Origin of the sequence: Chitinivorax sp. PXF-14, assembly GCF_040812015.1 — a bacterium.
Classification (GTDB): domain Bacteria; phylum Pseudomonadota; class Gammaproteobacteria; order Burkholderiales; family SCOH01; genus JBFNXJ01.
The window spans coordinates 1-57,671 of the sequence record NZ_JBFNXJ010000017.1 but is presented as its reverse complement, the minus strand read 5'-3'; the positions used below and the strand labels follow the sequence as shown (position 1 = coordinate 57,671).

General features: G+C 62.6%; 42 protein-coding genes and 1 tRNA gene (1 of these 43 running past the window's edge). 21 read left to right on the top strand and 22 right to left on the bottom strand.

Features of this window, described 5'->3' with window-relative positions; genetic code table 11:
- The 3 genes in view from ABWL39_RS17800 to ABWL39_RS17790 are tightly spaced (at most 15 nt apart) and all read left to right on the top strand, a layout consistent with a single transcriptional unit that may run on beyond the window.
- Nucleotides 1-1,340 carry the 3' portion of an integrating conjugative element protein gene (locus tag ABWL39_RS17800; protein WP_367794462.1) on the top strand. The gene continues 61 nt to the left of window position 1, outside the view, so only the last 1,340 of its 1,401 coding nucleotides appear in the window; the start codon falls outside the window, past its left edge; it ends in the stop codon at nucleotides 1,338-1,340.
- Complete coding sequence (locus ABWL39_RS17795; RefSeq protein WP_367794458.1) at nucleotides 1,337-1,690, top strand: hypothetical protein; 354 nt, start codon at nucleotides 1,337-1,339, stop codon at nucleotides 1,688-1,690. Before ABWL39_RS17800 ends, ABWL39_RS17795 begins: the two co-directional genes overlap by 4 nt.
- A 15-nt stretch (nucleotides 1,691-1,705) precedes the next feature.
- Nucleotides 1,706-3,223: a conjugal transfer protein TraG N-terminal domain-containing protein gene (locus ABWL39_RS17790; RefSeq protein ID WP_367794455.1), complete on the top strand. Its 1,518-nt coding sequence runs from the start codon at nucleotides 1,706-1,708 to the stop codon at nucleotides 3,221-3,223.
- A 4-nt stretch (nucleotides 3,224-3,227) separates the two neighbouring features.
- On the opposite strand, the gene ABWL39_RS17785 is transcribed toward ABWL39_RS17790, so the two are convergent.
- From ABWL39_RS17785 to ABWL39_RS17775, 3 genes are all read right to left on the bottom strand, one after another.
- On the bottom strand, nucleotides 3,228-3,599 hold the full coding sequence (locus ABWL39_RS17785; RefSeq protein WP_367794453.1) for a DUF3742 family protein: 372 nt from the start codon (nucleotides 3,597-3,599) through the stop codon (nucleotides 3,228-3,230).
- A gap of 116 nt (nucleotides 3,600-3,715) precedes the next feature.
- Nucleotides 3,716-4,177, bottom strand: a complete 462-nt coding sequence (locus ABWL39_RS17780; RefSeq protein WP_367794451.1) for a type II toxin-antitoxin system YhaV family toxin — start codon at nucleotides 4,175-4,177, stop codon at nucleotides 3,716-3,718.
- Nucleotides 4,177-4,494 carry a type II toxin-antitoxin system PrlF family antitoxin gene (locus ABWL39_RS17775; RefSeq protein WP_367794449.1) on the bottom strand — a complete coding sequence of 106 codons (318 nt, stop codon included), beginning with the start codon at nucleotides 4,492-4,494 and terminating at the stop codon, nucleotides 4,177-4,179. The genes ABWL39_RS17780 and ABWL39_RS17775 overlap by 1 nt, the downstream gene beginning before the upstream one ends.
- Nucleotides 4,495-4,809: 315 nt before the next feature.
- Between ABWL39_RS17775 and mobH the strand changes: the two genes are divergently transcribed.
- Nucleotides 4,810-6,627 carry a MobH family relaxase gene (mobH, locus tag ABWL39_RS17770; protein WP_367794447.1) on the top strand — a complete coding sequence of 606 codons (1,818 nt, stop codon included), beginning with the start codon at nucleotides 4,810-4,812 and terminating at the stop codon, nucleotides 6,625-6,627.
- 34 nt (nucleotides 6,628-6,661) lie between these two features.
- On the opposite strand, the gene ABWL39_RS17765 is transcribed toward mobH, so the two are convergent.
- From ABWL39_RS17765 to ABWL39_RS17750, 4 genes are all read right to left on the bottom strand, one after another.
- Nucleotides 6,662-8,518: a tyrosine-type recombinase/integrase gene (locus ABWL39_RS17765; RefSeq protein ID WP_367794445.1), complete on the bottom strand. Its 1,857-nt coding sequence runs from the start codon at nucleotides 8,516-8,518 to the stop codon at nucleotides 6,662-6,664.
- A 223-nt stretch (nucleotides 8,519-8,741) separates the two neighbouring features.
- A tRNA-Gly gene (locus tag ABWL39_RS17760) sits at nucleotides 8,742-8,815 on the bottom strand.
- A 61-nt stretch (nucleotides 8,816-8,876) separates the two neighbouring features.
- Nucleotides 8,877-10,727 (bottom strand): polysaccharide biosynthesis protein, encoded by a 1,851-nt coding sequence (locus ABWL39_RS17755; protein ID WP_367794442.1) that lies wholly within the window; start codon nucleotides 10,725-10,727, stop codon nucleotides 8,877-8,879.
- The gene (locus tag ABWL39_RS17750) at nucleotides 10,714-11,529 is read right to left on the bottom strand and encodes a UDP-phosphate N-acetylglucosaminyl 1-phosphate transferase (protein WP_367794439.1); all 816 of its coding nucleotides are present in this window, start codon (nucleotides 11,527-11,529) and stop codon (nucleotides 10,714-10,716) included. Before ABWL39_RS17750 ends, ABWL39_RS17755 begins: the two co-directional genes overlap by 14 nt.
- Before the next feature lie 454 nt (nucleotides 11,530-11,983).
- Between ABWL39_RS17750 and ABWL39_RS17745 the strand changes: the two genes are divergently transcribed.
- From ABWL39_RS17745 to prsT (ABWL39_RS17725), 5 genes are read left to right on the top strand one after another with little or no spacing between them, the layout of a single operon-like run.
- Complete coding sequence (locus ABWL39_RS17745) at nucleotides 11,984-13,387, top strand: TIGR03013 family XrtA/PEP-CTERM system glycosyltransferase (protein WP_367794436.1); 1,404 nt, start codon at nucleotides 11,984-11,986, stop codon at nucleotides 13,385-13,387.
- Between the two features lie 9 nt (nucleotides 13,388-13,396).
- The gene (gene prsK, locus ABWL39_RS17740) at nucleotides 13,397-15,451 is read left to right on the top strand and encodes an XrtA/PEP-CTERM system histidine kinase PrsK (protein ID WP_367794433.1); all 2,055 of its coding nucleotides are present in this window, start codon (nucleotides 13,397-13,399) and stop codon (nucleotides 15,449-15,451) included.
- Nucleotides 15,452-15,471: 20 nt separating this feature from the next.
- The gene (prsR, locus tag ABWL39_RS17735) at nucleotides 15,472-16,824 is read left to right on the top strand and encodes a PEP-CTERM-box response regulator transcription factor (protein ID WP_367794431.1); all 1,353 of its coding nucleotides are present in this window, start codon (nucleotides 15,472-15,474) and stop codon (nucleotides 16,822-16,824) included.
- A 37-nt stretch (nucleotides 16,825-16,861) separates the two neighbouring features.
- Nucleotides 16,862-19,660, top strand: a complete 2,799-nt coding sequence (prsT, locus tag ABWL39_RS17730; protein ID WP_367794428.1) for an XrtA/PEP-CTERM system TPR-repeat protein PrsT — start codon at nucleotides 16,862-16,864, stop codon at nucleotides 19,658-19,660.
- Between the two features lie 9 nt (nucleotides 19,661-19,669).
- On the top strand, nucleotides 19,670-22,474 hold the full coding sequence (prsT, locus tag ABWL39_RS17725; protein ID WP_367794425.1) for an XrtA/PEP-CTERM system TPR-repeat protein PrsT: 2,805 nt from the start codon (nucleotides 19,670-19,672) through the stop codon (nucleotides 22,472-22,474).
- A 287-nt stretch (nucleotides 22,475-22,761) separates the two neighbouring features.
- Here the strand turns inward: prsT (ABWL39_RS17725) and ABWL39_RS17720 are convergent, their stop codons facing one another.
- From ABWL39_RS17720 to ABWL39_RS17670, 11 genes are all read right to left on the bottom strand, one after another.
- Nucleotides 22,762-23,712 (bottom strand): EDSAP-1 family PEP-CTERM protein, encoded by a 951-nt coding sequence (locus ABWL39_RS17720; protein ID WP_367794422.1) that lies wholly within the window; start codon nucleotides 23,710-23,712, stop codon nucleotides 22,762-22,764.
- Nucleotides 23,713-24,085: 373 nt separating this feature from the next.
- Nucleotides 24,086-24,988 carry a class I SAM-dependent methyltransferase gene (locus tag ABWL39_RS17715; protein WP_367794419.1) on the bottom strand — a complete coding sequence of 301 codons (903 nt, stop codon included), beginning with the start codon at nucleotides 24,986-24,988 and terminating at the stop codon, nucleotides 24,086-24,088.
- Between the two features lie 15 nt (nucleotides 24,989-25,003).
- Nucleotides 25,004-26,614, bottom strand: coding sequence for an FAD-dependent oxidoreductase (locus ABWL39_RS17710; RefSeq protein ID WP_367794416.1), 1,611 nt, complete (start codon nucleotides 26,612-26,614; stop codon nucleotides 25,004-25,006).
- 2 nt (nucleotides 26,615-26,616) lie between these two features.
- Nucleotides 26,617-27,834 carry a glycosyltransferase gene (locus ABWL39_RS17705; protein ID WP_367794413.1) on the bottom strand — a complete coding sequence of 406 codons (1,218 nt, stop codon included), beginning with the start codon at nucleotides 27,832-27,834 and terminating at the stop codon, nucleotides 26,617-26,619.
- Nucleotides 27,835-27,837: 3 nt separating this feature from the next.
- The gene (locus ABWL39_RS17700) at nucleotides 27,838-29,817 is read right to left on the bottom strand and encodes a ThiF family adenylyltransferase (RefSeq protein ID WP_367794410.1); all 1,980 of its coding nucleotides are present in this window, start codon (nucleotides 29,815-29,817) and stop codon (nucleotides 27,838-27,840) included.
- A 3-nt stretch (nucleotides 29,818-29,820) separates the two neighbouring features.
- Nucleotides 29,821-30,591 carry an N-acetyltransferase gene (locus ABWL39_RS17695; protein WP_367794408.1) on the bottom strand — a complete coding sequence of 257 codons (771 nt, stop codon included), beginning with the start codon at nucleotides 30,589-30,591 and terminating at the stop codon, nucleotides 29,821-29,823.
- A gap of 169 nt (nucleotides 30,592-30,760) precedes the next feature.
- Complete coding sequence (locus tag ABWL39_RS17690) at nucleotides 30,761-33,385, bottom strand: EAL domain-containing protein (RefSeq protein WP_367794405.1); 2,625 nt, start codon at nucleotides 33,383-33,385, stop codon at nucleotides 30,761-30,763.
- A 73-nt stretch (nucleotides 33,386-33,458) separates the two neighbouring features.
- The gene (gene topA / locus ABWL39_RS17685; RefSeq protein ID WP_367794403.1) at nucleotides 33,459-35,750 is read right to left on the bottom strand and encodes a type I DNA topoisomerase; all 2,292 of its coding nucleotides are present in this window, start codon (nucleotides 35,748-35,750) and stop codon (nucleotides 33,459-33,461) included.
- 71 nt (nucleotides 35,751-35,821) lie between these two features.
- Nucleotides 35,822-36,274 (bottom strand): DUF494 family protein, encoded by a 453-nt coding sequence (locus tag ABWL39_RS17680; RefSeq protein WP_367794400.1) that lies wholly within the window; start codon nucleotides 36,272-36,274, stop codon nucleotides 35,822-35,824.
- Between the two features lie 71 nt (nucleotides 36,275-36,345).
- On the bottom strand, nucleotides 36,346-37,446 hold the full coding sequence (gene dprA, locus ABWL39_RS17675) for a DNA-processing protein DprA (protein WP_367794397.1): 1,101 nt from the start codon (nucleotides 37,444-37,446) through the stop codon (nucleotides 36,346-36,348).
- Nucleotides 37,443-38,501, bottom strand: coding sequence for a LysM peptidoglycan-binding domain-containing protein (locus ABWL39_RS17670; protein ID WP_367794394.1), 1,059 nt, complete (start codon nucleotides 38,499-38,501; stop codon nucleotides 37,443-37,445). The genes dprA and ABWL39_RS17670 overlap by 4 nt, the downstream gene beginning before the upstream one ends.
- Before the next feature lie 141 nt (nucleotides 38,502-38,642).
- Here ABWL39_RS17670 and def point away from each other — a divergent pair, with 141 nt between their 5' ends.
- The 9 genes from def to ABWL39_RS17625 all read left to right on the top strand — a co-directional run bounded on the left by def (nucleotide 38,643) and on the right by ABWL39_RS17625 (nucleotide 50,746).
- Entirely contained in the window at nucleotides 38,643-39,149 is a 507-nt protein-coding gene (gene def, locus ABWL39_RS17665; RefSeq protein WP_367794391.1) for a peptide deformylase, read from the top strand.
- Between the two features lie 23 nt (nucleotides 39,150-39,172).
- Nucleotides 39,173-40,099, top strand: a complete 927-nt coding sequence (gene fmt, locus ABWL39_RS17660) for a methionyl-tRNA formyltransferase (protein WP_367794388.1) — start codon at nucleotides 39,173-39,175, stop codon at nucleotides 40,097-40,099.
- A gap of 59 nt (nucleotides 40,100-40,158) precedes the next feature.
- Nucleotides 40,159-41,010, top strand: coding sequence for a zinc metalloprotease HtpX (gene htpX / locus ABWL39_RS17655; protein WP_367794385.1), 852 nt, complete (start codon nucleotides 40,159-40,161; stop codon nucleotides 41,008-41,010).
- A complete protein-coding gene (gene rsmB / locus ABWL39_RS17650) occupies nucleotides 41,010-42,275 on the top strand; it encodes a 16S rRNA (cytosine(967)-C(5))-methyltransferase RsmB (RefSeq protein WP_367794382.1) in 1,266 nt (421 codons plus the stop codon). The genes htpX and rsmB overlap by 1 nt, the downstream gene beginning before the upstream one ends.
- A gap of 49 nt (nucleotides 42,276-42,324) precedes the next feature.
- Nucleotides 42,325-42,858, top strand: coding sequence for a DUF4390 domain-containing protein (locus ABWL39_RS17645; protein WP_367794379.1), 534 nt, complete (start codon nucleotides 42,325-42,327; stop codon nucleotides 42,856-42,858).
- A gap of 69 nt (nucleotides 42,859-42,927) precedes the next feature.
- Nucleotides 42,928-45,051, top strand: coding sequence for an ATP-binding protein (locus tag ABWL39_RS17640; protein ID WP_367794375.1), 2,124 nt, complete (start codon nucleotides 42,928-42,930; stop codon nucleotides 45,049-45,051).
- A gap of 17 nt (nucleotides 45,052-45,068) precedes the next feature.
- Nucleotides 45,069-46,334 (top strand): sigma-54-dependent transcriptional regulator, encoded by a 1,266-nt coding sequence (locus tag ABWL39_RS17635; protein WP_367794372.1) that lies wholly within the window; start codon nucleotides 45,069-45,071, stop codon nucleotides 46,332-46,334.
- Nucleotides 46,335-46,450: 116 nt separating this feature from the next.
- A complete protein-coding gene (locus tag ABWL39_RS17630; RefSeq protein ID WP_367794369.1) occupies nucleotides 46,451-48,202 on the top strand; it encodes a PHA/PHB synthase family protein in 1,752 nt (583 codons plus the stop codon).
- Nucleotides 48,203-48,724: 522 nt separating this feature from the next.
- Nucleotides 48,725-50,746 (top strand): FAD-dependent oxidoreductase, encoded by a 2,022-nt coding sequence (locus ABWL39_RS17625; RefSeq protein ID WP_367794367.1) that lies wholly within the window; start codon nucleotides 48,725-48,727, stop codon nucleotides 50,744-50,746.
- 114 nt (nucleotides 50,747-50,860) lie between these two features.
- Here ABWL39_RS17625 and ABWL39_RS17620 read toward each other — a convergent pair whose 3' ends face one another.
- From ABWL39_RS17620 to ABWL39_RS17610, 3 genes are all read right to left on the bottom strand, one after another.
- A complete protein-coding gene (locus tag ABWL39_RS17620; protein WP_367794364.1) occupies nucleotides 50,861-51,421 on the bottom strand; it encodes a flavin reductase family protein in 561 nt (186 codons plus the stop codon).
- Nucleotides 51,422-51,613: 192 nt separating this feature from the next.
- Nucleotides 51,614-52,264, bottom strand: a complete 651-nt coding sequence (locus tag ABWL39_RS17615) for a transglutaminase family protein (RefSeq protein ID WP_367794361.1) — start codon at nucleotides 52,262-52,264, stop codon at nucleotides 51,614-51,616.
- 252 nt (nucleotides 52,265-52,516) lie between these two features.
- The gene (locus ABWL39_RS17610) at nucleotides 52,517-53,248 is read right to left on the bottom strand and encodes a substrate-binding periplasmic protein (protein WP_367794358.1); all 732 of its coding nucleotides are present in this window, start codon (nucleotides 53,246-53,248) and stop codon (nucleotides 52,517-52,519) included.
- Between the two features lie 100 nt (nucleotides 53,249-53,348).
- Here ABWL39_RS17610 and tsaA point away from each other — a divergent pair, with 100 nt between their 5' ends.
- Entirely contained in the window at nucleotides 53,349-54,056 is a 708-nt protein-coding gene (tsaA, locus tag ABWL39_RS17605; protein ID WP_367794355.1) for a tRNA (N6-threonylcarbamoyladenosine(37)-N6)-methyltransferase TrmO, read from the top strand.
- Nucleotides 54,057-54,067: 11 nt separating this feature from the next.
- Here the strand turns inward: tsaA and ABWL39_RS17600 are convergent, their stop codons facing one another.
- Nucleotides 54,068-54,217 carry a hypothetical protein gene (locus ABWL39_RS17600; protein ID WP_367794352.1) on the bottom strand — a complete coding sequence of 50 codons (150 nt, stop codon included), beginning with the start codon at nucleotides 54,215-54,217 and terminating at the stop codon, nucleotides 54,068-54,070.
- 193 nt (nucleotides 54,218-54,410) lie between these two features.
- Between ABWL39_RS17600 and ABWL39_RS17595 the strand changes: the two genes are divergently transcribed.
- Together ABWL39_RS17595 and ABWL39_RS17590 are read left to right on the top strand one after the other, a co-directional pair.
- Nucleotides 54,411-55,361 carry a Tim44 domain-containing protein gene (locus tag ABWL39_RS17595; protein WP_367794349.1) on the top strand — a complete coding sequence of 317 codons (951 nt, stop codon included), beginning with the start codon at nucleotides 54,411-54,413 and terminating at the stop codon, nucleotides 55,359-55,361.
- Nucleotides 55,362-55,497: 136 nt separating this feature from the next.
- On the top strand, nucleotides 55,498-57,600 hold the full coding sequence (locus tag ABWL39_RS17590) for an AsmA family protein (RefSeq protein ID WP_367794346.1): 2,103 nt from the start codon (nucleotides 55,498-55,500) through the stop codon (nucleotides 57,598-57,600).
- The last annotated feature ends 71 nt before the right edge of the window (nucleotides 57,601-57,671 follow it).

Genomic DNA, 57,671 nt, shown 5'->3' with positions numbered 1-57,671 from the left:
TCGCCTGTGCCGTAACGGCGGCCGGTGTCGCCTGGGCACAGACCCGCATCGATCCCAGCAGCGTCAGCGTGAACGGCAGCGTCATCGGCGACGACGTGCTCTACAGCATCGGTGGCGGCCGGGCCGTGTCCATGGGCGGCGCGGGGAACATGCAGAGCATCGGCGTCGGGATCGGCTGGAACAGCAACCTGATCTGCGGAAACATGAGCATCACGACCACGCTGCAGAACCAGCTCAACGGCATCACCAACGGCTTCCAGGCGATCATGAGTACCGTGATCCAAAACGCCACCAGTGCCGTGGCGTCGCTGCCGGCGCTGATCATCCAGCGCGCCGATCCGGGCCTCTACAACCTGCTCACCAACGGTGTCCTGCAGGCCCGCCTGGATTTCGACCGTTCGAAGATGACCTGCCGGGCTATCGCCAACCGTCTGGCGGACATGGCGGGCGGCCAGGCCGGCTGGGACCAGCTTGCCGAGGGCATGGCGCTGCGCGATGCGATCAACAGCACCGATGCCGTGTCGGCCGTCGAACAGGCCGAGTCGAACAGGGGCAACAACGGCGTGCCCTGGGTCGGCGGCGGCAACGCGGGCGGCTCGGGCCAGGGGTCGATCAAGGTGGTGGGTGACGTGACGCGCGCAGGCTACAACCTGCTCAACGGGCGCAGTGTGACGGACACCTCGTCGATCTCTCGCGCCACCTGCGGCAACCGGCTGACCTGCCAGACCTGGTCCTCGCCTGGTGCGGCTGCAGCCTGGGCGACGCGCGTGCTGGGCGAGCGTGAGCAGCGCACCTGCGAAAGCTGCACCAAGACCCAGACCACGCCCGGTGTCGGGCTCACTCCGGTGATCCAGGAGGAGTACGAGACCAAGCTGCAGGCGTTGCAGGAACTGGTGACCGGCGCCAAGCCAACGACGGTGGCGAACCTGGAAGCGGCCGGCAGCAACTCGCTGCCGATCACCCGCGGCGTGATCGAGGCTTTGCGCGACGAGCCCGATCAGGATCTGCTGGGCAAGCGCCTGGCGTCGGAGGCGGCGCTGTCCAGCGTGCTGGAGAAGGCCCTGCTGTTGCAGCGGACACTGCTGACCGGCAAGAAGGAGCCCAACGTCGCGGCCAACGAGCTGGCCGTGAAGGCGGTCGATCAGGAGAACGGCGCGCTGGAGCAGGAGATCAACAATCTCAAGACTGAACTCGAATTGCGGCGCACGCTGGCGGGCAACTCCGCGATGGCCATCGTCCAGCGCCACGGCACGCGCGCCGGCGGCTCGCGCGGCATCTTCGAGGGCGACACCACGCGCGACCGGCTCAAGGAGGTTCAGAAACCTCGGGGTGCGCCATGATAGGCCGGACCTGGCTGTGGCCCGCGTGGCTGTTCAATCGTCGCGTGGGTATCGCCCTGCTGTGGACGCTGCTGGTGGCCGGAATCGCAGTCGCCGTGAACGTCGCCGGCATTCATGTCGTCGGCAGCATCGACGGCTGGGAGCGCTGGCTGCACGCGCATTCCGCCCACTTCCTCGTCTGGCGGTTGCTTCTCTACGCAGCGACGGCCTATGGGTGGTGGTGGATGCGTCGGCGCCTGCTGCAACGCGAGCCGGAGGCCGAGACGCATCACCGCCTGCTACGCGTCGAGATCGCGGCCGTGACGACCATCGTACTGCTCGAAGGCAGCCAGCTGCTGCTTCATGGCTGAGGCGGGGAGGATGCCATGACCCTCTACACGACCGACTACCTGGAGTATTACCTGACCCTGGTGGGCTGGCTGGTCAACAACGGCATCTGGAACATCCTCGTCGCCAGCGGTGTGTTCGCGCTGCCGTTCGTCGCCATCGTCATCCAGGAATGGCTGCGGGCGAGGGCCGAAGGCGCGGACGAGGGCAACAAGGGCGTGCTGTCCTCGATGCGCATCGAGAACCGCGTCTGGGTGGCAATCGTGGTCATCATGTTCGCCGGCATCCCCTTCATTCCGGTGGATCTGAGCACGATCCGCTTCGATACGAGCCGCTCCACCCAGTGCCAGGTCAGCGTTCCGCAGCCGGCGGACACCGGCTGGTCCAACGCCTACACCACGCTCAACAACCAGAGCGCGCTGGTGCCGGTGTGGTGGTTCTTCATGCACGCCATCTCGAAGGCCGTCACGGGCGCTGCGGTGGCGGCGATCCCCTGCGGGACCGACCTGCGGCAGATGCGCATGGACGTCGATTCCACCCGCATCAACGACCCGGTGCTGGCGCAGGAGGTCGGCGATTTCGTGCACGACTGCTATGGGCCTTCTCGCGCCAGGCTGTTCATGAACCGGCCGGCGCTCTCCGACGAGCAGATGAACGACGTCACCTGGATCGGTTCGAGCTATTTCCTCGACACAGCCGGCTTCTACGACACTTACCATTCGGGCACGCCTCGTACGGCCTGGCCTTACGACGCCACCCGCGACGCGGGGCTGGCCCAGGTGGACAGCGGCGGCGGCTATCCGAGCTGCCGGCAGTGGTGGTCGGATGGCAACAGCGGGCTGCGCGCCCGCCTGCTGGCCCAGGTCGATCCCGATCTGCTCTCCCGCATCGGCCGCTGGGCGGGGTTCCTGTCGCAGAACGAGGTCAACGACTCGGTGATCCGCGCCGTCGTCTCGCCCAGGCAGCAGAAGATGAACCAGGGCGCGGTCTATGCCGACTACGGCGGCCAGATCGAGAAGACGCTGCCCAACATCGTGACCCGCGGTGCCGGCGACCTCGGGATGGCCGTCGGCTCGCTGGGCTTCTTTCCGGCAATGGATGTGGTCCGTCAGGCGCTGCCCATGGTGCTGTCGCTGCTCAAGATGGCACTCGTCATCTGCATCCCGCTGGTGCTGCTGTTCGGCACCTACGAGCTGAAGGCCCTGGTCGCGGTGAGCTGCGTCGAGTTCGCGCTGTTCTTCGTGGACTTCTGGTTCCAGCTCGCGCGCTGGCTCGACAGCACGATCCTCGATGCGCTCTATGGCTGGGGGTTCGGCGCGAGCCGGCCGCATACCAATTTCGATCCCCTGATCGGCCTGAACAATGCCTTCGGGGACATGCTGCTGAACTTCGTCATGGCGACGATGTTCATCGTGCTGCCGGGTTTTTGGGTGACAGCACTGGGGTGGGTGGGCATCCGTGCCGGCAATGCACTTCAGGGACTGTCGGAAGGTACGAAATCAGCAGGCCAAGCCGGCTCAAGAGGAGCAGGCACCGTGATTCGGGCAGCCAAGTAACTACCTACCGCTCATCATCAAAGCGGGGGTCTGGATCGTCGTCGTAGTTGATTGGATCGTAGAAAACACTGCGCTTGTGATCCGCTTGATCGCCGATCGCCCATTCCTCCGCTTCGCCGGGAGCGGTGTTCCGTGCCGTCCAACCCGCAAACACGGCGAACATGATCAACAGCGCCAGCCAGAACGCGACGTAAATCAGCACGCCGAATGCAACGAGCTTGACGATCAACAACACCCCTCGGGTGGCACCAGGCGCCAATCCTTGCGCCACCAACCAGTCGTGCGCTTGGCGGTCCAGACGCACACAAGCCCGCCACATCCGGCCCAGCGTCCGGCCAGCGCGTTCCGCGAAGGTGGTCTGTGCAGCGGGTTTCATGGTGGCTACCTCATGGGCGTCCTATGGGTTCTCACTCGGCACCTGTTCCAAGGTATCGTCGATTGAATCCATCATGGATTTTTCAAAGATCGTTTGAATTTTCGTGCGACATCCAATCAACGTTCCTTCGATGCCCAATCCCCCTGGCTCGTTGCCACAAGCGCCGCCCAGTCGTCGGGCGGATTGCCACGTCCGAGCATCTTCTCGAACACCGCATAGGGGTCGGATTTGCTGCCCGCCGACCGCAGGGTTTGTTCGTCGTTGACCCAGGCGAACACAATCGCCTTCGCCTTGGAGTCGTAGCGGAAGAACAGACGGAATCGCCGCCCGATCTTCGCGCGCCGCCAGTGGCGATATGCCGGCCCCAGGGTGTTGCCCTGGCGATACTCGTCGCGCGCGGGATCGCTCGGCACGACCTCCATGATCAACTGGCTCAACGCCCGAAACAGCTTGACGTTGGCGTTGCCCTCGAACCCTTGCGGATCGTTCTGTTCGGCCCGTTCCGCGGCCGCCTGCAGTTTGCGCAACTGCTCGATCACGCCCTCGTGGAACAAGAGCGTCCAGCCGTGCCGCTGCATCAGAGCGCCACTTCGCCGTCGATGTCTTCATCGAGATCGACCGTGTGGCCGGCACTCGCCAACATGGCCCGGGCCAGATCATCCGGCAGGGACCGGACGTGCCGGCCGGCCCGAATGTCGGCCTCCAGCAGGCCCAGGAAGGCCTCGATGGCCGGGTCTTCGTGATCGGCGTCTGCGCGGGTCACGATGACTTCGCCTCCGCGCAGGTCGAAGGCCACTTTTCCGCCGGCGTCCACGCCCAGTGCCTGCCGGATGGGCTTGGGCAGCGTGATCTGACCCTTGGATGTCAGCGTGGCGACTTCATGGATCTCAGGCATGGATGTTCTCCTGATGACAATGCCTGTATTGTAAGGAATTTTCCTTACACCGTCAATTTGCTTGAGCATGGGATCTCCGTGCTGTTGAAAGAGAAGGTCCCATCGTAGGTTCGGCACAGGCTGCCTTCCTGCCAGAATCCGACTTGGGCCAGTCCCGCATTGGCTGTGGTTCGGCCGCCTCTACTGCCCTATACCAAAGGCTTTCCGACAAAGGCCAAAGGGTTGGGAAGGGGCAAGGGAACGGGGTCAAGGGGAAAGGCCCTACCCGAAAAGGCCAAAAGGTTTCCCCGGCCAGCCCATCATCCGGGATTCGCCATGCTCTCGCTGTTCCAACGCAAACGGGTGTCGCCCACCACCGCGGCGGCGCACACTCCCTCAGTCGAGCCCCCCAAAGGGCTGACGCGGCCGGAATCGGCCGCGTCGCTGCTGGCGACACCGCGCCGGCAGAAGTTGCTGGAACACATCTGGCAGCGCACGTCCGTATCCCGCGAGCAGTTCGCTATGTTGTATCGCGTGCCCCTGGAGCGCTACGCCGAGCTGGTCCAGCATTTCCCAGCCTCGGAGAGCCACCACCATGCCTATCCAGGTGGCATGCTGGACCACGGCCTGGAAATCGTGGCCTACGCGCTGAAGCTGCGACAGTCCCATCTGCTGCCGGCCGGCGCCACGCCGGAAGCCCAGGCCGCCCAGGCCGAGGCCTGGACTGCGGGCGTCGCCTACGCGGCACTGCTGCACGACATAGGCAAGGTCGCCGTCGACCTGCATGTCGAGTATGCCGACGGCACGATCTGGCATCCCTGGCATGGTCCGCTTCAGAAGTCGTACCGTTTCCGCTACCAAAAGGCGCGCGAATACCGGCTGCACAGCGCCGCCACCGGGCTGCTCTACGCCCGACTGCTCGATGCCGGTATCTTCGACTGGCTCAGCGGATATCCCGACCTTTGGTCGGCACTCCTGTACGTGCTGGCCGGCCAGTACGAGCATGCCGGCATGCTCGGGGAACTGGTCGTGCAGGCCGATCAGGCCTCGGTCGCCCAGGCGCTGGGCGGTGATCCGGCCAAGGCGCTGGCGGCCCCCCGCCATGCGCTCCAACGCAAGCTCCTCGACGGATTGCGCTACCTGCTCAAGGAAGAGTTCAAACTGAACCAGCCCCAGGCGTCGGACGGATGGCTGACCCAGGACGCGCTGTGGCTGGTCAGCAAGACGGTCTCGGACAAGCTGCGCGCCCATCTGCTGGCCCAGGGCATCGATGGCATCCCGTCCAGCAACACCGCCGTCTTCAACGTGCTGCAGGACCATGGCATTGCGCAGCCGACGCCCGAAGGCAAGGCCATCTGGAAGGCCACCGTCACCAGCGATGTCGGCTGGTCCCATACCTTCACGCTCCTGCGCCTCGTGCCGTCCCTGATCTGGGAAGGCGAGCAGCGCCCCCCGCCGTTCGCCGGCACGGTGACGGTGGTGCAGGAAGAAGGTGATCCAACCATTCCTGCGTCCCTGCCCGCCGTGGCGAATTCGGCCGCATCCGAGCCTTTGCCGGCGCAGCCAGCCGGCGATGGCGTCGAAGCGCTACTGGATCTGCTCAGCACTCCCGGCATGGCGTCGGCCGACCCCTCATCGGCCACCAAGTCACCCCTTCCCGCCATGGAAGGTCGAACCCTCGGGCCCGGTGACCCAAGAACCCCGGCCGACTCGACAGCACTGGCGCCGACCTCGACCCCAGTGCTGGAGGAGATGCCGCCGGGCGAGCGTTTCGTCGCCTGGCTGCGCCGGCGCATCGAGGAGCGCACGATCATCATCAACGACGCCAAGGCGCTGGTCCATACGGTCGTCGACACCGTCTATCTGGTCAGCCCCGGCGTGTTCCAGCGCTACGCCCAGGAACACCCCACAACGGCTTTCCTTGCCAAGCAAGAGCAGTTGGCCGATTGGCAATGGGTGCAGAAACGATTCGAGAAGCTGCAAATGCACCGCAAGCAACGGAACGGTCTGAACATCTGGACCTGCACAGTCACGGGGCTGCGGAAATCGCGGCGTCTCCACGGCTACTTGCTGGAAGACCCGCAGGTCCTGTTCATCAACACGCCGCCGAACAATCCCTACCTGTCGCTGCTAGCCGATACTGACTCTGTGTAGAAGACGCATGTCAGTGGCCTGCCGTATGGGCGCTTCAGGATCGCATGCCAGGACCGTCGCGTTGCATCACCTTCTCGCCCACCGCGCCGCATACCAGATGCACGGCGAAGTGCAGGTTCTCCGGCGTCACCGTATCGATGGGGGACTGCCCCTGGAACAGACCGCTCGGCCGCGTGAGCGCGTGGTAGATATGCCACGTGTCCACTCCCGGGGGCATCTGCCTGAGGATGGTCTGGACCAGCCGGAGCTTGAGGGGATCAAGCTGCCAATCCGGCACACGCTGCCCCCGGTTGCCCAAACTGATCGACAGGAGGTTACCCGCCTGGATTTCGTAAGTGATCCAGCGGCGGGACTTGCCGGCGAGCTTGGCATAGTCGGCGACGGACAGGTTGTGCGGAGCCTCCAGAATGTCGAGCAGGATCATCCGCTCGCGCTGGACGTTGGAGATGGCCGGCTCGGTCTTGGGCACGCGCACTGCGGACAGGCGCTGCACCGGAGCCGTGGCCAGCGCCATGGCCCCGTGGGGCGGCTGTGACACCACCAGCGTGGGAGCGGCCCTGGCCGCGGACAACGGTTGCTCCTCTGTCTCGGCGGAGACCACGGGAAAGCCATCCAGTTGAATGGTCAGCAGCGTACTGGCCGCTTCGACCTGGCCCTGCTCGAACAGGTCCAGCCGGTCAGCCCAGTCCTGCATCATGCGCCGGCGCTGCTCCACATACTTGGCGTGGTTGTAGGTCGCGCGAACCTGGTTGGGATCGACGTGAGATAGCTGTGCGTCCACCCACTTCTCGGGATACCCCAGTTCGTTGAGTGCGGTCGAGATGGTTCCGCGGATGCCGTGGCCGGTCAGCCGGCCCTCGTATCCCAAGCGATGCAGTGCCTTGTTGAGGGTGTTCTCGCTGATGCGCCGCTTCAGACTTTTGTCCCCCGGGAACAGGTACGTCTGGGCTGGTTTGAACTGGTCGAGCAAGTGCCGAACGATCTCGATCGCTTGCACGGACAGCGGCACAACATAGGGCGGGATGTCCTCCGGCCGAACGTTCTCCTTCTGCATCTTCAATTCCAACTGCTTCACCACCTCCGGCGGGATGATCCACAGGCCATCGTCGAGGTGGAATTGGTCGGGCGTCGCCAGCCGCAGTTCCCCGGTTCGCACGCCGGTCAGCAACAGCAGGCGGAGGCCAAGCTGCGTTTTCAGCTTGCCGGGATACTTGCGCAGCAACTGCAAGAACTCGGGCAATTCGGGCATGCGCAGGAAGGGGTTGTGGCGTACCGGCGGCTGGGGCATGGCGACCACATCCAGGGCGGAGGCCGGGTTTTGTTCCAGGCCCGTCACGATCACGAGGGCATACCGGAAAAGCTGGTTGAACCAGGTACGTACCTTCTCGGCGATGGACGGCGCGCCGCGCTTCTCGATGCGGTCGACGATTTCAAGTAGGTCGGCGCGGGTGATCTCGTAGATCGAACGCTTACGTAGACTCGGCAGGATGTCGTTCGTGAAGATGCGCGGGATCATCGACAGCGTGGTCTGCCGGCCCTTCTTGAGGCGTCCCTGCGCCCGGAAGGCGAGCCACTTGTCGTACACCGCCTCGAAGGTGTTCTGCTCGGCCTGGGTGGCGATGCGCCGATCCTTCTCTCGCTGCCGCTGGGGGTTGATGCCCTTGGCCACCAGAGCTCGCGCGTAGTCGCGGCGCTCGCGTGCTTCGCGCAGGCTGATCTCCGGATACGTCCCCAGGGACATCCGCTTTTGTCGGCCCAGCCAAGTGTAACGAAAGTGCCAGGACTTGGTGCCCTTTTCCGAGACGGCCAACGAGAGGCCGTCGAAATCGGGGATCGTGTAGTCCTTTCCGGTGGCCTTGGCCTGCCGGACGAACATGTCGGTGAGTGCCATGTCTGCTCCTGAACAGAATCAGGAGTCAGATGCTCATCCCGGCACCCGCTCAACCCCAGGAACATCCCGGACTCGAACCCAACCGCTTTGATGGACTGCCGGATGGACTAATTTAGTCCAGCAGTGGGTGGATTTCGGTGGACCTCACTGGATTGTTGTCTAGCGAAAAAATCTTTGCCGACAACAGCTTATGGAACTCAGTGGATTTCCATGGAAGCCAAATTGGAGCGGGCGATGGGAATCGAACCCACGGCACAAGCTTGGGAAGCTTGGGTATTACCATTATACGACGCCCGCACTGAGGGCGCTGATTATACTGGCTTGGGCCGTTTTTTCCAACTGTACATGTGTTGGTGGCTCAGGCGTGGGGTACTGGTGCTGGCTGGTATTCGTTGACGAAAACCTGCAGCGTCGCTCGCAGCTCGTTTTGGGTCGGCTTGCGTTCCTGCGTGATCCAGCTGATTGCCAGCTCCAGCCATTTTGCTTCGGCCGCTCTTGCTCTGGCGATGCGCAGCTTTGGGTGCGGGGTGGGTAGGGTGTGTTCATCGTCGGCCAGCAATTCTTCAAACAATTTTTCACCGGGGCGTAATCCGGTGAACTCGATGTCGATCTGGTCTTCGCTAAAGCCGGACAGCCGGATCATTTCCCGCGCCAAGTCGACGATCTTGATCGGCGTGCCCATGTCGAGTACGAAAATCTGCCCCTGCTTACCCATCAGGCCCGCCTGCAGCACGAGTTGGGCCGCTTCCGAAATGGACATGAAGTAGCGCGTGATATCGGGGTGAGTGACGGTTACCGGGCCGCCACGCTCGATCTGTTCCCTGAACTTGGGAACGACGCTGCCGTTACTGCCCAGGACGTTGCCAAAGCGGACGATGACAAAGTCCGTATCATGGTGCCCCTGCAGGCCCTGGCATACGAGCTCGGCCATGCGCTTGGTGGCACCCATGACATTGGTCGGGTTGACGGCTTTGTCTGTCGAGATCAGTACGAACTTGTCGACGTCGTATTCCAGGCTGGCCATGGCCAGGCAGTAGGTGCCGAAGACATTGTTTTGTATGGCCTCCCAGGCATTTTCGGTTTCCATTAGCGGGACATGCTTGTAAGCCGCGGCATGGAAGACGAGGGAAGGATGAAAACGGCTGAAAATATCCTGTAGACGCTGCTTGTTTTTGACGTCTCCCGCCAGATAGTCCACCAGAGCTGTCGGATGGTTTGCAGAGAACTCCTGTTCTATACGGTATAGCGCATATTCGCTCTGCTCGATCAGAACGAGCCGTCTTGGCTTGAAGCGCAGTATCTGCCGGCAAAGTTCGGAACCGATAGACCCCCCTGCGCCACTGACCAGCACCACCTGGTCGGTAATCTGGTGTTTCAGCCCTGCAATGTCGAGGCTCACCGGATTCCGGCCGAGCAGTTCGTCGATCTCGATCTCCCGTATGGCCGAGATGGCAATGCGGTCGTGCATCAGGTCGTCCAGCGATGGTACCGTCAGGACCTTGACACCGGCTGTCTCGCAGGAACGAAGCACGCGTTGGCGCTGCGTGGCGTCAGCCGATGGCATGGCGATGATGCAGGTCCCTACCGCGAGCTGCTTGCTCCAGTGGGCGAGACTGCCGATATTGCCCAATACCTTGACGCCATACATCTCCCGCCGCTGCTTGCTGGGGTCGTCATCCAAGAGCCCGACAACTTGCCATTTTGGATTGCGCGCCAAGTCCCAGAGCAGTTTTGACGCCGCCGCACCGGCACCCAGTATCAGGATGGGCTCGCGGTTGACGTCATACATCGTCCGGTCTTTCCAGGAGCGGTAAAGCGCCCTGCTGCCCCCCATCAGGCAGACCAGCAGGATGGGATAAAGGATGGCGATGGAGCGGGGAACATGCTTGATTTGCAGCAGGAAGATCAGCAGAAAACTTGCCATGGTCGACACTGACACCGTGACCACGATATTCCTCAGATCGGGCAGGCTGGCGTAGCGCCAGATGCCGCGATAGAGGCCGAACTTCCAGAACGACACCGCACCGACGGCCATGGACAGCAGCATGGTGCTCCATACACTGGAGGAATAGGGCGGAGGCAGCTCGAGATTGAATCTGAGCCAGAATGCCATGTACCAGGCCAGGCTGGCCGCGGCCAGATCATGGCCGAACGCCAGTAGCGCCAACAGATTGAAAGATTTGAGTGGCGAGGTGTCAGACTTGGGCACGGTGATTCCAACGAGAATTGATTGATAGCACGATGACCGAGTAGCCTGCCGCGAGCATGCCCAGGCCAAGCCACTGCCAGGCAGGGCTCAACCGGGTCAGTGCAATGGCCCAGGCCGTAACGCTCACCATCAGCAGGTATTCCTGCACGGCGAGCCTGTGATGGGACCAGCCCATCCTGACCAGCCTTTGGTAGAAGTGTTCCCGATGCGCCTCGCTCAGGCGCTCCCCGCGTCTCGCTCGTGCAAACAGCGTGAGCGATGCATCGACGACAAATGGCGAAAAGATGGCGAAGGGTAACCAGCCAGGCCAGATGCCGTGCTGCCATCCCAGATAACCGATTGCCGCCGCCAGAAAGCCCAATGGGACGGAGCCGGCGTCACCCATGAATATCCTGGCTGGTGCCAGGTTGAATAGGAGAAAGCCTGCCGCCGCCGCGGCGATTGCCAGGCACGCCAGCGCCAGGTTGGCATCCCCGTGCAAAAAGGCGCTGAGGCCCAGGCCCCCAAAGCCGATTGCCGCCATGCCGCCGGCCAAACCATCGGCGCCGTCCATAAAATTGTAGAGGTTGGCGGCCCAGGCGCAACCTACGATGAGCATCAGGTTGACCAAAGGCCGGCCGGTGCCGCCCAAGCTGGAAAGCAGCCACAGTGCCGCAAGCAGGTGGCAGGCCAGTCGCACCTTGGCGGGAAGCGGTCGTAGGTCGTCGGCCAGTGACAGAAGGATTAGCAGGGAGACAGGGCCACCGATGGCCGCCATATCGGCAACATTGCCCTGCCACCATGCGACGGCGGTACCAAGCATGATGCCGATACCTCCTAGCCGTGGGATTGGCTTGGTGTGTAGCGAACGCTGATTTGGGTGATCCAAGCCATGCCCCGTATGGTTGGATAGCCAGATTGCCAAACAGGACCACGCCGAACTGGTGACGAGCGCCAAGAGGGGGGGAAGCCAGGACGGTAAAGACATCAAATGAGGGATGTGCGCTGACGGTGCCGTGATCTGTTACGTAGCCTGGTGGCAGCTCATGAATATTATGTTGCTATTTTAACGGTTTGCCCCTTGGGTCGCTAGAAATACGCTTTAATTGATATGAGAAGGGGATTTGATAGAATAGTGAGATGCGATTGTCATTATTAGTGTTGTCTAATTTATGACGAGGCGACAGGTTCGAGTGCATGTGCGCTGAAAGCCTCGGTGGCCGGTAGGCAAATTGAGGGGCGCAACGACAAACCGCCCAACCTTTGACGAGTACCTCATGTTACGGATTTTCAACCACTACATCCCGGTTGCTACGTTGGCGCTGTTGCTCGTCGAGCTGCTGGTGATCGGTGTTTCCATATATGTTGTCGAATATATGCCTTGGCGCGATCTGGGCGTGATCGGCATGCATCAGCTGCTGCCGCCGATCTTCCCGAAGGCAGCGTTCATCGCGATCGTCATGGTGACGATCATGGCCGCCTGTGGCCTGTACCAGTCCGATTTCGTCGGTGGGATCAGGGAAATTGCCGTCCGCCTGTTCATCGCATTCGCTGCTGCCGGCGTCCTGATGACCCTGCTGGTGTACTGGCTGGAGGCGATGCGCTTCGGTGCGCGCGAGATGTTCTGGTCGATCTTGGTGGCGATGCTGGCTGTTGCGCTTGTCCGCCTGCTGTTCTTCAAATGGACCAATATTGGGGTGTTCAAGCCGCGTGTGCTGGTGCTCGGCACGGGGAGCCGCGCGGTCAAGGTGGACGAGGTGGCTCAGCAGCGCTTTGGCGGCGGTAACCTGGATATCGTGGGGTATATGCCACCGCTGGCGGCTGCGCCGCACGCCGTGGCAGCATCGCGGATCTTGCCGCAGGAGGACAGCCTGGTCGAGGCCGTGCAGCGCTATGGGATCAACGAGATCGTGATCGCCATCCGCGACCGGCGGGGTGGCAATCTGCCGGTACACGAGCTGCTCGAATGCCGCATGATGGGCGTCCGTGTGCTGGAGCTATCCACTTTCTTCGAGCGGGAGTGCGGCCAGGTCAAGCTCGATTCCTTGAACGCCAGTTGGATGGTGTTCAACGAAGGTTTCAATCAAAGTGCAAGCCGCGATGTGGTGAAGCGCGCCTTCGATCTGCTGTCCAGCCTGCTGCTGTTGCTGATCACCTCGCCGGTCATACTGCTGACGGCGCTGGCGATCAAGATCGAGGATGGCGGGCCGGTGTTGTACAGCCAGGAGCGGGTGGGACAAAACGATGCGGTTTTCACGATCTTCAAGTTCCGCAGCATGCGGGTGGATTCGGAAAAGGACGGCAAGCCGCGCTGGGCGTTGACCAACGACGATCGAATCACCCGTGTGGGGCGCATCATCCGCAAGTTGCGCATCGACGAGCTGCCGCAGGTACTCAATGTGCTCAAGGGCGACATGAGCTTTGTTGGCCCGCGGCCGGAGCGGCCTTACTTTGTGCAGAAGCTCGAAGGTGAAATTCCCTACTACTCGGTGCGCCATTGCATGAAGCCGGGTATCACGGGGTGGGCCCAGGTGCGCTACGCCTATGGCGCAACGGTCGACGATGCGATCGAAAAGCTGCAGTACGACCTTTACTATGTCAAGAACCATTCCCTGTTCCTTGATGTGCTGATCCTGATCGAGACGATTCAGGTGGTGCTCTGGGGGAAGGGCGCGCGTTAGCGGCTTATCATGGTCTCCACCATTGGCGTTACCAGCTATGCCAGCGCGGGCCTAGCCTATACCATGCTGGCAGTTGGCTTGCTGTTGATCGGCGTCAGGAACAGCCAGAATCGCGCCATGCAGCTCGCCATGCTGGCGACCGTCCTGTGGGCGGCGATCTCCGCCATGACCCTGCCTTACCTGCCGCTGTTTCCGATCGAGACGGTGCGCAACGGCTGCTGGTTCTATTTCCTGTTCCGCCTGCTCCGCGGTGGCGTGGCCGTCGAGGCGGATCGGCGCTGGTTGAAGAACCTCGAACTGAGCAGCTATCTGCTGTGCGTGGTGATGGCCACGGCGCAACTGCTGGCCCATCTGGATACCGCGCTGGCCGAGTGGCTGCCGTTGCACGTGCTGGGCGGGGCGGCAGGCAACATCATCCAGTGTGTGATTGCCCTGATCCTGCTGGAACAGCTGTTCCGCAACGCCCTGGCCGAGCAGCGCTGGGGGGTCAAGTTCCTGTGCCTGGGCTTGGCGGGCCTCTATGTATTCGACTTCTATCTTTATGCCGAAGCCCTGCTGTTCAGCGGCATCGACCGAAGCGCATACGAGGCGCGGGGTTTTGTGGTTGCGCTCACCGCGCCAATGATCTGGGTCTCGTGCCAGCGCAATCCCGGCTGGAAGGTCGGTGTCACGCTGTCGCGGCGCCTGATGTTCCAGTCGGCCACCTTGCTCGCTGCGGGGCTCTATCTGTTGCTGATGGCTGGTGTTGGCTATTACATCCGTTATTTCGGTGGGAGCTGGGGCGGCGTGCTGCAGACCGTCCTGCTGTTTGCGGCGCTGATCTCCCTGTTGCTGGCCCTGTTCTCGGGCACGATCCGTGCCTATTTGAAAGTCTTCGTCAGCAAGCATTTCTTCCACTATCACTACGATTACCGTGAAGAATGGTTGCGTTTCACCCGGATGCTGTCTGAAGGCGAGCCTGGCCTGCATCTGCGCGAACGCGCGATCCGCGCCATTGCCGAGCTGGTGGAGAGCCCCGGTGGCCAGCTGTGGCTGCGTAACGAGAAGGACGAATTCGTATGCGCTGCGCGCTGGAACATGCCCGAGCTCGACAAGGTCGAGCCCGCCGAAGGCGAGTTGTGTCGATTCCTGGAGTCGAAGCAGTGGGTGATCGACGTCGACGAATACCGACAACAGCAGGACCACTACGCCGAGCTGGCCACCTTGCCCGACTGGCTGGCCATCCTGCCGCAGGCAAAGCTGATCGTGCCGCTGATCCTGCATGAAAAGATGCTCGGCTTCGTCATCCTCTCGCGCTTTCGCGGCAATCTGGCGTTGAACTGGGAGGTGAACGACCTGCTCAAGACTGCGAGCCGCCAGGCGGCCGGATTCCTCGCGCAGCTGGAGGCGGCGCAGGCCTTGATCGTGGCGAGACAGTTCGAGTCTTTCAACCGCATGTCGGCGTTTGTCGTGCACGACCTGAAAAATGTTGTGGCACAACTCTCCCTGGTGCTGAAGAACGCGGCAAGGCACAAGGACAATCCCGAGTTCCAGGAGGACATGCTCGAAACTGTCGGGCATGCGATCGACAAGATGAATCGCCTGCTGATGCAATTGCGCAAGGGCGCGCAGGCGATCGACAAGCCCGATCTGGTTGAACTTGGGTTGGTGGTGGCAAAGGCCGTCGAAGCAAAAGTCGGTGCCCAGCCTCAGCCGGAGATCACCGCCAACCAGTCGGGTGTGGTGGTGCATGCGGACAGCGAGCGGCTGGAGCGGGTGGTGGGGCATCTGGTACAAAATGCGGTGGAGGCGACGCCGCCGGACGGGCGCGTCACGGTGAAGCTGGAGTGCGCCGGCAGGCGGGCCCGGATCGAAGTGTGCGACACCGGGCGGGGCATGAGCGCCCAATTTGTCCGCGAGCGGCTGTTCAAGCCGTTTGAATCGACCAAGAGCATGGGTATGGGTATCGGCGCCTATGAGAGCCGCGAGTATATTCAGCAGCTCGGTGGCGATATCGAAGTAACGAGTGAAGAGGGCAAGGGGACGACATTCGTCGTGACCCTGCCGGTTGCCAGTGCAGCCTGATCAGTGAAGTGGAGAGTCGTGTGAGTCAAACCAAGGGAACCTTGCTGGTCGTTGAAGACGATCCTGGCCTGCAGAAGCAGATGCGCTGGAGCTTTGATGGCTACGAAGTCATCGTCGCCGGCGATCGTGAAGCCGCGTTGGCCCAGATCCGGCGCTACGAGCCGCCGGTCGTCACGCTCGACCTGGGTCTGCCGCCTGACGCGGACGGCGCGACGGAAGGCCACGCCACGCTCGAACAGATTCTGGAGCTGGCGCCTGACACTAAGATCATCATCGTCACCGGCAATCAGGACCGTGAAAATGCCGTGCGCGCCATTGCCAATGGCGCCTACGACTTCTACCTCAAGCCTTTCGAGCCGGACATCCTGCAACTCGTGGTCGACCGTGCATTCCGGCTCCATGCGTTGCAGCAGGAAAACCGCCAGCTGCAGATGCGCGTGGCGGAATCGCCGCTGCAAGGCATCATCTCGCGCGACAGCGCCATGCAGAAGATCTGCCGCACCATCGAGCGGGTGGCGCCGTCGTCCGCCACGGTGATGCTGCTGGGCGAATCGGGCACGGGCAAGGAAGTGCTGGCGCGCGGGCTGCACCAGCTGGCGCCCCGCGCCGATCACAAGTTCGTCGCCATCAACTGTGCCGCCATCCCCGAAAACCTGCTGGAGTCGGAGCTGTTCGGCTATGAGAAGGGCGCGTTCACCGGCGCGGTCAAGCAGACCAAGGGGAAGATCGAATACGCCGATGGCGGCACGCTGTTTCTCGATGAAATCGGCGATCTGCCGCTGCCCTTGCAGGCCAAGCTCCTGCGCTTCCTGCAGGAGCGCGTGGTGGAGCGGGTAGGCGGGCGCGAAGAGATCCCCGTGGACGTGCGGATCGTCTGCGCCACGCACCAGAACCTGCGCAACCTGATCAGCGAAGGGCGGTTCCGAGAGGACCTCTACTATCGCCTGTCTGAAATCGTCATCAACATTCCGCCCTTGCGTGACCGAGATGGCGATGCCGTGCTGCTGGCGCACACCTTCGTCAACAAGTTCAGGCAGCAGGAAGGCCGGGGCCCGCTGTCATTCTCGCAGGAGGCGCTGGGCGCCATCGAGACCCATCGCTGGCCCGGCAATGTGCGCGAGATGGAGAACTGCATCAAGCGTGCGGTCGTCATGGCCGATGGCGCACAAATCACGCTCGAAGACCTGGGCCTGCCGCAAGCCGATGCCGAGCCCGAGCCGCTGAACCTGCGGCAGGTGCGCGAAGAGGCCGAGCGCAAGGCCATCGTCAGGGCGATTGCCCGCGTGGATGGCAATATCGCGCGGGCCGCCGATCTGCTCGGCGTGAGCCGGCCCACCCTGTATGACCTGCTGAACCGATATGGTTTGAAGTAAGCCAGGCCACGTGTCGCGTTTTTCCTAGGATATTCCAATGCATCAGACTGCCCAATCAGAAGGCCGCTTCTCCCGCTTGCTCGTGGCAACCGCCGTTGTCGCCGCGTTGTCCATCGTCGGCTGCTCTCGCAAGGATTCACCCGATGTCCTGCTGGACAAGGCCAAGCAGGCCGAAGCGAAAGGTGACAGAAAAACCGCGATGATCCAGCTGAAGAGCCTGCTGCAGGACACGCCCGACAGCGGGGCGGCGCGCCTGATGCTTGGCAAGCTCTACATCGAAAGCGGCGAGGTCGACCAGGCGCAGATCGAGTTGGACAAGGCGGGTGCGCTGAAGGCCGATCCGCTGCAGGTCGCGCTCTTGCAGGCCAAGGGGTTGCAGGCCAAGGGCAAGTTCGAGGAATCGCTTGCGGCGCTCGATCCGGGCAAGGTTAGCGGTGCCGATACCAACCCGGATGTGCTGGTGGCGCGGTCTACCGCCTACTTTGGCCTGCGCAAGCCAGAGGACGCGCGGGCTGCGCTGCAAGGAGCACTCAAGCTCAAACCTGATCATGTGCCCGCCATGTTGGGCCTGGCGCGCATGGCCGTGGTCGAGGGAGATATGACGAAAGCGCAGGCCCAGGTGGACGAAGCCCTGGCCAAGGTGCCGACGGATGCGGCCGCGCTCAACCTCAAGGGTGATTTGCTGCGCATGCAGGGCCAGGGCGAGCAGGCCGCTGCTTACTACCAGAAGGCAATCGCCGCCGATATCGGCAAGCCAGCCCCCTATCTCAGCCTGACCTCGCTGGCACTTGAAAAGGGACAGTTTGAAGAGGCGCGCAAGCATCTGGCAGACCTGCACCGCGTCGCACCGGGCACACCCCTTGGGCGCTACATGCTGGCGCTGGTCGCCTTCCGCGAAAAGAAGTTCGACGAGGCACGGACCTTGGTGCAGGAGTTGCTTAAAGTAGCCCCGAAGCACGTGCCCACCAATCTGCTGGCGGCGGCGATCGAGTTTGCCAAGGGCAACTATGCCCAGGCGGAGAACTCCCTGGTGCTGGTGACCGAGGCCGTGCCCGACAACCTCTATGCGCGGCGCCTGCTGGCTGCCAGCCAGCTCAAGCAGGGCCAGGCTGACCGGGCCATTACCTCCCTGCAGCAGGCCGTCGAGAAGAAGCCTGACTCGGGTCTGTATTCGCTGCTCGGCGAGGCCTATATGCAGCAGCGGCAGTATTCCAAGGCGACCGACGCCTACGCCAAGGCGGCCGAGCTGTCTCCCAAGGATGCAATGACCAAGACGCGGCTGGCCTTGAGCAAGATGGCCGGCGGCGACGCCGAGCGCGGTCTGGCCGACCTCGAATCGGCAACCGAGCTTGAGGGAAGCGGCTACCAGGCCGAGCTCATGATGGTCATGACCCAGCTCAACCGGCAGGAGTTCGACAAGGCCGGCAAGGCGCTCACCGAGCTGGAAGCCAAGCAGCCGAACAACCCGCTGACCTACAACCTGAAGGCTGCCGTTGCCCTGGGTAAGAAGGACGTTGCCGCGGCGCGCACCAGTCTGGAAAAGGCGATCGCGCTGCAACCGACCTACCTGCCCGCGGCGATCAACCTGGCCAGGCTGGATATCCAGGCCGGCAAATTCGACGATGGCCGCAAGCGCTTCGAGAACCTGCTGGCCAAGGACCCGAAGAACGTGCAGGCCATGCTGTCGCTGGCGGATTATCTGGCGGCCAGGAAAGAGACCGCTGCAGAGGCTGGCAATTGGCTCGAGAAGGCCCGCAAGGCCGATCCGACCGCCTTGCCGCCGGTGCTGGCATTGACCCAGCGCGCGATGCGCAGCGGCGACACCAAGAAGGCCGTCGCCTATGCCCAGGAGGGCGCGGCAGCTCATGCCGACAGCCCGGAAGCCCTGGATAATCTGGGCATGGCCCAGCTCGCTGCGGGTGACAAGAACCAGGCGCTGGCGACGTATACCAAGCTGGTGCAGCTGCGTCCCAAGTTCGCCCCGGCCCTGTTCCGCCTCGGTACGCTGCAGGCCATGCTGGGCGACACGCGTGCGGGGATTTCCAGCATGCGCGAGGCGCTCGCCAATCAGCCCGACTTCCTCGATGCCAAGATCGCGCTGGTCGAGCTGTATGTGCGCGACAAACAGAGCAAGGAAGCCCTGACCATCGCCCGTAGCACCCAGCAGGCCGAGCCGAAGCAGCCCCTGGGCCTCGTGCTGGAGGGGGATATCGACATGGCCGACAAGCAGTACGGCGATGCGGCCAAGGTGTATCGCCAGGCCCTGTCGCTGGCTGACACCGCCGTCATCTCGATGAAGCTGCATGCCGCGATGAAGGCCAGTGGTGCGAAGGATGAGGCAGACAGCCTGCTGCTCAAGTGGATCGACAAGCATCCGAAGGAGCTGAACGTCCGCCTCTATCTGGCCGAGGACCAATTGCGTGACAGCAAATACAAGGATGCCGCAGCGCAATACGAAGCCGTCTCCAAGCAGTCGCCGAACAATGTGCTGGTGCTCAATAACCTGGCCTTTGCCTACCAGCAGCTCAAGCACCCGGGTGCGCTCGACGTGGCCAACCAGGCGTTGAAGCTGGCCCCGCAGAACCCGATGGTGCTCGACACCGTTGCGATGATCCAGCTCGATGCGGGGCAGACCAAGAGCGCGCTCGACAACCTGCAGAAGGCGTCCGCGCAGCAAAAGAACAATCTCGACATCCGCTACCACCTGGCCCAGGCCTATCTCAAGACTGGCAACAAAGAGAAGGCCAAGCAGGAATTGGAGGCGATCAACTCTTCCGGCACATCGTTCTCCCAAGAGGCCGAAGCTCGAGCCCTACTCAAGCAACTTGGTCAATAAGGAGCCTTCATGTCGTTCAATGTGAGTCACCCTTTTGCTCTGCGCCCCATTGCCCGGCTGGTGCTGGTGCTTACTCTCACCGGCGGTGTCGTCGCGTGCGGTAAGAGTGGCGGGTCGGCGCAGGATCACCTGGCCGAAGCCAGAAAACTGAGCCAGCAAGGCAAGGTATCCGCTGCCGCGATCGAAGCCAAGAACGCCTTGCAGGCCGACCCTAAGCTGGCGGAAGCGCGTCAGCTGCTGGGCGAGCTGCAACTGTTCATCGGCAACGGCCCCGAGGCAGAGAAGGAGCTGCGCCGCGCGGTGGAACTCGGCATCAGCCTCGAAACGGTCAAGCCTCAGCTGGGGCGGGCGCTGCTGCAGCAATACAGCTACGACAAGCTGCTGAAGGAGGTGGATGTCTCTCCCGCCAGCTCACGTTCGAACCGCGCGCGGATTCTTGCCTTGCGGGCGGAAGCCACGCAGGGCAAGGGGCAGTGGGATGAGGGCTGCAAGCTGTACGAGCAGGCCTTGGCGGAAGACCCGGAATTTGCCGAATCCTATCTGGGGCAGGCTGCCTGCGTGATGCTCAAGGATGGTGCCGGGGCCGCGCGCAAGCTGCTGGAAAAAGCCCAGCAACTCGACCCCAAGAATCAGAGCGTGTGGATCACCGCCGGCAATTTCGAGCGTATGGAAAAGCAGTACGATGCTGCCGAGAAGGCCTATGCCAAGGCGCTAGCCCTCTACCCCGGCAATGTGAACGCCTATCTGGAACGTGCCGCCATGCGGCTGGAGACGGGGCACACGAAGGAAGCTGCCGGCGATATCGACGCTGCGCTCAAGCTGTTGCCAGGGCACCCGATCGGCTCTTTCCTGAAAGGGAAGATGAAATACCAGGAAAAGCGCTATGGCGAAGCCCAGGCGCTGTTCGATGCCACCTTGAAGGTTCTGCCCAACTATGATCAGGCAATCCTGTGGCTCGGGTTTTCGCATTTTGCCCAAGGGCACTACGAGCAGGCTACCTCGCAGTTTGGTCAGTATCTGACGCAGCATCCCGACGCCACCAATATCGCCGCGCTGAGGGCGCTGGCGCTGGCCCGACTTGGGGACAAGGATGCATCGGAGAAATCGGTTGCCGCCCTGAAAGGGCTCAAGGTAGACGATCCACAGGTATTGGGCGTCATCGCACAGACCCAGACCCTGCTCAATCAGGGGGATGAAGCGGCCAAGACGCTGGAGCGCGCCGTCTCGCTCGGCGCCAACGCTACCCATACCCGCCTGAGCCTGGCCCGCATGCTGGAGGCGCAGGGGCGGCACAGCGAGGCCGCACGCCAGATCGACGAGATCAAGGACATGGTGAAGGCACCCACGGAGCAGGTGCAGGTCATCTGGATGCTGCTGTCCAAGGGCGATCATGCCGGGGCGCTCAAGGTAGTGGAGAAGATGCAGGCAGCCGAGCCGAAAAGCGCGCTGCCTTACGCTTTCCGCGGCTTGACCTTGTTGCTAGAAGGGAAAGTGGCTGACGCCAAGGCGCAGTTCGAGAAGAGCTACACCATGCAGCCCGGCGACTCGTTTGCATCGATGTATCTCGCGCGCATTTATGAAAGCGAAGGCCAGTTGGACAAGGCACGCGAAGTGTTGCGAAAGGCCGTCGGCGCGAGCAAGGACAGCATGCGGCTGATGCTGACCTGGGTCGCCATCGAAGACCGTGCCGGGCGCCATCAGGAGGCCAGGCAGCTGTTGGCGGAAATCGTCACCAAATATCCGGAACGTCCCGGCCCGAGTGTGCTGCTGGCAAGCAACTACCTGCGTGAGAATCAGCCTCTGAAAGCGCTTGAGGCGACCCGGCTGGCGAGCCAGGCCTTTCCCGATGATCCCGATCTGCTCAAGATCCGTGGCACGGCCTACACCATGGCTGGTGACGTCAATGCCGCCGCCACGACGCTCGAGCGCTTGGTCAAGGGGCGCCCGAAGGATGCCAGTGCGAAGGCCATGCTGGCGACTGCCTATGCGGACAAGGGCGACTTCGACAAGAGTCTCCCGCTGCTGGAAGAAGCGCTGAAGGCCGACCCCGGCAATCTACACTACAAGTTCTCCCTGGCGAGTGTGTATCGCCAACAGCGCAAGTTCGACGATGCCTTGCGCCTCGTGCGCGCCGTGCGCAAGGTAGACTCGAAGACGGTCAGCTACGCGGTGCTCGAGGCCAATACGCTGGCTCAGCAGAACAAGCCGGCAGACGCGATTGTGATCATGGAACAGACGAGCAAGAGCAACCCCAATTCGGCCCAGGCCGTCATGACACTCGCCAGCCTGTACGAGAACACCAATAGCGTGGACAAGGCGATCAACGTGCTTGCGCCGTGGAGCAGCGCCCACACGGCCGATGTCGCGGCTTCCGCCTACCTGGGCGCCCTGTATCAGTCCAAGGGTGCCGAGAAGGAGGCATTGGCGGCCTATGAGCGTGGCTTGAAGGTATCTGCAGGCGACCCGCTGCTCAAGAACAATATCGCCTGGCTCGTGCGCAAGCAGGACCCTGCACGCGCACTTATGCTTGCGCAGCAGGCTTATGCGGCGCTGCCAAAAGATGGCACCATTGCCGACACCCTGGGCTGGCTGTATTTCGAGCAAGGCAAGGTCGGCAAGGCATTGGACGTGTTCACCGCGGCAGCCGACAAATTGCCGAATAACCCGGAGACGCGTTATCACTATGCGGCGGTCCTGGCCAAGTCGGGAGATAAGGCCAAGGCCAAGAGCGTGCTGAAACCGGTACTCGATGCCAAGGGCACATTCCCGCAACGGGCGGAGGCAGAGACGCTGATGCTCAGCCTGCAGCGCTAGCCCGATCAACTCCCCGGAAAAATGGCGCCAGCCTCTCGGTTGGCGCCATTTCTTTGAAATCTGCCTGGCGATCCCGGTGCAACACCGCCCGCTGCGACACCGAATGCATTGCCTGGGCCAGGAGGCGGCATGCGCTGGCACGCTGTGTGCGAAGGCCCGTACCGGTGAGGTGCACGGGGATGTCTATCGTCGGGCCTGGTATCGGGCTGGCATGCGATAGGCAGACAAAAAAAGACAACGGGCAAGTGCATCAGCACTTGCCCGTCATCAATACTGGCAAGCCAGTATTAGCCTACATACTTGCGGCGAATCAGGCCCAGACCAGCCAGACCCAGACCCAGCAACAGTGCCGAACCAGGTTCCGGAACGGTCAGACGCAAGTCAGCACGTTCGTCCATGGACAGGAACAGGGTGTAAGTGCCGTTAGCCAGCGCATTGGTGATGGCTGCGAAGTGCTTCATGCTGCCAGTACCAACGTCCACGCCGACAGAAGCATCGCCAGTCGGATCGTAGTCAGCCGTGCCGGTAGCAATGTGGCTACGCGAAACGCTGCGGTTCAGGCTGGTGTCATCGGCCGATTCTGTACCACCGGTGATGCCAGTACCCAGCTGACCATCGGGCGTCCACGAGAAGACGGTGTTGCCTGCGTCGTCAACGATGGAGATCTGAACAGCCAGACGTGCTGTAGCCAGTGTCGGGGGCATCGAGCCCGGATCAACGATGGCGCGCAGGTACGGATCAGCGAAGAAGTCGAAGCTGACGGTCGTGTTGTTAGTCGCAACGAAGCTGGTTTGCAGCGACGACAGCGATTGGTTTTCAGCCTGGCCCAGCGCAGTGCCGGTGCTTACCAGGTTGGCTTCGGCCACGTTCCAGGCACGAGTCGAGCTGCCCGGGAACGGGGTTTGAATCGAAACGATCTGTGCGTCGCCACGAGCGTAGTTAACGCCAGTCTTGCCTTGCGGAGTCAGGTCGTTTTCTGCCTTGGCAACGTTGATTTGCGAAGCCAGTGCGTCAGCGGTCGCATTGAAGCCGCTGTCGGTGTGGTTTACGGTTGCTGCGTTCAAGTCCGCACGGGTCGTGCTCTTGGACTGGATATCAGCAGCAGCGAATGCTGGCGACGAGGTGATGACCAGGTCTTTGATGTGGTTGTACGACAGGGCATAAGCACCTGCATGGGCCTGCCCTGCAACCATTGCTGCGGCGATGGGCGCCAGCGCAAATAGCTTGTTGAGCTTCATGTTTGCTCCTCGGGTTAACGATATTGAAAAACTCTTTGTACGCCCTAAGCATAAGCATGGGCCGTGCCAACTTGTATAACATCTATTAAAATCATGATATTGCGTGTTGTTTTGGCGGGTGTTCGGTAGGCCGGGTGGGCTGGGTGTAAAGAATGCCGACATCTGCTCAGGAGGCTTGATTGGCGTTTTCCCTCATCTTCCCGGCAAAACCCCGAATCGGCTTGCGAAGCCCAGGTGGATTGGGGGGCACACCAGCCTGCTCAGCCTGACGGCGTGTCAAATTATCTGACGCCGGGGATATATGCGAAGAAGGCTGCCGATTACACGCGGACACGGCTTGCCATCGCGCCACAGCCCGCCAGGCATAAGGGCTTCAGAGGCCTTGCCCTGGGGCTTTCTTCAACACGATCGCCGGTTCATAGGCGCAGGGCAGGAAATAGCCAAAAAAGGCATAGAACAGCAGGCTGGGCTTTTTGAGGATGACCTTGCCCGCATCTGGCGCCAGCGATCGGTCCACCACATGGCCCAAGGCCTTGCTGAATTCGTCGAGAAAGCGATAGTTCGAGAATGGCTTCAGCGTGTCCATGTAGGATCGGCGGTAGCTTTTGAGCAGGGCCAGGCCTGTGTCGCGGCCGATCTTTTCGAGGCTCTGCTGGTTGAACAGCACCCGGTGGAAGGGCTGGTGCAAGCGCATCAGCTCACTGGAGAGATTGCTCATGTCGACGCCCTCGACGTCTGCAGTACCGATGTACAGCAGGCCGCCAGGCTTGACCAGGCCGGCACAGTCCTTGGCAAATTGCCGCGGGTCGGGCACATGCTCGATGACGTCATTGGCGATCACGCAGTCGAACTGCTGGCCGGTGGGCGGGGTTGCGTAGCCCTGCACGTAGGGGTCGTAGCCGTGAACATCGCCATACCCCTGTTCACGCAGGTATTCGAGCATCAGGCCGTTGCCGCAGCCCATGTCGAGAATCCGCGCATCCTTGCGCAGGCCGGCGAACTGCAGCCGCTTCAGCAGATTGGCCAGCGTACCTTTGGCAAACACGTCCAGGCGCCGCATATTGAGCGGATAGTTGGTGTAGATGTCCTGAAAATCGACCGGGTCCACATTGTGGATGCTCTGGCACTTCGGGCATTGCCACAGATTGAATTGCTGCTGCCTGAAACGCTCGGTATTGCCACGTGCCTGCCCGCACTCGCTGGCAGCGGGTGATTGCGTCTGGTAGCCGCAAATCTTGCATTGATAGGTCGGGCGGGTGGCAGCTTCGCTGGACATGATGTGGGTCTCCCCTTAGGGCTGTCGGGCGTTGTCGATGAGGTGGCGGGCAACCCGCAGGGCGTTGGCTGCGATGGTCAGGGATGGGTTGGTGCCGCCGCTCGACGGGAAAAACGCGCTGTCGACGATATAGAGATTGGGCAGGTCGTGGCAACGATTGTTGCGGTCGACCACGCTGTCGCCGGGCTTATCGCCGGCACGGCAGGTGCCGCAGGCATGGGCGATCAACTCGGGGTTTTCGGCCTGCTTGATCAGCTTGTAGGCGTAAGGGGCGAGCAGCTCGGCCATCTTGCTCCGCATCAGCTGAATTCTGCCGAGCTCCTCGGGCCGGGTCCGATAACGGATGTGGATTTTCCCGTCGACAACCCGTACCTGGTTGTCGGCATAGGGCAGGTCTTCCACGATCGTGGCCAGCACGACGCTATGCTCGACCATGCCGCCCAATGCCCGCCGGAGGCCCGGCTTGACCAGGCCGTACACGGGTTGCAGGGCCGAGAAACGGCTCTTGGCAATGTCGGCCTTGAGCGATTCGGCCAGGATGCCAGGCGGCGGTAGCCGGCCGAACGATTGCACCGTGCCGAGTTTGCCGGCGGGTGACAGGTACAGGTCGTTGAAGGCGATCTGCTTCATCCGGTTGTCGCCACGCCCTCGCGGCGTGAGCACGTACAGGTCGGTGTAGTGATGCATCAGGTTGCGGCCGACCAGGCCCGAGTGGTTGGCGACGCCGGACGGCCATTGCTCGCTCGTCGACTGCAGCAGGATGCGAGGGGTGTTCAATGCACCGGCCGCCAGTATCACGAGCGGTGCCCGCAGGGTAAAGCGCTCGCCGTCGCGCAGGCACTCCACGCCACTCACCCGTTGGGTGTCGGCATGAAGGCGGGTGACCGTGCAACGGTCGAGCAGGGCTGCGCCAAAGTCGCGCAGCGCCGGGGTCAGGCAGGCTGTTGCCGCGTCAATCTTGCAACCCTTTGAACACAGATAGCCCTGGCAGCACGCGCAACCCTCGACAAGGCGGCAGGCAAGCGGGATCTGGTAAGGGTGCAGGCCCTTGTGTTGAAAGTGCTCGAACAACTCCTGGTTCAGCGGGGTCAGCGCTGGCGGCGTGCCGAACGAGCTGGCGCCATGGTTCGCCTTCAGCGGGTCGACGCTGCCCCGCACGTCGAATAGCGCTTCGGCCTCGGCATAGAAGGGGAGCAGCTCCCGATAACTGATGGGCCAGCGCTCCGGGAGTGTGCTGTTGTGCCCTGGATGGTGCCGTGCGGGCTCGAAATCTTCGGGGAAGAATCGCTCCAGCGCCATGCCGTACAGGGCACTGGAGCCCCCGGTGCCACAGCCGATGAACGGCATGTGGCGGTGGCTGCGGCCGTTCTGCTCGATGACCAGCGACTCGGCCCAGCGGCCGGCCTGTTGCAGTATCTCGCCGTGCTTGTCCTGCGGATAGTCGGGGCGATCGAAGTAAGTCTCCGCATAGTCGCCAGAGCGCCCGCCTCGTGTCGTGTCCCGACCCTGTTCGCAGAACAGCACGCGCCAACCCGCACGCGCCAGCGCATGGCCGAGGGTGGCGCCCCCCATGCCGGTGCCGACGATGATGCAGTCCCACTCGCGTTGAAGGATGTCCGCAGACATGATCACCCACCGGTCAGGCGCGTCAGCAGCGTACCGAAGGCCTGGGCGGGATCGTATTGCCGTATCAACCCGCTCAGCCTGCGAGCCTGCTCGCCCTGTCGCCCAGTTTCGATGATGCGGGTGGTCGCCTCGACCAGATTGGCAATCGAGTGTTTGCCGCTGCGCAAGCTGACACCGGCACCGGCATTTTCCACCAGCGACATGTTGAGGTACTGGTCGAGATTCACCGGCATGCCGATTATCGGCTTGCCGGCGGCCAGGGCCTGATAGCAGGTTGGGCTGCCGCCATTGCAAATCACCAGCGAGGCCCGCTCCACAGCCTGATCACCGGGCAGAAAATCGGCGACGAACTCGTTTCCTGCCAGGCGCTCCAGTTTGACGCGGCCGGCGGTTGCGCCGACCACCGTCATGGGGAGATTGCTGAGCGCCGACATGACCTCCGGCAGCAATTTTCCATGCCCCGAGCTACCCAGGTTGACGTAGACCACTGGCTTGTCGGTCGGGATGCGCTCCCACCAGGCCGGCGCTGCGACATTGGGCGCCCACTGGACGGGACCGATGAACTGGTGGTGCGATGGCAGCTGCCGTGTCGGCACCAGCTCCGCGATGTCCGAATAGAGCGTGAAATCGGCGTTGGTATAGGCGTGGCGCAAATCAGCCGGCAGGCGCGGCTGGTTGAAATGGCGCAGCATGCCGTTGATCGGGGCGGCGTGTTGGGCAAAGGCCAGGGGCCTGACCAGGTCGAACAGCTTTTGTGCCATGCGCACACCCAGAATCCGTGTGGGAGGGATGTCCGGCACGACATAGCGGATGTCCGCAAACGGACTCCAGTAGGCGTTGGTGAGGCTGATATAGGGCACCTTGGCCAGACGGGCGCTGGCGGCCAGCGACAGGCGGAAATCCCCGACGACGACATCCGGCCGGAAGGATTCGATCAGCTTGAGGTCTTCCTCGACGTAGGTGATCAGATCCTGCTTGCGGTAGATCGGCTTGCCGCCATCCAGGGCGTTGAAAAACTGCTCGCTGGGAATGGTGTGGATATCATGCAGCGGAACGCTGGGGGTGCCGATCGCCATGCGGTAACGCGGGTCACAGGCGACCAGTGGCTCGTATCGGCTGCGATCGAGGGTCTCGGCGAGCGCCAGCATGCGCCCGACATGGGCCAGCGTGACGGCTTCGGCGACAAACAGGATTCTGGGGCGGCGAGCGTCCAACATCATGGATCAGCGAGGGGCCGTGGGCGTGACGAGCAGCTTGCTCAGCGGCAGCCGCGTCGAGCGGGCCGTGGCGGCGGGGCCTGCGCCGATCCGGCCCATGAACACCGCCCGGTTCAGGGTCTGCTCGCCAACGTGGGCGGATAATCTGGCCGACAGCTTGACGGCTTGCTCCCACAGCCCCGCTTCCTGCGAGAAGCGCTTGTTGGCGCGCACATAGCTGGCGAAGATCAGCGGCGTCATTTCGGGCTGCAACTGCAGGCCCAGCTTGCAGGCCGTGAGCCAGAAGCGCTGCACGGCACGCCCTGCCTCAACATAGTCGTCCACCGTGCGGGGGGCCTGCTCTGCCACCAGCATGAAGTGTGCGGCGCAAGCCAGGCCGGGGATCAGGTCGAGCTGCAGGCGGGGTAGCCAGGTGCCAGCAAAATAGGTGTTCAGCAGTTTCACCCGGCCCCAGCTGTGCATGGCCCAGCGCATCAGCTTGAGGCCGATGGGGTCGAGCCCGACGGCCTGGTCGGGCAGGCGGTCTTCGCTGTATTGCGCATCCCAGGCGATGATCGCCTTATGTACCTTGTAGGCTTCCGGCATGGTCAACCGGATCTTGGCGTTGCGGAACAGGATGCGGGCGACTTTCCAGCGTTGCGCCGAGCCTTCCATCCATTCGACGCGAAAATGGCCGCCCAGAGCGGATTCCAGGGCTTGTTTCTGCTGCGCGCCGAGCGGCGCCGTGCTGAGCGGGCGTCGCTGCACGCTGCGTACCGTCAACTGGTCGAACAGCTCGCTGGTGCTGCGGGTGGGGGCCGGTACCAGCGTGACGTCGTACTGGCTTTTCGTTTCGTTCTCCGCCGTCCCTCGCCGCGCATATTGAACGGCCAGGCCGAAGCGGCTGGCCGCGATGTCGAGCGTCTCGATCAGCGCGCCGACAGACAGCTGGCTCGGGCGGCCATCCACGTCGTACACCACCTCATCGCGCGTATCGAAGGTATGGATGGTGAAGCGGTATTCGCCGGTAATTTCGAAACGCCATACCTGCGTATTGTCGCCACTGGGCGCCCAGCGCGCCAGGTCCAGAATCTGTTCCAGCACGCTGGCACCGTCACCCGCCGAGCGGTACGACAGGCGGGGCTGAGCCGCTGCCTTCAGCATGTGCCGTGCCAGCGCGAGCTTGATGCGCTGCAAGGGGTTGCCGTTGCCGCCGGGCAGATGCGTCCGTACCAGCTTGTTTCGGTAGGCATCGAAGTGCAGGCCGTGCGGGGCCGTTACCACGTCGCCGCGCTTCAGCAGGATCTTGAGCGCCTGGGTGGCCGCCATGCCCGCGCAAAGCTGGCAGGCCATGATCGTCGAGGGACCGCGCTTTTCCGCGAGGTTGATGCGCGACGGGTCGACCAGATAGCCCATGTGCAGGCGGGCAGGGGCCAAGCCAAGCAGGAAGCGTAGCCCCTGCTCGAATTCATCGTGCCCCTCCATGCGGAAGTACTGCTCGAACGTCATGCCGCCGGGCAGGAAGTTCAGCACGGCGGTGCCCATGCCGAGCGGGGCCGCGGTGACGGCCGGTATGCCTTTGGCCGCGCAGGCGGCAAACATCTTTTTCCTGGCGTCGAAGGCGAAGAAATCCAGGCTGTCGACATACAGATCGACGCCGTCGAGAAACTGGTCGAGATTGCTGTCGTCAACGCCAGCGGGAAACATGCGGATATCGAGCTCGGGATTGATGTCGAGCGCCATGGCCCGCATCGTGTCGACCTTCGGTTTACCCAGGGTCGATACCATCGCACCGGCCTGCCGGTTGAAGTTGGCGACATCGAAGGTGTCGAAGTCGGACAGATTGAAAGCGCCGATACCCAGCCGGGTCAGCGTCAGCAGATGGCTGCCGCCTACCCCCCCCATGCCGGCAATGGCGATGCGCTTGGCTCTCAGGCTTTGCTGCTCGCTTTCGGTAACCCACCCCAGGTTGCGGGAAAATGCTTCTCGGTATTCGAATATCGGCATGCTTTAGGCCTGAAGGTCGAGCAGAACGAGGCGGTTGGCGATCCCTTCCTCTTCTGCCGGGGAGAAGAAGTATGGGTAGAAGGATTTTTCGGTCGAAGCCAGCTCGGGCTTCCCGCCGAAGTGGCGAGCCAGCGTGTGCAGATAGTCGAGATCGATGCCCATCAGCACGGCGGGCGCATTCACGCGTGTGTTGAGGCGCTGCTCGCCCAGTTGGGTGAAGCTCAGCATGCGCTCGTAGAACTTCACGTGGCGCGGATTGACCTCGATGCAGATATCGGTAAATTTCCGGATATTGCGGGCGTAAATCACCGCAATGTGGAACAGCGACGCCAGCACGCGCTTGGAACGGATGTCGCCATCCACCGCGAGCTTGATGAATTCGCACATCCTGCGGCCTTGTGCGCGCAGCTTGTCGATTTCGTCCTGATAGAGCTGGTCGACCAGCAAGCCGATCGGCGAATCGAAGTTGATGCTGATTGTGCCAATAGTCGACTCTCCTGCCGAAGCCAGCAGGGTGATCCGGTTCGGGTCCCGGTCGAGTGAGGTGGAGCTGCCATAGCCACGCCAGGAATACATCTTGTTGATCAGCATGCTCGCTGAGCTACGCTGGCCCGCATTGTCGGCGAGACGAATCTTGAACTCCCGTTGTTGCGTAGCCAATTCTGTGGTTCCCGTCGTTTCAGGCAATTCCTGACACAGTGAGCGAATATTTCTGTCGTATTCGAATGGCACTCCAACGATCGTGTCCGGCGTATCGTCTTGGGGCGAGATCATGTGCGCATCCTCACAGTGGCACCGGAAACCGGTCAGTCCGTCAACAGTTATTTGGCTGTTGAAGTATAGACACGAAAGAGATATGGAGCGGCCCATGATTCTATCTCTTGGGCCATTCTTATAGATAGCTTATTACTATCGTCGCATATGTATGCGTGCAGGTGTCGATTCAATCGGCATGAAACGACGACACGCCATGCCGCAACAGCTCGACGCATTTTTCCGCCGACAGCGGATTGCCGAAGTAGTGGCCCTGCAGGCGTTTCACCCCGAGGCCGAGCAGGAAGCTGGCGGTGGTCGACTTTTCGACGCCCTCGACCACTACCTCCAGCCCAAGCGCCTGGGCCATCTGCACGATGGCCTGCACGATGCGCCGACCCTCTTCGGTGTGCAGGCGTGAGGTGAACGAGACATCGATCTTGATGGTGTCGACGGGCATCTCGTGCAGCTGGGAGAGCGAGGAGTAGCCCGTGCCAAAGTCGTCGATCGCGATGGTAAAGCCTTCCTGCGACAGCTGCTTCAGGTGCACCATCTGTTGCGAATAGTCCGTCAGTGCGATGCTCTCGGTGATCTCGAGCTCGATATCCTGTGGCTTGAGGCCATGGCTTGCCAGTTGCTGCTGGATTCGGGCAGAAAAGTCCTGGGAAAACAGCTGCGCGCGCGAGACGTTGATCGCCAGCTTCTGGGAAAGGCCCTCGTTACGCCAGCGCCTGAGCACCGCAAACGCCTGGTCGATCATCTGATCGCCAAGCTCCTTGATCAGGCCCAGACGTTCCGCCATGGGGATGAAGATCTGCGGGCTGACCCAGCCATCCTGGTCGTCATGCCAGCGTGCCAGTGTTTCGACCGAAACGACGCAGCTGGTCTCGGCATTGACGATGGGCTGGAAATACACCTCCAGCTTGGCCCGCTCGATGGCCGTGGAGAGCTTGGCCTGAAGCGCCACCTGCTCACGCGCATCGGCCCGCAGGTGGACGACATCGTTATAGAACTGCACGTTGTTGCGGCCGAGCGATTTGGCGTAGAACATGGTGCTGTCGGCTGCCGACATCAGCGATTCATCGTCATTCGCATCGTCCGGAAAGACGGCAAAGCCAATGCTGATGGTGGACTTGGTCTCGAGCCCATCGATGTAAATGCCTTCCCGCGCGATCTCGCGCAGACGCTCGGCGATATTGCGCAGCGGCGTCAGGTTGGGCAGGTCGGGTAGCAGCACCACAAATTCGTCGCCGCCCCAGCGCGCCAGCGTGTCGATATCGCGCAGTACCGAGCGCAGCTGTTTGGCGAGATTCACCAGCACGCGATCGCCGGCGGAGTGCCCAAACGTATCGTTGATCTGCTTGAAGTGATCGAGGTCGATGAAGCCAAGCGCCACCTTCAGGTTGTTGCGCCGGGCGCGGATCAGCGCCTGGTGCAGGTGATCGTCGAGCAGAATGCGGTTGGGTAGCTGGGTGAGCGAGTCGAACAGGGCGAGCTGGGTGATGTGGCGCTCATGCAGATAGGCGGTGGTGATGTCACGCAGCACCCCGCGCAGACTGCTGATATCGCCCTCGGGGCTGCAGTGTGCAATCAGCTTGGCTTCTATCCAGGCGTTTTCGTTGTCCGGGCGCGGCATCTTGAAACGGACCGTTTGCGTGTGCGTCTCACCGCCCGCCAGCGAGTCGATGGCCAGCTGCAGCTTCTCCCTGTCTTCGTAGGGCAGGAAGTGCGTCAGCGCGAAGCCGTAATCTTCCTCGATGGCATCGATTTCAATGCCGCGGAATTTGGCCCACGGGACCGTAGTTTTCAGCAGGGCGCCACTCGGCGACAGATCGACGATCGCCTCTTCAAGCAGGCTCAGGGTCTCGAGCAGGGTCTTCTGCCAGGCTTCTTCCTGCATGACACTGGTGACATCACGCACCAGCGCCACGATGTGGCGGCCTTCCCCGCTTTCCGCCGGCACGATCTGCATGCGTGCGAGGAAGTAGGAGTGGCTATCCATCATGGGAATGGAAAGCTTGATCGTTTCCACCCCTCCCTTGCGGAACAGCTTGTTGGCGCTGCGTCTGAATGCCGCAGCCATTTCGCTGGGGAGCGCCTGCTTCAGGTCCTTGCCCAATAGCTCGGCATTGGGCATGGCGGGGTGGCTGGACCAGACGTTGACCACGACGCCGCGCTCGTCGAACTCGAGCACCATATCGTCGGACACTGACACCAGCGCCTCGAGACGACGCTGGTTGGCCTTTGTGACGAGCTGCGCCCGGCGCTGGGTGAGCGCCATCGCCAGGTCGTTGGCCAGCGCCGACAGCACCTTCAGCTCGATCGAATGCCAGTCGCGGCGTGGGCGATGCCCCGCGAACAGCAGGAAGCCATCGAGGTCGCCAGAAGACAGCAAGGGAATGCCGACCAAGCTGCCCAGACCGTGGCGCGCGAACAGCAGCCGTTCCCGTTCCGGCAGATCGGCGCGATCGCGGATGAAGATCATGCCGACACGCAAGGTATCGGTCAGCTCGGGATAATCCGAGTAGTGCAGTGTCTTGATGCCGTCGAGCGCCGCCTCAATGGCGGTCGAACTGGACCATGATGCGAGTACGCGGGCTGATTCGTCGTCCGTATCGCGCAGATTGGTGTAGAGAACGCACAGGTCGGAGTGGGTGGTCGCCGCGAGCTGCTGGACGATCTCGGCGAAGCTTTCGTCTTCGGTGCTGTCCAGCAGTTGCGAGGTGACGGTATCGAGCGCCCCGAGATAGGCCTCGTAGATGGCTAGCTCTCGGCCTCGCTGTGCGGCGGCATCTTTTGGGGGCATCGTGTTCATGCGATATTACGTTGAGACCACCCTGCGGCCATGCGCCCACGGCTGGCCACGGGCACATGCCGGAACGATGATGTCAGGCCGTCACCGGCGGCTCGACTTGCTCTGTGAAACCGCATTCCTTTTGCGGGCAGACCTTTTCGGTGCCGCGCCGCTTGGTGGTCTTCAGGGTCAGGATCGGCCAGCCGCACTTTGGGCAGGGCTCGTTGACCGGCGGATTCCATACCGCGTACTTGCACTTGGGGTAGGTGTTGCAAGAGTAGAACATCTTGCCGTAACGGCTCTTGCGCTCGATCAGGCTGCCGGTCTTGCATTCAGGGCAGACGACACCGGTGTCCTTCGGTTTTTCGAGCGGCTCGATGTGCTTGCACTTGGGGTAGCCGGAACAACCGATGAACTTGCCGTAAGGCCCCTGCTTGATGACCAGCGGACTGTCGCACTCGGGGCAGGTCCGTCCCTCGATCACCGCCGGGGCTTCTTCGGCCGCCGCCTGATCTTCGTTCAGATTACGGGTGTAGTCGCACTCCGGGTAGCCGGTACAGCCGATGAACTTGCCGCGCTTGCCCAGGCGGATGGCCAAGGGTTTCGAGCACTTTGGGCATGCCTCGTCGATCGCCTCCTGGGTGATCTCCTGGCGCGAAATGTTCTGCTTTTCCTTCACCTGGTTGTCGAAGCCCTGCCAGAACTCGTCGAGAACCGGAATCCACTCGCGCTCGCCGTTGGATACCTCGTCGAGACGGTCTTCCAGTTTTGCCGTGAAGTTGTAATCGACATAGGTGCCGAAGTGCTCGGTCAGGAACTTGTTGACCACTTCGCCCACGTCGGTCGGCAGGAAGCGCTTCTTGTCCAGGATCACATATTCGCGGTCCTTGAGCGTCGAGATGATGCTTGCGTAGGTTGATGGCCGGCCGATGCCGAACTCTTCCAGCGCCTTGACCAGGCTCGCTTCAGAGTAGCGTGGCGGTGGCTGGGTGAAGTGCTGCTCACCCGACAGCTTGTCTACCGGGATGGTTTCGCCGACTTCCAGCAATGGCAGGCGGGCGTCGCCTTCTTCCTCGGCGTCGTCCGCATCTTCCTGATACACCGCGATGAAGCCCGGGAAGGTCAGGACCTGCCCCGATGCCCTGAACAGCGTACTTTCGTCGCTGCCAACCGCGATGTCGAGGCTCGTCGTGTCGAACTTGGCCGGCGACATCTGGCAGGACAGCGTGCGCTTCCAGATCATCTCGTAGAGTTTGAACTGTTCTGGCGTCAGGAAAGGCTTGACGGCCTCCGGCGTTCTGCTGATGGAAGTCGGGCGGATGGCCTCGTGGGCTTCCTGAGCGTTCTTCGCCTTGTTCTTGTAGGTGACCGGGTTGGCCGGCAGGTAGCCCTTGTCGAAGTTTGTCGTGATGTAGTCGCGGATCTCGGCAATGGCTTCGTTCGCAAGGTTGACCGAGTCGGTACGCATATACGTGATCAGACCGACAATCCCGCCGCCGACATCGATACCTTCATACAATTGCTGCGCCGTCCGCATGGTGCGGTCGGTCGTCATGCCCAGCTTGCGCACGGCTTCCTGCTGCATGGTCGAGGTGGTGAACGGCGCTGTTGGATTGCGTGTCTTCTTGCGCTTGTCGACCTTGACGATATGCGCGCTGTCGCCCGCCGCGCGGATGGCTGCCAACACCTCGTCGTGGCGTTGCTGGTTGGGGATGCTGAACTGTTCGAGCTTTTCGCCCTGAAACTGAAACAGCTTAGCGCCGAACTTCTGGCGACCCTTGTGGCTATCCAGGTGGATGGTCCAATACTCTTCCTGCTTGAAGGTGCGAATCTCGGCTTCGCGCTCGCAGATGAGGCGCAGTGCCGGGCTCTGCACGCGCCCAGCCGACAAGCCGCGGCGAATCTTTTTCCACAGCAGCGGCGAAAGATTGAAGCCGACCAGGTAATCAAGGGCTCGCCGCGCCTGCTGCGCATTGACCAGGTCCATCGATACCGTGCGTGGATGAGCAACCGCATCCTTGACGGCGGTTTGTGTGATCTCGTGGAAAACGACGCGCTGGACGTTCTTGTCCTTGAGCAGCTTCTTGCTCTGAAGGATTTCCAGGATGTGCCAGGCAATCGCCTCGCCTTCGCGGTCCGGGTCAGTTGCCAGATAGATGTTGTCGGCATCCTTCACGGCACCGGCGATGGCATCGACATGCTTTTGGTTGCGCTCGATGACCTGATACTTCATGGCAAACTGATTGGCCGTATCGACCGCCCCCTGCTTGGGAACCAGATCCCGAACGTGGCCGTAGGAGGCAAGGATTTCGAAATCCTTGCCCAGGTATTTTTTCAGTGTCTTCGCCTTGGAGGGCGATTCGACGATCAGTAGATTTGTCGGCATCGTATTAACAAAAAATGCGCCCGAAGCGCATTATTGACGGGCCCGCATCACCGGTCTGGTGTGGCGGTGCATCAGTGCATTTGCTCCGGCGTGTGGTTCAGTAATTCCTCGACCAGCAGGGCATCCAGCGGCTGGCGCTGATTCCAGAGTACCATCAGCGTTGTCAGCTTGGTTCGTTCAAGGCCGACCGATCGGCTATTCAGTGCCATCAGGCGGTCAATCACCAACTCCCGCTGCTGTGGGGTAATCGCATCGGCTTGTTCCAGGAAACAGAGGAAACCCCGGCTATCGGCGTCGAGCTTGGACAACTCTTCCGCAGCAAAGACGCGGACACCCGAGGTCGAACCGAAGTCGCCTTCATAGCATTGGCTATGGCTGTCGAGGTCGGCAAGCCAGTCGAGCGCTTCATCTATATCACCATCATCGAAGCCTGCTGCCGACAATTTGCGGGACAGCGTATCCCAGTCTGGGCGGTATTCGGTGTGGTAATACTGTTCGAACAGGAAAACCAATACGTCAAACATGTTTTCTCTTTCGGCCGGCATGCCGGCCGGTGTGTGGAGCATAGCCCATGGGGCCATGGCCCCGGGGCACGTCAGTTGCACCGTTGATAACGGCTGCCTGGCAAGCTGTTGACTCGCGACTCCAACTCCAGTTTTAACAGAATGGCGCATACCTTATCTGGCGTCAAGCCGCTGCGCGTGCAGATGGTATCGACACTGACCGGGTCGAAGCCCATGCTTGCAAGCAACTGTTGTTCCTCGTCGGTTGGGGGCGCCAGTTCAATCGTCTGTGCCGGGCTCGGCGCAGGGGCTGCCTTGCCCTGCCATCTGAGTTCATCGAGGATGTCCTGTGCCGTCTCGACGAGCTTGGCGCCCTGCTTGATCAAGGCGTGGCAGCCGCGCGCAACGGGGGAGTGGATCGATCCCGGGATGGCGAATACTTCCCTGCCTTGCTCTGCCGCCAGACGCGCCGTGATCAGCGAGCCGCTCTGCAGGGCCGCCTCGACCACCAGGCAGCCCAGGCTGAGGCCGCTGATGATGCGGTTGCGCCGGGGAAAGTTGCCGGCCAGGGCCGGCACGCCGAGGGGAAACTCCGACAGGATGGCCCCCGATTGCGCCAGTTGATGGGCGATGTCTCGATTGCGCGCCGGGTAGACTCGATCCAGCCCTGTGCCGACGACGGCGATGCTGCTGCCGGGGCCGGTAAGCCCGCCCTCATGGGCCGCGCGATCAACGCCATGGGCCAGACCGCTGACGATGGTGAGCCCGGCTGCGCTCAGTGCCGCGGAAAAGGAGCGGGCCGTGTCCGCACCTTGCGGAGTCGCATGTCGGCTGCCCACCATGGCCAGCGCCGGGGCACTGAGTAGGTCGCGCCGGCCCTTGAGGTAGAGCATGGCTGGCGGGTCTGCGGTTTCCAGCAGTGCTGGCGGGTAATCGGTATCGGCCAGCGTGATCAGATGGTTGTCTGGCTGGCTGAGCCAGTCCAGCGTGGTCGCCAGCAGCGCACTGTCGGGGCCGGCGAGAAAGGCATCAATCTGGCGGGGCTTGAGCACGCCCTGTAGCTGTGTTCTAGAAGCACAAACGGCAGCCTCTGGGCTGCCGAATGTTTGCAACAGTTTGATCTGCTGGGCTGCGGACAGGCCCGGAATCAGTCCGAGCCTGAGCCAGGGGCTGGCCTCATCGGCCGTCGTCAAGGCTTGTGCACCTCGTCCAGTAGTTCGACTGGCGTTTCCGTGTTGGTGATCAGGGCATAGGATACGCGGTCGAATACCCGGAAGATGAATGCAACTGCGTTACGTTCGGCTGGCGTGTAAAGTGTTTCCTCCGACGGTGATTCCTTGCGGATGAGGCGGCCGTGACGGAAGAGGCCAACCACGTGACCTGGCTCCAGCCCGTCGCGTGCACCCTTGTTGATGACGATGGTGGAATACTGGCCGGCGATCGATACCCCACCATAGGTCGAGATGACCTTGCCGTTCGGGTCGTTATCGGGCACATGCGGCACGTAATTGAAGATTTCCTGCTTGTTCGTCGCAATCAGGCGATCACCGACGACGACCTCTTGCTTGGAGCTCACCAGGCGTATCGTGTTGACCTTGCCGTCCCGCTTGAGAACGCGGGCATCGCCGAGGTAAACGGCTTCGTGGCCCAGTACTTCCTTGCCGTTCTTGCTGTCCGGGTCGAGCAGCGCCTTGCCAGGGCGGAAAACCTGCCAGGTGCCGGTCACTTCCGTGGTGGGCATGCCCACCACGTAAGCATTTTCACCAGAGGCCACGATCACTCGGCCATCCTGCGTTTCGCCGATACGCGGGGCGTTTCTGAGTTGTGCGTCGGAAACCACCAGTGGCTGGCTCAGGAATGGCTCGATGACGGAGGGGGCGATGCTCGGAATCGCAAAGCGGCTGAGTTCTTCGCTGCGCACGCGGGGGCTGAGCACCGTCACGCCGTTGGCGCCTGCCGATTCCCCATTCTTGACGAGCCTGAGCCGCGGTGTGCCGCCCGAGGTATCGAGCACAATCACGTCGCCGGGATAGATCCAGTGCGGGTTCTTGATTTCATCGCGGTTGAGCTGCCAGATTTCCGGCCAGCGCCAAGGCTGTTTCAGAAACTTGCCGGAGATGTCCCATAAGGTGTCGCCTTTTACAACGACATAACGATCAGGCACGTTATCCTGCAGTTTGAGTTCGTCGGCCTGGGCGGTGGTCAGCAGTCCGCCGAGCATGACCAGCGATATGATAGACTTGCGCATTGAAAAGCCTCGCTCTAGAGCTTATTTTAGTTTTCTGGCGATTGACGGGAAGTGTGATCAGCCCGGCGATTTATCCAGACTGCATGTTTCTTTAGAATCTTCTTAGATTCTGCATCCGAATTATTCAAGTGGCAAGCAATAATGGCGATTCTCAATATCCTGCACTATCCGGACGATAGGCTGCACAAGGTGGCGGCACCGATCACCGATTTTGGCCCTGAACTACAGCGGTTGATCGATGATATGGCAGATACCATGTATGCGGCGCCCGGTGTGGGTCTGGCTGCGACCCAGGTGGACCGGCATATCCAGATGTTCCTGGCCGATGTCAGCGACGAGCAGAACGAGCTCCTGGTCTTCATCAATCCGCGCATCACGCATCTAGACGGCGACTGCGAGCTGGAAGAGGGCTGTCTGTCGGTGCCGGGCATCTATGACAAGGTTGCCGGCCGCGCCAGGCAGGTGACGGTCGAGGCGCTCGACCGCCATGGCAAGCCTTTCAAGCTCGAGGCGGATGGCCTGCTCGGCCTGTGCATCCAGCACGAGCTCGACCACCTGCTGGGTAAGGTGTTCGTCGAATACCTGTCGCGCCTCAAGCAGGATCGCATCCTCAATAAGCTGAAGAAGAATCGCCGCAAGTCGATGTGACGACGCGGTCGAGGGCCGAATCCATGAAATTGATTTTTGCCGGGACGCCCGAATTTGCGGCGTCCTCCTTGGCCGCACTCATCGCTGCCGGGCACGAGGTCGCGTTGGTGTTGACGCAGCCGGATCGCCCTGCCGGCCGTGGCATGAAACTGACCCCGAGCCCGGTCAAGCAGCTTGCGCTGCAGCACGGCCTGCCGGTGGAGCAGCCGCTGAGCCTGAAGAAAGAGGCAGCGCAACAGTTGCTGCGCGATGTGGGCGCGGACGTGATGGTTGTCGCGGCTTATGGCCTGATCCTGCCGCAGGCGGTACTCGACATTCCCCGACTGGGCTGCCTCAACGTCCATGCCTCGCTGTTGCCCCGCTGGCGCGGTGCCGCGCCCATACAACGGGCGATCCAGGTGGGCGACAGCGAGACGGGGATCACCATCATGCAGATGGAGGCCGGCCTCGACACGGGGCCGATGCTGCTCAAGCGCAGCGTGACGATCGCGGCGGACGACAATGCCGGCACCTTGCATGACAAGCTGGCCGACATGGGCGGGCAGGCGATCGTGGCGGCGCTCGGTGCCTATGCGTCGGGCACGCCTGTGGCCGAGCCGCAGGATGATGCCCAGGCCAACTACGCGGCGAAACTGACCAAGGCCGAGGCTGAGATCGATTGGTCTAAGCCGGCCGCCGAAGTGGCGCGTAGCGTGCGTGCATTCAACCCGTTTCCCGTCGCGTTCACCTCGCTTGCCGGTGAGCCGCTCAAGGTGTGGCGCGCCGAGCCTGCCAGCGGCAGCGGTGCGCCGGGCAGCGTGCTGAATGTCAGTACGGACGGCGTCTGGGTGGCCTGCGGCGAGGGTGCGCTGAAGGTGCTGGAGCTGCAACGTGCCGGCGGCAAGCGGCTGCCGGTGTCGGCCTTTCTGGCCGGCACGCCATTGCAGGTCGGCCAGCAGCTGGGCAGTTGAATTTCAGCCTGACGGGGCGATCCAAGCAGATGGTCTCGTTTCTATAGAAGAGGATGGCGATGTTCGGCAACTGGCTCAAGACAGCGATACTGATGGCGGCCATCGTGGCGCTGTTCGGCATCATCGGTGGCTTGCTCGGTGGCAGGAGCGGCATGTTGCTCGCGCTGTTGTTCGCGGGCGGCATGAACATGTGGGCCTACTGGCATTCCGACCAGATGGTGCTGCGCATGTACAACGCGCAGCAAGTCGATGCGCGCACGGCGCCCGAGCTCCACCGCATGGTGCAGGAGCTGGCTGCCAATGCCGGCTTGCCGATGCCCAAGGTTTACGTCATCGAAGAAGACGCGCCGAATGCCTTTGCCACCGGCCGTGACCCGGAACATGCTGCCGTTGCCGCGACGACCGGCATCATGCGCGTGCTGACCGAACGCGAGCTGCGCGGCGTGATGGCGCACGAGCTCGCCCATGTGCGAAATCGTGATACGTTGATCTCGACGATCTCTGCGAGTGTCGCAGGCGCCATTTCGTCGTTGGCGAGTTTTGCCATGTTTTTTTCCGGCGGGGATCGCGAGCGCAGTGTGCACCCGATCGTCGCCATCATGATCATGATCTTCGCGCCGATCGCGGCCTCGCTGATTCAGATGGCGATTTCCCGCTCGCGTGAATTCGGCGCGGATCGCGGCGGAGCGGAATTCTCCCGAGACCCCCAGGCGCTGGCGATGGCGCTGCAAAAAATCGAACGCTTTGCGCATGGCTTGCCCCTGCACGCTGCCGAAGCCCACCCGGAGACTGCTCAAATGATGATTATCAACCCCTTGGCGGGCGGCAGCATGGCCAGCCTGTTCAGCACCCACCCCTCGACCGAGGAGCGCGTTGCCCGATTGATGGCCATGGCGCGTGGGGAACTCTGATGCTGGCCATTCAACGCGGTGCGATGCAGGTGATCAGCCAGGTGCTGACCGGCCACAACCTTAATGAGGTGCTGGCGCGACATTTTCGCTCCTACCCGAAGCTGGAGCCGGCCGAGCGTGCCGCGATACAGGACATCTGCTACGGCACGTTGCGGCACCTCGGGCAATTGCGGGCCTATCTGCGCGCGCTGCTGCTCAAGCCGTTGAGTGATCGCCAGCTCGAATTCCTGCTGCTGATCAGCCTGTATCAGCTTGCCTACACGCGTGCGGCGCCTTACGCGATCGTGGATCATGCCGTGCGCGTCGCGGAAAAGGTTGGTACCGGCGGCGGCAAGGGGCTGGTCAACGCGATATTGCGCAATTTCCTGCGCCGACGCGACGAACTGGCGACATCCGCGATCAGGAACGACGCCGACCGCTACTCGTACCCCGCCTGGTGGGTGAGACTGCTGCGCGATACCTACCCCGATGACTGGCAGGCAATTCTCGAAGCCTCCAATACGCATCCGCCGATGACGCTGCGGGTCAACCCGCGCCGGACGACGACGGCAGACTATCTGAGGCTGCTGGCAGAGCATGGCATTGCCGCCCGTCACATCGCCGACGAGGCCATCCAGCTGCTGGAGCCGGTGCCGGTGTCGCGGCTGCCGAATTTCGCCGAAGGCTGGGTGTCGGTCCAGGATTATGGCGCACAGCTTGCCGCCCGCCTGCTCGATCTCCATGACGGGTTGCGCGTCCTCGATGCCTGTGCGGCACCCGGCGGCAAGACCTGCCACATGCTGGAGCTGGCCGATGTGGCGTTGACGGCGCTCGATCACGATGCGGATCGGCTTGAGCGGGTGCGCGAGAATCTTGTCCGCCTCGGGCTTTCGGCCGAGGTGTTGCAGGGGGATGCCGGCCAACCCGCTTCGTGGTGGAACGGCCAGGCGTTCGACCGCATTCTCGCTGATGTGCCGTGCAGCGCGTCGGGTGTGGTGCGTCGCCACCCCGATATCAAATGGCTGCGCCGGTCGGACGATATTGCGCAATTTGCAACACAGCAGGCGGAAATTCTCGATGCCTTGTGGCCCTTGCTGGCCCCTGGTGGGAAATTGCTTTACGCTACCTGCTCGGTTTTCCCTCAAGAAAACCGGGCGCAAGTTGATGCTTTTTTGGCCCGTCATCCAGACGCCACATTGCTCGCGCTACCCGGAAACCTAGAACAACAATTAACGCCAAACGCGAGACATGACGGCTTCTTCTACGCTCTGCTGGCGAAACCCTGAGCCGGGAAAACGACGGTTCAGTTGCTGTGGTCTACTGATATGCCTGCAATTGCTACTGGTCTCGCTGGCCGTGGCCGCCGAGGGCATCGTGGTCAACAGCGCCTCCACGCAGTTGCAGGAAGAGCATTACGTCGTCAATGCAAGTGTTGGCATCACGCTCAACCCCACGCTGGAAGACGTGCTCAACAAGGGCGTGCCGCTTTATTTCCAGACCGAGTACGAGATCGTCAAGCCGCGCTGGTATTGGGCCTATCGCCAGATGGCAGACTGGTTCGACAGCTCGGTGCGGCTTGAAGCGAAGCTCACCTACAACGCGCTGACGCGCAAGTATCGCGTGACTTTCGGCTCGCTCTACCAGAATTTCTCCACCCTGCCGCAGGCGCTTGCTGCGATCGGCACGATCCGCGGCTGGCCGGTCTACGACGGCGGCTACCTGAGCAAGGGGCGGCAGTACGAGGCGCGCATTCGCATGCGGCTCGACGTCTCCAAGCTACCCAAGCCATTCCAGATCAACACCATCGGCACGCAGGAGTGGGATCTGGCGTCCGAGTGGCGTCCGATCAATTTCGTCGGCGGCGAATAAGTACTTCGGCTTGCTCCCGGCGCGGCGCTCTGCCATCCTCTTTCCCGATTTCCTCACCCCTCGGCCGGCATGAAATATCTGTTCACCATCGGGGCGGGCTTGGGCACCATCCTGCTGTTCCTGCTCGCCACCGCCAGCGGCAATACGGTGGCGCTCGCCAAGCACTATTGGGAACTGTTCGCGCTTAACGGTGTGGTGCTGGTGCTGTTGCTCGTAGTGCTCGGCAATCAGCTGTGGCGCCTGCGTCGCCGGCTGCGGCGGCAGGTGTTCGGGGCCAAGCTCACGTTCCGCCTGGTGGTCATGTTCGCGGTGCTCAGCATCGTGCCGGGGACGCTGATCTACACCGTGTCGGTGCAGTTCCTCACGCGCTCGATCGAGACCTGGTTCGACGTCAAGGTCGAGAAGGCGCTCGACCGCGGCCTGAGTCTCGGACAGATGGCGCTGCACACCCAGTTGGCCGAGTTGAGCGATGTCGGCGCCGTCGTGAGCGCGCGTTTGCGTGAAGACGGCATCGGCAGTCAGCAGCAGCAACTGGCACGATTGCGCAGCCAGTACCGCCTGCAGGAGCTGGCCCTGTTCTCGCCGAGCGGGCGCCTGCTGGCGCTGGCCGGCGACGCGGGGCAGACCTCGCCGCTGATGTACCCGGACGGCGCCCTGCTCGACGAGGCGGAACACAGCCCCTATGGCGCCATCGAGACCGGCGCGGACGGCACGTTGCTGCTGCGTGCGGCGCGGCGCGTCGACGGCGCCAACGGCACGCTGGTGCAACTGATCCGACCCGTGCCGACGACGCTGGCGGAAGATGCCGAACTCGTCGAACGGGTGCGGGCGGAATACAAGCAGCTATCGCTGTCTCGCTCCGGGCTCAAGGTCATCTACAGCCTGACGCTGACGCTGACGCTGCTGATGTCGATCCTGCTGGCGCTGGCGCTGGCGTTCGTCCTCAGTGACCGCCTGTCGGCGCCGCTACGTGCGCTCGCGGCCGGTACGCGGGCTGTTGCCAAGGGCGACTTCAGCCAGCGCCAGCCGGTGACCAGCCGCGATGAGCTCGGGGTGCTCGCCCAATCGTTCAACCTGATGACACGGCAACTGGCCGAGGCGAGCGAGGCCGTCGAGCGCAACCAGTCGCAGCTCGAGGCTGCCAAGGCCTATCTGGAAGGCGTGCTGGTGACGTTGACGAGCGGGGTGCTCACCTTCGACGAGCGCTTCCGTCTGCGCGCCGTCAATCCTGGCGCCAGCAGCATTCTTGGTGTCGATCTCGAGAAAATGCGCGGCTTGCGCCTGCTCGTCTGGCCCGACCACTATCCCGAGCTTGCCCCCCTGTGCGCTGGCATACAGGAACATTTTGCCGACCCGGAATGCAGCAGCTGGCAGAGCCAGTTCGACATCGCCGGCCGCAACGGCAGGCGCGTGCTGCTGGCGCGGGGTGCGCGGCTTCACGGCGGGTTGGAAAGCGGTGTGGTGGTGGTGTTCGACGATATCAGCGATCTGCTGCAGACCCAGCGCGATGCGGCCTGGGGCGAGGTTGCCAAGCGCCTTGCGCACGAAATCAAGAATCCGCTGACGCCGATCCAGCTGTCGGCAGAACGCATCCAGCACCGCCTGGCCGACAAACTGTCGCAAGCGGATGCCGACATGCTGGCGCGATCCACCAATACCATCGTCAAGCAGGTGAACGAACTCAAGAAGATGGTCGACGCATTCAAGGAATATGCCCGCCAGCCGGCGACCAAGCTGCGCCAGCTGGACCTCAACGCCCTGCTTGCCGAGGTGCTCGTGCTGTACGAGGCGACGCCTTTCATCACCCTGCGGCTCGCGCCTTGTCAATTGTTAGTGATGGGAGACGCGACACTTTTGCGCCAGGTGTTGCATAATTTGCTACAAAACGCGCAGGATGCGCTGCACGATCAGCCCGAGCCGATGATCACGGTGGAGAGTGCCGTGGTCAACGGCAAGGTCAGCGTCTCGGTCATGGACAACGGCCCGGGCGTATCCCAGGAGTTGCTGGGACGCGTGTTCGAGCCCTATATGACAACCAAGCAAAAGGGCACCGGGCTTGGGCTGGCGATTGCGAAGAAGATTCTCGACGAGCATGGCGGGGCGATTCACATCGCCAATGTCGAGCCACGTGGCGCTCGCGTCGAGATCACGCTTCCCCACGCTGAGCATCAGGCCCAGCCTCAACAGATTTAGTATTCCGTAAGGACAGCATGCCAGGTAAGCAAATCCTGATCGTTGACGATGAAATGGGTATTCGTGAGCTGCTCTCCGAAATCCTCGAGGACGAAGGCTACGACATCAAGCTGGCCGAGAACGCCGATCAGGCGCGGCAATTGCGCAACCAGTTCCGCCCGGACCTGGTGCTGCTCGATATCTGGATGCCCGACTGTGACGGGGTCAGCCTGCTGAAAGAGTGGGCGAATGGTGGCCAGCTGACCATGCCGGTCGTGATGATGTCGGGCCACGCCACCATCGATACGGCCGTCGAGGCAACGCGCATCGGCGCCATCGATTTTCTCGAGAAGCCGATCGGCTTGCAGAAGCTGCTATCCACCGTCAGCCGGGCCATCAAGGCCAATGTGACGCAGGCGAATTCCGAGCTGAGCCTGTCGTCGCTCGGCCGCGCCCAGGCCGTCCACGAACTCAAGCGCCAGCTGGAACTCGTGCAGCAACTGAAAACCCCGGTGCTGCTGCTGGGGGAGCCCGGTGTCGGCTTCGATAGCTGCGCTCGCTTCCTGCATCACGCCAATACGCCATTCGTCGCGCCGGAGCAGGTGGAACGGGCCCTCGATGCGCCGGCGGAGTTGTTGCAGCAGGCCCAGAACGGCCTACTGTTCCTGCGCGAGATCGGCCGCCTGCCGTCGCGCGCGCAGCATGGCCTGCTGCAGGTGCTGGCCAAGCTGGAGAAATTCAATATTCGCCTGGTCTGCGCGACCACCCGCTCGCTGGCCGAGTTGATGCAAGACCGAGGCTTCGACGCTGGGCTGTTTTCCACCATCAGCGTGCTGCAGATTCCCGTGCCGCCGTTGCGCACACACCGGGAGGACGTGCCCGACCTGGCCAATCAGATCATGGATCGCCTCGTGGAGGAGCGTAAGGTGCCTCCCCGGCGTTTCGGTGTGGCGGCGCTCAATGCGCTGCGCAACCATGATTGGCCCGGCAATCTGGAGCAGTTGCGTAACCTGGTGGCCACCGTGGCGGTGACTGCGGTGGGGGAGGAGGTGGCGCTGGCGGAGGTGAACCGCCTGCTGGCGCCGTATGCGATGCAACAGACCCTCGGCTGCGGTGAGGCGCTGGACCTGCCGCTGCGTGAGGCGCGTGATATTTTCGAGCGGCAGTATTTCGAGCACCACATCAAGCTCGAAAACGGCAACATGAGCCGTGTCGCCGAAAAAGTGGGGCTGGAGCGCACGCATTTGTACCGCAAGCTCAAGCAGCTCGGTATCCGTTTCTCCAAGCGGACGCTGGAGGAATAGCCGGTCGCGTTGCGACCCAATCTGCATGGGCCTATGCTAAGGAATGGTGAGGGTGTGTCACCCGCCTGCCGCTTGGCTTCCAATCAAACCGCAAGGCTCTTTCTGGAGTACGTGTGATGACCGCTCGAGATCCCGTCCCCACGCAGGCCCCGCCATCCCTCCGCAACAGCTACGAGCGCTGGCTCGCCCTGCAGCAAGGCATTGGCGATGCGCTCGACCCATACGGCATCACCACGACCGTTCTGCACGCGCAGCAGACCTGGCTGCAGCATCCGCGCGAGCTGGCCGCAGCGATGTCGCAGTTCAGCCGCGAATACGCCAATCTGATGCAGCATCTGACCAAGCGCGCGTTGGGCATGCCGAGCCCTGACGTGGTGCCGGTCAACCCGGACGACAATCGCTTCGCCGACCCGGTCTGGACGGACATGCCCGTCTGGGATATCACCAAGGAGTGGTATCTCATGTGCACGCACTGGCTGCAGGACACTCTGTTCGACACGCCGGGGCTGGACGAAGCCGAGCGCAGCCGTGGCGCTTTCTGGATACGGAAATGGCTGAATGCCATCGCGCCGACCAATTTCTTCTTCGGCAATCCCGTCGCGATGCGCAAGTTCATGGAGAGCAACGGCGATTCGCTGTTGCGCGGCCTGCAGAATTTCATGCAGGACATGCGCGACGGCGATATCTCGATGACGGACAAGCGCCCGTTCAAGGTCGGTGTGAACCTGGCCACGACGCCGGGTGCGGTGGTGTTCCGCAACCACCTGATCGAGCTGATCCAGTACACCCCGACGACGGATCAGGTGCATGCCGTACCGATCGTGATTGCGCCGCCGTGGATCAACAAGTTCTACATCCTCGACCTGAACGACAAGAAGAGCCTGGTCAAACACCTGGTCGGCCAGGGTTACACCGTGTTCATGATCAGCTGGAAGAACCCGGGGGCGGACATGTCCGGCCTGACTTTCGATGATTACATCACCGACGGCATCGCCAAGGCGGTGGAGGTGAGCCGGGCCATCAGCAAATCCGGCAAGGTCAACGCGGTGGGCTACTGCCTCGGCGGTACGGCACTGGCAATCTACATGGCCTGGCTCGCCAAGCGCTTCGACAAGCCCGAGGACATGCCGGTGCAGAGCTGGACCTTGTTCACGACGCTGACTGATTTCTCGCGCCCGGGCGACGTCGAGGTGTTCATCGACAAGGCCGGCTTGACGGCGATCGAACGCAATATCGACCAGAAGGGCTATCTGGACGGCAAGGAAATGGCGACCACCTTCCGCCTGCTGCGCTCGAACAGCCTGATCTGGCACTACTGGGTGCACAACTACCTATATGGCGAAACCCCGCCGGCATTCGATGTGCTGTTCTGGAACATGGACACGACGCGCATGCCGGGCACCATGCACAAGTACTATCTGCGTGAATTCTATCTGCACAACAAGCTGATCCAGCCCGACGCGCTGACCATTGCCGGCGAAAAGATCGATCTGAGCGCGATCAAGGTGCCGCTGTACTCAGTCGGGGCCGAAGAGGATCACATCGCGCCATGGCGCCAGACCTTCACGCTGTCGAAGCTGGTGTCTGGCGAGAGCATCTACACCCTGTCCACCTCGGGGCACATCCTCGGCATCGTCAATCCGCCGGTGAACCCGCCCAAACGGAGCTACTGGAGCGGTTCGCCGACTGCCGGCGAGACACCGGACGACTGGCAGGCACGGCAGGGCAAGGTGGCGGGCAGCTGGTGGGAGCATTGGCTGGCATGGCTCGCCCCGCAGTCGGGCGAAAAGACTGCTCCTCCGGCCATGGGCAACCGGAATTACAAGCGACTGGCTGCCGCGCCGGGGAGCTTCGTGCTGGAAAAGTAGCGCACGGCTATTCGCAGTAAGCGCGATGCAGTGCTTTGGACGTCTGTAAGGCTGGGTCGCCGCATGTTGGATCTTCTGCCCGGGGCTGGGGCTTGTCCAGGCTGCCCGGTGCTTCAACATGGGCGCTTGGGCTGGCCACCAGCCAGCTGAATGCCAGTATGAGCCCGACAAAATTTAGGCGCCCCCAGATGGACGGGGATTGTGCACGGTTAGTTTTCATCGCGAGCCATCTCATCATGAGAGAAGTGCGGTGCACAATCGAAATGTCAAACGCATGATTACAATATATTTTGAGTGTGGTTTTTTTGTCGGTTTTGGTGCAGTACCGTTGAATTGATAGGCAAGCCGCGGTTTGGCGCGAGCCTGCCGACGCCGTGCATCAATGGGCGAATTGCTCGGAGCAGTGCGGGCGGGCGGGCGGGAAGTAAGGCGTGCTTTCTCACCGCGACCGTTGACAACTTACTAACCAGTAAGTACATTCTTTCGACATCAATCCTAATACCGCTTTTTACCGGAGGAGCCATGTCGAACTACCCCCACCTGCTTGCCCCGCTTGACCTCGGATTCACCACGCTGCGCAACCGCACCCTGATGGGCTCGATGCACACGGGCCTCGAAGAAGCTCCCAATGGTTTTGATCGCATGGCGGCCTTCTACGCCGAGCGCGCACGCGGTGGCGTGGGCCTGATCGTGACGGGCGGGATCGCGCCCAACGAGCATGGCCTGGGCATGGCTGGCGGTGCCAAGCTGGTGACGGAAGAAGAGGCGGCGCACCACAAGGTGATTACCGATGCCGTCCACAAGGAAGGCGGCAAGATCGCGATGCAGATCCTGCATACCGGCCGTTATTCCTATCAGCTCAACCCGGTTGCGCCGTCTGCCCTGCAGGCGCCGATCAACCCCTTCCCGCCGGTCGAGCTGACTGGTGAGCAGGTCGAGCAGACCATCGACGACTACGCGCGTTGTGCTTGGCTTGCGCAGCAGGCCGGCTATGACGGCGTCGAGATCATGGGGTCCGAGGGCTACCTGATCAACCAGTTCATCGCGGCCAAGACCAACAAGCGTACCGACCAGTGGGGCGGCAGCTACGAAAACCGTACCCGCTTCCCGATCGAGATCGTGCGCCGCACGCGCGAACGCGTCGGCCCCAACTTCATCATTATCTATCGCCTGTCGATGCTCGACCTGGTCGACGAAGGCTCGAACCTTGATGAGGTGATCCAGCTCGCCAAGGAAATCGAAAAGGCTGGCGCCACCATCATCAATACCGGTATCGGCTGGCACGAAGCACGCGTGCCGACCATCGCCACCATGGTGCCGCGCGCCGGCTTTGCCTGGGTGACCAAGAAGCTCAAGGGCCATGTCTCGGTGCCGCTGATCACCACCAACCGCATCAATATGCCCGATGTGGCCGAGCAAGTGCTGGCCGATGGCTGTGCGGATATGGTGTCGATGGCGCGCCCCTTCCTGGCCGATGCATTCTTCGTCGAGAAAGCCGCTGCCGGCAAGGCGGACGAAATCAACACCTGTATCGGCTGTAACCAGGCCTGCCTGGACCACATCTTCGTCGCCAAGATGACGAGCTGCCTGGTCAACCCGCGTGCCTGCCACGAGACCGAGCTCAACTACACCACGTCCGATGCGCCCAAGAAGCTGGCCGTGGTCGGTGCCGGCCCGGCCGGCCTGAGCTTCGCCACTGTCGCGGCCTCGCGCGGCCATGACGTGACCTTGTTCGAAGCCTCGGGTGAAATCGGCGGGCAGTTCAACATTGCCAAGCAGATCCCGGGCAAGGAAGAGTTCTACGAGACCATTCGCTACTTCGGCAAGCAGATCGAGCTGAGCGGCGTGAAGCTCAAGCTCAATACCCGTGTCGATGCCGACACGCTGAAGGCGCAGGGTTTTGACGAGGTGGTGCTGGCGACGGGCATCATGCCGCGCAAGCTCGACCTGAACGGTGCCGATCACCCCAAGGTGCTCAATTACATCGATGTACTCAAGCTCAAGAAGCCGGTTGGCAAGAGCGTGGCCGTGATCGGTGCGGGCGGTATCGGCTTTGACGTGTCGGAATATCTGACACACGAAGGGGTGAGCCCGAGCCTCGACGTGAAGAAATATCTCGACGAATGGGGCATCGACGACACTATCCAGAACCGCGGCGGGGTCAAGCGTCCTCACATCGAGGCCAGCCCGCGCAAGGTCTTCCTGCTGCAGCGCAAGACGAGCAAGGTGGGCGATGGCCTGGGCAAGACCACGGGCTGGATCCACCGCACCTCGCTGAAGAACAAGCAGGTCGAGATGGTGTCGGGCGTCAGCTACGAAAAGATCGACGACGAAGGCCTGCACGTCACCATCGGCGGCAAGTATCAGGTGCTGCCGGTCGATAACGTCGTGATCTGCGCCGGACAGGAGCCGCTGCGCGAATTGCAGGCGGGGCTTGAGGCTGGCGGCGTCAAGGTGCACCTGATCGGCGGTGCCGACGTTGCCTCCGAGCTCGATGCGAAGCGCGCCATCAATCAGGGCTCGCGCCTGGCTTCGGCAATTTGATCGCAGACATCAAACAAGAAATGCGCCGGGTAGGTTCAGGCTTGCCCGGGCGTTAGTACCAGCAATCAGCGGGCCCCGGATGGGGCCCGTTTTTTTGTATTGGCATGCCATGGCCTAGCGCCCGGCATCGACTTCGAAGGGTTTGCCGGTTTCGAAGAAGGCGCCGCCCGCAACATAGTGGATGGTACGTTTCGCGTCGTCACCAAAATGCCAACGGCCATTGCTGAATACGGTCGGGTCTGCCCAGGCGGCGACTACCTCGGCAATGAACAGGTCGTAACGCTGTTCGTTGTGCACCTCCTGGATGACGCGGCATTCCAGCCACCCGACGCAGCCGACGATCAGCGGCGCGGAGACCTGGCTGGCCGGAGCCACGGCCAGACCGAGATGGTCGAACTTGTCCCGGTGGCGGCCTGAGTCTGACCCTGCCGCAACCGTCTGGGCCGCCAGCGAACGCGGTGGAATATTGAGTGCGAATTCGCCGGAGGCTTCCACCAGCTCGCGTGTCAGCGTCCGGCTGTCGATGACCACCACCACCCTTGGTGGTGAGAAGTCGAGTGGCATGGACCAGGAGGCTGCCATCACGTTGCGGCGGCCACCGTGGGCGGTGCTGACGAGGGTGGTGGGGCCGTGGTTGAGCAGGCGGTAGGCGTGGGCCAGCTCGACGGCCACCATGGCCGGCGGGGGTGTTCATATCGTTGTTCCTTGACGCCTGGATGGGGTGGGCGGTGGCCCGCCGTGGCGATGTGATGGACGGCTGGCCGCCGGCCTGCCGCGACAGGTCAGCGGTCAATGCCATGTCTTGGCCGGCGGGCCGGGCAGGGGTGCTGCGCCATGCCGTTTAGCATAAGCGATGGCCTGCCGGCTTCAAAGCAGGCGCGCGGTACCGTGCATGTTCCACCTCGCGGGGCTTGCCGGTTTGGCGTCCGGCAGGTGACGGTGCACTTCCTCAATGCTCGAGTACTGGGTCAGTGCATGCACGACCTCTGGCCGTGGCTCGGCCCAGATGTCCGGGAAGTCGAACTCGCCGTCGCCGAGTGCGGGAAAAGCCAGTTGCTCGTGTGGTGGCGAGAATTGGGCATCCACCCCCGGCTTGTTGCCCCGGGCGTCGATGCGGTGCCAGCCATGCGTGATCAGGAACACGGCATTCAGGCCGTGCAGGCAGTAGGGTGGCCCGGCATCGCCCAATGACAGGCGCTGATAGCACAGGCCGGCGGGGATGTCGTTGGCGCGCAACAGGGCGGCGAGCAGATGGCTCTTGGCATAGCAGTAGCCGGTGCCATGCTTGAGTACGTCGGACGCCGAACAGGTGACCGGGTTTTGCCGGAAGTCCCAGCTATGGCGGATCTCGTCCCGCACGAATTCAAAGCAGCGCCGCACCAGCTGCAGGTCGGTGTGGCACCCGCGGGCCAGCTCTGCCGCCCGCTCGATGATGGCCGGATGATGCCAGTCGATGTAAGGGGAGGGGGCGAGATAGCGTCCCAGGTCAGGTTCGCGTGGGATCAGGCTGAGCTTCATGTATCGGCATCCGGGAGGGCAGGTCAGGCTTGGGCCGCTGGGCGGCGTACTGCGCCGGGCGCATGTCAGGAAGCAGGCATGGGGCTGGCAGCGGTCAGGCCAACCGGCACTCGGCTGAAACAGGTTAGCAAACCCGATACCGATTGCGTAAATATAGTTTCCTGGCGGGGCAGGGGCAGGACTGTGGCCCGCTATGCCGATGCGCCGACCGAGTGCTGGTGGTAGCGCTGGTGGTGTGCGAGGAGGGGCTGTTTACTGGTAGTTGCTGAGGATGCGCGCGTATTCACCGCTGCTCTTGAGTTGCGCCAAGGCCGTGTTGAACTGGTCGCGGTGCGCGACATCCCGGAAGGCCACCTTGTAATCGACCGGGTCGAATAGCTGGTGGTAAGTCACCGGCTGGCGCGAGTCGAACTGCAGCGGCGTGTGCTGGTTGTAATAGCGGAAGATGTTGACGTCTGCCACCACGACGTCGACCTTGCCGTGGTACAGCAGCCAGTTCTGCTTCAACTGCTGGTCGTATTCGGCATAACGCGGGTTGGTGCTTGCCACCTGCCTGAAGGTATCGCCAAGGTAAAGCGGCGCCTTGGCAAATGCGGCGATCGAATATCTGGACAGGTCTTCTATGCGGTTGATGACGAGCTTGCGGCTCGACAGCGTGATGGCGAAGTCATGGTAGCGGATGTAGGGGGCCGAATAGTGGCCGCGTACGCCGGCATGCTCGTTGACCAGCGTCACCGCGTCGACCTGGCCGTTGGCCAGCGCCTCGGGCAGCTGCGACTGCGGCAGGTAGACTGGCCGCATGTGGTACCCCATGGTCAGGAAAGCCTTGTCGAGCACCTCGTACTCCATGCCAGCCTTTTTCTCCTTGATCACATAAGGCGGTACGGCCAAGCCAAACGCCACGCTCAGCACGGGCAGGTCATCGTCGGCGACGGCGACGGCTGGGCAGGCTAACAACGCGGCAAGAAGGCAGGGCAGACGCATGGTGTGCTTAATATGATCGAATATCAGAATATTATGTTTATATTAATCTATTGGCGCCGACTTTGCTGACGCAAGATGCATGTCGCGCTATGCTCCGCCCATGCATCTCACCCTGACGCCGCTTGGCTATATCGAGTCCTGTTTCAAAGAGAAATTCGGCATCCCACGCCAGCCCGGGCTGGTCCAGGCGGCCCGCGCCTCGCTGCGCTTGCTGCCACCGTTCGACCGCGCCGAGGCGGTACGCGGCCTCGACGGCTTCTCGCATGTCTGGCTGATATTCGGCTTTCACGGCACGGCAGATGGCGGCTGGCGGCCTACCGTCAGGCCGCCTCGGCTGGGCGGGAACCAGCGTCTCGGGGTGTTCGCCACCCGCTCCACCTTCCGCCCGAACCCGCTTGGGCTGTCGGTGGTGCGGCTGGCCGGCATCGATACCAGCCATGGCGTGCGGCTCGAATTCAGCGGGGCGGACCTGCTCGACGGCACGCCCATCTACGACATCAAGCCCTATCTGCCGTATGCCGACGCGATCACCGACGCCTGCGGTGGTTTCGCGCCGGATGAGCCGGCGATTGCGGTCGACATCGTGTTTACACCCGAGGCCGAACGGCACCTCGAGCAGGCGAGCCGTGCCCGCCCGCAGATTCGGGCACTGGTCGAAGAAATGCTGCGCTACGATCCGCGCCCGGCCTATTTCGGCTCGAGCGACAGGCGCAAGGATTTCGGCGTCCGCCTGTACGAATTCGACGTCAAATGGCGGATCGACGATGGCCGCGCCGTCGTCACCGCGCTGGAGCGGTGCGAGGCCTAGCCGCGGGCTGGTTAGCGCGGCAGTTTGCGCCGGTCCGGGTGGCGGCGGCGTTCGCTTTTGTTGTAGATGACGGTAGGCCACGGGCTGCGCCGCTCGCCGATGCGGCGATCCTGCGGCGGATGCAGCGGGTCCGGCAGGACATGGTGCCATTCACGGGTCATGTTGTTCTCCTCGCATCTCTTGAGCGCGACAAACCGTTGCCGCCTGCCCTGATTTCAGGCTAGTCAATCCGTGCGGCAAATGCACCCCGGCAGCGCAGACGTGATTGGCGAGCGGCGCCAGGCCTTGAATTGGGAACCTTTGCCCTCACCTTGCGTCTGACACAGGCAATTCTCCCCTGATGAGGACCCGACCATGCAACACAAGACCCGCATGCTGATTGCTGCACTGGCTGCCAGCGCGATGCTGGCCGCACCGTTTGCCGACGCCGCCCGGCTCGGCGGCGGCAATAGCCGCGGCATGACGCGTAGCTACACGCCGCGCCCGGCGCCGAGCCGGGTGCAGCCGACGCCGTCCGCCCCGATCTCGCAGCCCCAGCCGCAGGCCGCGCCGCAACGTAGCGGCCCGGGCTGGGGCGGTGTCGCCGCTGGCGCCGCAGCCGGCGCGGCGGCAGGCTATATGCTCGGCCACGCCACCAGTGGCGGCAACCAGGCCACGCAGATGGCGCCCGCCGGCGGCGGTGCGATGATGGGCTCGGCCCAGCAGCCCGTATCGTCCGGCTTCCCCTGGGGCACCTTGCTGCTGCTTGGCGGCCTGACCGCGATCGGTTTCATGCTGTTCCGCCGCATGACGGCACGCCCTGCCGCCGCGCCGAGCTATGGCGGCGCGGGGATGGGTGCCGCGTCGGCGCCGTCTTCCGGCAAGGTGTACCGCATCGGTGGCGACGCGGCACCGGCCGCGAGCTTTGCCGATGCACCGGCGGCAAACGTGGGCTCGCGGCTGCCCGATGGCACCGAGACCGTCGCCTTTCTGCGCCAGGCCAAGGCCTCGTTCATGCACCTGCAGACGATGAACTCGCCCGATAGCGTGGACGAGCTGCGCAAGTATCTGACGCCCGACATGTTCGAGGCGATCCGCGCCGATGTGCAGGGCAACACCGAAACAGCGGAATTCCCGGAACTCAATGCCGAGGTGATCGAGGCCGCACGGGAAGGCAGCCAGTACATCGCCACCGTACGCTTCCATGGCCGCGTCAGCGAGTCGCTGAATAGCCCTGAGCAGCCGTTCACCGAGCTGTGGCACTTCACCAAGCCGGCCGATGGCGCTGCGCTCAAATGGCTGGTTGCCGGCATCCAGCAAATCTAGTGGCAGACAGTGAAACGCCGCGTCCCGCTTGGTCGGGCGCGGCGTTTTTTCATGGTCGAGCCCCCACCGCAATCGCTACAATAATGGGATTGTCTTTTTGACGGGACGTGTTTTGCGCCTGAGCAGAACCTTTTTCATGCGCCTGGGCTTGTACACCGGCGGGTTGGCGGTTGCCGGCTGGCTGGTCATGCCCATCGTCACAGATTTGTCGCGCTATGAGCGCGAGTTGGCCAGCCGCGTGGAGCAGGCCACGCAGCGCAAGTTCAGCCTGCAGGGGCCGTTGCGCCTCAGCCTGTGGCCGCTCGGCATCGAGCTCAACAAGGTGGCCTTGAGCGAACGCCTCAGCGACGACGATTTCCTCGGCGCAGAGCGCGCCGTGCTCGGCTTGCGCCTGCTGCCCTTGCTGCACGGCGAGCTGTCGGTCGACCGGCTCACACTGGAAGGCCTGCGCGTCAACCTGCGCCGGTTGCCCGATGGCAGCCACAATTTCGACGACCTGCTGCAATCCCCCAAGCCCGGGCCGTTGACCTGGTCGCTGCGGCAGCTGCAGGTGCGCCAGGGCCAGCTGCGCTGGTACGACCGCGAATCGCAGCCACGCTGGGTGCTGCGCGAGGTCGGCATCGAGGGCGCACGCAACGACCGCACCGAGCCGCTGCGCCTCGATCTTGCGGGCGAGCTGTTGCATCCGGGCTTCTCCGGCCATATCGAGGCCAAGGCCGCGGTCAAGGTCGATCCGCGCCTGCGCGAATTCAGCCTGCCCGATCTGCAGGCCAAATGGGTGGGGACGGCCGAAGGCACACGGATTGGCGTCGCGCTCTCCGGCGGCTTGCAGTACGCCGGCGGGGTGGCCACGCTGAGCCGTGGCGGCGTGCGCTTCGATGCCTATGCTGGCGCGCTGCATTTCAGCGCAGCGGGCGCGATGCCGACCGCACGCTGGGAGGAAGGGCGCTTCACCGCGCCCAAGCTCAAGATGCGCGGCAGTCTCGAAGCTCAGGCCGACCGTGGCAAGCTCGATATCGAGTTCAGCCAGCTATCCGCCCAGTCCGGCAGCCTTGCCGCCGAGAGCGCGCTGCATTTCGAGGCCCGCCATGGCAACCATGCGCTGGCGGCCGAGCTGGCAGGGCCGATCCGAGTCGGCACCGGGTTCAACTCTTTCTCCCTGCCCAAGGCCATGATCAAGGCCACGCTGAGCCGCGACGGCGAGAGCAAGCCGCTGTCGAGCCTGCAGGTCAACGGCTCGGCCAGCCTCGACTGGGCCGAGCAACAGGTATTCGCCAACCTCAGCGGCAGCTATGACGACGCGCCGGCCAGCTTGCGTTTCGTCATGCGCGATTTCGGCGCACCGCGCTACGATCTCAACGCCGAGCTCACCCGGCTCGACGTGAACCGGCTGGTGCTGGCCAAGCCCGCGCCCGCCAAGCCCGGCGAGGACAGCCGCGGCCCGGTGCAGCTCGATTTCAGCCTGCTCGACGGCTGGGCCGGCAAGGCGGAACTCAAGATCGGCGAACTGCTGCTGGGGCCCGTGCATTTCGGCCAGGTGCTGCTCGGCGCCAGGAGCGAGGACGGCATGCTGCAGATCGAGCCATTCGCGGCCAGCCTGTACCAGGGCACGCTGTCGGGGTCGGCCAGCCTGGCTTTCCGCGCCCGACCGGAGCTGAAGCTCAAGCAGCGCCTGGTGGGCATGAACGTGCGCCCCTTGCTCGAAGACGTGATCGGGCTGTCGCGCGTCGAGGGGCGCGGCGAGGCGGAAATCGAGCTGACGGCCAGCGGCGACAGCGTCGACGAGATGCGCCGCAGCCTCGACGGCAATGTGCGTGTCAGCCTGCGCGATGGCTCGATACGCGGCATCGACCTCGGCAAGCTGCTGGTGAAGCCGCAGAGCAAGTCCGGTGAGCACGCGGCCGATGTGGCGACGAGTACGGCATTCAGCAGCCTCAACGCCGTGTTCCAGCTAAAGAAGGGCGTGGCCCGCACCGACGAGCTGCGGCTCGATTCACCGCTGCTATCGCTGGGCGGCGGCGGCCTGATCGACGTGGCCGAGAATGTCATCGACTACAAGCTGGAAGCCGCCTTCACCAAGAAGCCAGGTGGGCACGAGCGCGCGGCGCTGGCCGGTGTGGTGGTGCCCGTCACCATCAGCGGGCCGCTCAATGCGCCGCATTACGACGTCGACATGCGGCCGCTGATCGAGCGCCTGGCAGCCGGCACGAAGAAGGCAGCGGGCGGCGCCAAGCCATGAAAACGAGCCCGCCGGACGGGCTCTTTTCATGCCGTCAGCCTGGTTCGCAGTACCACACGCCGCACGGCAGG

Bases quoted from the DNA above. Each gene is read 5' to 3' on its own strand.
- ABWL39_RS17795 (WP_367794458.1), top strand. From the start codon at position 1,337: ATGATAGGCCGGACCTGGCTGTGGCCCGCGTGGCTGTTCAATCGTCGC.
- ABWL39_RS17790 (WP_367794455.1), top strand. From the start codon at position 1,706: ATGACCCTCTACACGACCGACTACCTGGAGTATTACCTGACCCTGGTG.
- ABWL39_RS17785 (WP_367794453.1), bottom strand. From the start codon at position 3,599: ATGAAACCCGCTGCACAGACCACCTTCGCGGAACGCGCTGGCCGGACG.
- ABWL39_RS17780 (WP_367794451.1), bottom strand. From the start codon at position 4,177: ATGCAGCGGCACGGCTGGACGCTCTTGTTCCACGAGGGCGTGATCGAG.
- ABWL39_RS17775 (WP_367794449.1), bottom strand. From the start codon at position 4,494: ATGCCTGAGATCCATGAAGTCGCCACGCTGACATCCAAGGGTCAGATC.
- mobH (WP_367794447.1), top strand. From the start codon at position 4,810: ATGCTCTCGCTGTTCCAACGCAAACGGGTGTCGCCCACCACCGCGGCG.
- ABWL39_RS17765 (WP_367794445.1), bottom strand. From the start codon at position 8,518: ATGGCACTCACCGACATGTTCGTCCGGCAGGCCAAGGCCACCGGAAAG.
- ABWL39_RS17750 (WP_367794439.1), bottom strand. From the start codon at position 11,529: ATGCTTGGTACCGCCGTCGCATGGTGGCAGGGCAATGTTGCCGATATG.
- ABWL39_RS17745 (WP_367794436.1), top strand. From the start codon at position 11,984: ATGTTACGGATTTTCAACCACTACATCCCGGTTGCTACGTTGGCGCTG.
- prsK (WP_367794433.1), top strand. From the start codon at position 13,397: ATGGTCTCCACCATTGGCGTTACCAGCTATGCCAGCGCGGGCCTAGCC.
- prsT (WP_367794428.1), top strand. From the start codon at position 16,862: ATGCATCAGACTGCCCAATCAGAAGGCCGCTTCTCCCGCTTGCTCGTG.
- prsT (WP_367794425.1), top strand. From the start codon at position 19,670: ATGTCGTTCAATGTGAGTCACCCTTTTGCTCTGCGCCCCATTGCCCGG.
- ABWL39_RS17720 (WP_367794422.1), bottom strand. From the start codon at position 23,712: ATGAAGCTCAACAAGCTATTTGCGCTGGCGCCCATCGCCGCAGCAATG.
- ABWL39_RS17715 (WP_367794419.1), bottom strand. From the start codon at position 24,988: ATGTCCAGCGAAGCTGCCACCCGCCCGACCTATCAATGCAAGATTTGC.
- ABWL39_RS17710 (WP_367794416.1), bottom strand. From the start codon at position 26,614: ATGTCTGCGGACATCCTTCAACGCGAGTGGGACTGCATCATCGTCGGC.
- ABWL39_RS17705 (WP_367794413.1), bottom strand. From the start codon at position 27,834: ATGATGTTGGACGCTCGCCGCCCCAGAATCCTGTTTGTCGCCGAAGCC.
- ABWL39_RS17700 (WP_367794410.1), bottom strand. From the start codon at position 29,817: ATGCCGATATTCGAATACCGAGAAGCATTTTCCCGCAACCTGGGGTGG.
- ABWL39_RS17695 (WP_367794408.1), bottom strand. From the start codon at position 30,591: ATGATCTCGCCCCAAGACGATACGCCGGACACGATCGTTGGAGTGCCA.
- ABWL39_RS17690 (WP_367794405.1), bottom strand. From the start codon at position 33,385: ATGAACACGATGCCCCCAAAAGATGCCGCCGCACAGCGAGGCCGAGAG.
- topA (WP_367794403.1), bottom strand. From the start codon at position 35,750: ATGCCGACAAATCTACTGATCGTCGAATCGCCCTCCAAGGCGAAGACA.
- ABWL39_RS17680 (WP_367794400.1), bottom strand. From the start codon at position 36,274: ATGTTTGACGTATTGGTTTTCCTGTTCGAACAGTATTACCACACCGAA.
- ABWL39_RS17670 (WP_367794394.1), bottom strand. From the start codon at position 38,501: ATGCGCAAGTCTATCATATCGCTGGTCATGCTCGGCGGACTGCTGACC.
- def (WP_367794391.1), top strand. From the start codon at position 38,643: ATGGCGATTCTCAATATCCTGCACTATCCGGACGATAGGCTGCACAAG.
- fmt (WP_367794388.1), top strand. From the start codon at position 39,173: ATGAAATTGATTTTTGCCGGGACGCCCGAATTTGCGGCGTCCTCCTTG.
- htpX (WP_367794385.1), top strand. From the start codon at position 40,159: ATGTTCGGCAACTGGCTCAAGACAGCGATACTGATGGCGGCCATCGTG.
- rsmB (WP_367794382.1), top strand. From the start codon at position 41,010: ATGCTGGCCATTCAACGCGGTGCGATGCAGGTGATCAGCCAGGTGCTG.
- ABWL39_RS17640 (WP_367794375.1), top strand. From the start codon at position 42,928: ATGAAATATCTGTTCACCATCGGGGCGGGCTTGGGCACCATCCTGCTG.
- ABWL39_RS17635 (WP_367794372.1), top strand. From the start codon at position 45,069: ATGCCAGGTAAGCAAATCCTGATCGTTGACGATGAAATGGGTATTCGT.
- ABWL39_RS17630 (WP_367794369.1), top strand. From the start codon at position 46,451: ATGACCGCTCGAGATCCCGTCCCCACGCAGGCCCCGCCATCCCTCCGC.
- ABWL39_RS17625 (WP_367794367.1), top strand. From the start codon at position 48,725: ATGTCGAACTACCCCCACCTGCTTGCCCCGCTTGACCTCGGATTCACC.
- ABWL39_RS17620 (WP_367794364.1), bottom strand. From the start codon at position 51,421: ATGGTGGCCGTCGAGCTGGCCCACGCCTACCGCCTGCTCAACCACGGC.
- ABWL39_RS17615 (WP_367794361.1), bottom strand. From the start codon at position 52,264: ATGAAGCTCAGCCTGATCCCACGCGAACCTGACCTGGGACGCTATCTC.
- ABWL39_RS17610 (WP_367794358.1), bottom strand. From the start codon at position 53,248: ATGCGTCTGCCCTGCCTTCTTGCCGCGTTGTTAGCCTGCCCAGCCGTC.
- tsaA (WP_367794355.1), top strand. From the start codon at position 53,349: ATGCATCTCACCCTGACGCCGCTTGGCTATATCGAGTCCTGTTTCAAA.
- ABWL39_RS17600 (WP_367794352.1), bottom strand. From the start codon at position 54,217: ATGACCCGTGAATGGCACCATGTCCTGCCGGACCCGCTGCATCCGCCG.
- ABWL39_RS17595 (WP_367794349.1), top strand. From the start codon at position 54,411: ATGCAACACAAGACCCGCATGCTGATTGCTGCACTGGCTGCCAGCGCG.
- ABWL39_RS17590 (WP_367794346.1), top strand. From the start codon at position 55,498: ATGCGCCTGGGCTTGTACACCGGCGGGTTGGCGGTTGCCGGCTGGCTG.